The sequence below is a fragment of the Streptomyces amritsarensis genome (assembly GCF_001953875.1).
Classification (GTDB): Bacteria; Actinomycetota; Actinomycetes; order Streptomycetales; family Streptomycetaceae; genus Streptomyces; species Streptomyces amritsarensis.
Genome location: NZ_MQUR01000038.1, coordinates 1 through 57671, shown reverse-complemented (window position 1 = coordinate 57671; position 57671 = coordinate 1). Strand labels below are relative to the sequence as shown.

At 73.0% G+C, this 57671-nt stretch carries 45 protein-coding genes, 1 tRNA gene and 1 riboswitch (1 of these 47 running past the window's edge); of the genes, 31 read left to right on the top strand and 15 right to left on the bottom strand.

Translation table 11 applies throughout. The features are described from left to right. A protein-coding gene (locus AVW11_RS17815) for a coiled-coil domain-containing protein (protein ID WP_060179911.1) crosses the window boundary here: on the top strand, positions 1-398 show its end. It extends 475 nt beyond the left edge of the window; only the last 398 of its 873 coding nucleotides appear in the window; its start codon lies beyond the left edge, outside the window; its stop codon occupies positions 396-398. A 308-nt stretch (positions 399-706) separates the two neighbouring features. Here AVW11_RS17815 and AVW11_RS17810 read toward each other — a convergent pair whose 3' ends face one another. The 3 genes from AVW11_RS17810 to AVW11_RS17800 form a co-directional block, all read right to left on the bottom strand. After that, positions 707-1264: a hypothetical protein gene (locus tag AVW11_RS17810; RefSeq protein ID WP_076044658.1), complete on the bottom strand. Its 558-nt coding sequence runs from the start codon at positions 1262-1264 to the stop codon at positions 707-709. A 2-nt stretch (positions 1265-1266) separates the two neighbouring features. Further along, entirely contained in the window at positions 1267-2124 is an 858-nt protein-coding gene (locus AVW11_RS17805) for a hypothetical protein (protein WP_240528207.1), read from the bottom strand. 73 nt (positions 2125-2197) lie between these two features. Beyond that, positions 2198-3811: an MDR family MFS transporter gene (locus tag AVW11_RS17800; protein WP_240528206.1), complete on the bottom strand. Its 1614-nt coding sequence runs from the start codon at positions 3809-3811 to the stop codon at positions 2198-2200. A gap of 338 nt (positions 3812-4149) precedes the next feature. On the opposite strand from AVW11_RS17800, the gene AVW11_RS17795 reads away from it, so the two are divergent. Continuing rightward, positions 4150-4926, top strand: a complete 777-nt coding sequence (locus AVW11_RS17795; RefSeq protein ID WP_381784326.1) for an ABC transporter ATP-binding protein — start codon at positions 4150-4152, stop codon at positions 4924-4926. After that, positions 4923-7508 carry an ABC transporter permease gene (locus AVW11_RS17790; protein ID WP_030846485.1) on the top strand — a complete coding sequence of 862 codons (2586 nt, stop codon included), beginning with the start codon at positions 4923-4925 and terminating at the stop codon, positions 7506-7508. The genes AVW11_RS17795 and AVW11_RS17790 overlap by 4 nt, the downstream gene beginning before the upstream one ends. A gap of 91 nt (positions 7509-7599) precedes the next feature. Here AVW11_RS17790 and AVW11_RS17785 read toward each other — a convergent pair whose 3' ends face one another. Continuing rightward, complete coding sequence (locus AVW11_RS17785; RefSeq protein WP_420856381.1) at positions 7600-9018, bottom strand: DUF2079 domain-containing protein; 1419 nt, start codon at positions 9016-9018, stop codon at positions 7600-7602. A gap of 245 nt (positions 9019-9263) precedes the next feature. On the opposite strand from AVW11_RS17785, the gene mfd reads away from it, so the two are divergent. The 3 genes from mfd to AVW11_RS17770 all read left to right on the top strand — a co-directional run bounded on the left by mfd (position 9264) and on the right by AVW11_RS17770 (position 15197). Then, entirely contained in the window at positions 9264-12797 is a 3534-nt protein-coding gene (gene mfd, locus AVW11_RS17780) for a transcription-repair coupling factor (protein ID WP_060179909.1), read from the top strand. 190 nt (positions 12798-12987) lie between these two features. Beyond that, a complete protein-coding gene (locus AVW11_RS17775; RefSeq protein ID WP_076044654.1) occupies positions 12988-13617 on the top strand; it encodes a hypothetical protein in 630 nt (209 codons plus the stop codon). Next, complete coding sequence (locus AVW11_RS17770) at positions 13614-15197, top strand: serine/threonine-protein kinase (protein WP_076044652.1); 1584 nt, start codon at positions 13614-13616, stop codon at positions 15195-15197. Before AVW11_RS17775 ends, AVW11_RS17770 begins: the two co-directional genes overlap by 4 nt. Before the next feature lie 27 nt (positions 15198-15224). Here AVW11_RS17770 and AVW11_RS17765 read toward each other — a convergent pair whose 3' ends face one another. Continuing rightward, entirely contained in the window at positions 15225-17576 is a 2352-nt protein-coding gene (locus AVW11_RS17765) for a YfhO family protein (RefSeq protein WP_076044650.1), read from the bottom strand. A 193-nt stretch (positions 17577-17769) separates the two neighbouring features. Between AVW11_RS17765 and AVW11_RS17760 the strand changes: the two genes are divergently transcribed. Next, positions 17770-18390, top strand: coding sequence for a SurA N-terminal domain-containing protein (locus AVW11_RS17760; RefSeq protein WP_030846501.1), 621 nt, complete (start codon positions 17770-17772; stop codon positions 18388-18390). A 28-nt stretch (positions 18391-18418) separates the two neighbouring features. Then, on the top strand, positions 18419-19477 hold the full coding sequence (locus AVW11_RS17755) for a nucleoside triphosphate pyrophosphohydrolase (RefSeq protein ID WP_076044648.1): 1059 nt from the start codon (positions 18419-18421) through the stop codon (positions 19475-19477). Between the two features lie 17 nt (positions 19478-19494). Here AVW11_RS17755 and AVW11_RS17750 read toward each other — a convergent pair whose 3' ends face one another. After that, complete coding sequence (locus AVW11_RS17750; RefSeq protein WP_240528205.1) at positions 19495-20676, bottom strand: globin domain-containing protein; 1182 nt, start codon at positions 20674-20676, stop codon at positions 19495-19497. Positions 20677-20855: 179 nt separating this feature from the next. Here AVW11_RS17750 and AVW11_RS17745 point away from each other — a divergent pair, with 179 nt between their 5' ends. The 9 genes from AVW11_RS17745 to AVW11_RS17705 all read left to right on the top strand — a co-directional run bounded on the left by AVW11_RS17745 (position 20856) and on the right by AVW11_RS17705 (position 31535). Continuing rightward, a complete protein-coding gene (locus tag AVW11_RS17745) occupies positions 20856-22133 on the top strand; it encodes a cytochrome P450 family protein (protein WP_076044644.1) in 1278 nt (425 codons plus the stop codon). 88 nt (positions 22134-22221) lie between these two features. Beyond that, positions 22222-23235, top strand: a complete 1014-nt coding sequence (locus AVW11_RS17740; protein ID WP_060179902.1) for a LysM peptidoglycan-binding domain-containing protein — start codon at positions 22222-22224, stop codon at positions 23233-23235. A gap of 279 nt (positions 23236-23514) precedes the next feature. Beyond that, a riboswitch (cyclic di-AMP (ydaO/yuaA leader) is annotated at positions 23515-23685 on the top strand. Between the two features lie 3 nt (positions 23686-23688). Then, on the top strand, positions 23689-24396 hold the full coding sequence (locus AVW11_RS17735) for a transglycosylase family protein (RefSeq protein ID WP_030846515.1): 708 nt from the start codon (positions 23689-23691) through the stop codon (positions 24394-24396). 285 nt (positions 24397-24681) lie between these two features. Beyond that, entirely contained in the window at positions 24682-25968 is a 1287-nt protein-coding gene (eno, locus tag AVW11_RS17730) for a phosphopyruvate hydratase (RefSeq protein ID WP_030028493.1), read from the top strand. A gap of 90 nt (positions 25969-26058) precedes the next feature. Then, complete coding sequence (locus AVW11_RS17725; RefSeq protein ID WP_030846518.1) at positions 26059-26547, top strand: FtsB family cell division protein; 489 nt, start codon at positions 26059-26061, stop codon at positions 26545-26547. 76 nt (positions 26548-26623) lie between these two features. Further along, positions 26624-27166, top strand: coding sequence for a DUF501 domain-containing protein (locus tag AVW11_RS17720; RefSeq protein WP_030716431.1), 543 nt, complete (start codon positions 26624-26626; stop codon positions 27164-27166). Next, entirely contained in the window at positions 27163-28116 is a 954-nt protein-coding gene (locus AVW11_RS17715) for a Ppx/GppA phosphatase family protein (protein WP_030846521.1), read from the top strand. Before AVW11_RS17720 ends, AVW11_RS17715 begins: the two co-directional genes overlap by 4 nt. A gap of 504 nt (positions 28117-28620) precedes the next feature. Further along, positions 28621-30006, top strand: coding sequence for an NAD(P)/FAD-dependent oxidoreductase (locus AVW11_RS17710; protein WP_030846524.1), 1386 nt, complete (start codon positions 28621-28623; stop codon positions 30004-30006). 146 nt (positions 30007-30152) lie between these two features. After that, positions 30153-31535 (top strand): SAM-dependent methyltransferase, encoded by a 1383-nt coding sequence (locus tag AVW11_RS17705; protein WP_076044642.1) that lies wholly within the window; start codon positions 30153-30155, stop codon positions 31533-31535. Between the two features lie 72 nt (positions 31536-31607). Here AVW11_RS17705 and AVW11_RS17700 read toward each other — a convergent pair whose 3' ends face one another. Together AVW11_RS17700 and AVW11_RS17695 are read right to left on the bottom strand one after the other, a co-directional pair. Continuing rightward, the gene (locus AVW11_RS17700; RefSeq protein WP_076044640.1) at positions 31608-34160 is read right to left on the bottom strand and encodes an ABC transporter permease; all 2553 of its coding nucleotides are present in this window, start codon (positions 34158-34160) and stop codon (positions 31608-31610) included. A 58-nt stretch (positions 34161-34218) separates the two neighbouring features. Further along, complete coding sequence (locus tag AVW11_RS17695; RefSeq protein WP_106981591.1) at positions 34219-34983, bottom strand: ABC transporter ATP-binding protein; 765 nt, start codon at positions 34981-34983, stop codon at positions 34219-34221. A 431-nt stretch (positions 34984-35414) separates the two neighbouring features. Here AVW11_RS17695 and AVW11_RS17690 point away from each other — a divergent pair. Together AVW11_RS17690 and AVW11_RS17685 are read left to right on the top strand one after the other, a co-directional pair. Next, a tRNA-Leu gene (locus AVW11_RS17690) sits at positions 35415-35496 on the top strand. Positions 35497-35665: 169 nt separating this feature from the next. Beyond that, positions 35666-36514, top strand: a complete 849-nt coding sequence (locus AVW11_RS17685) for a Bax inhibitor-1/YccA family protein (protein WP_060179897.1) — start codon at positions 35666-35668, stop codon at positions 36512-36514. A gap of 120 nt (positions 36515-36634) precedes the next feature. Here AVW11_RS17685 and AVW11_RS17680 read toward each other — a convergent pair whose 3' ends face one another. Next, positions 36635-36865, bottom strand: a complete 231-nt coding sequence (locus AVW11_RS17680) for a DUF4287 domain-containing protein (RefSeq protein ID WP_030846530.1) — start codon at positions 36863-36865, stop codon at positions 36635-36637. 101 nt (positions 36866-36966) lie between these two features. Here AVW11_RS17680 and AVW11_RS17675 point away from each other — a divergent pair, with 101 nt between their 5' ends. After that, positions 36967-37311 (top strand): hypothetical protein, encoded by a 345-nt coding sequence (locus AVW11_RS17675; RefSeq protein ID WP_030846533.1) that lies wholly within the window; start codon positions 36967-36969, stop codon positions 37309-37311. Here the strand turns inward: AVW11_RS17675 and AVW11_RS38025 are convergent. The 3 genes from AVW11_RS38025 to AVW11_RS17660 all read right to left on the bottom strand — a co-directional run bounded on the left by AVW11_RS38025 (position 37295) and on the right by AVW11_RS17660 (position 40981). Continuing rightward, the gene (locus AVW11_RS38025; RefSeq protein ID WP_030846534.1) at positions 37295-38110 is read right to left on the bottom strand and encodes a hypothetical protein; all 816 of its coding nucleotides are present in this window, start codon (positions 38108-38110) and stop codon (positions 37295-37297) included. The two genes, AVW11_RS17675 and AVW11_RS38025, sit on opposite strands and share 17 nt — an antisense overlap. Positions 38111-38574: 464 nt before the next feature. Next, positions 38575-39795, bottom strand: a complete 1221-nt coding sequence (locus AVW11_RS17665; protein WP_030846535.1) for an acetyl-CoA C-acetyltransferase — start codon at positions 39793-39795, stop codon at positions 38575-38577. Between the two features lie 169 nt (positions 39796-39964). After that, positions 39965-40981: an SGNH/GDSL hydrolase family protein gene (locus AVW11_RS17660; protein WP_030846536.1), complete on the bottom strand. Its 1017-nt coding sequence runs from the start codon at positions 40979-40981 to the stop codon at positions 39965-39967. Positions 40982-41109: 128 nt separating this feature from the next. Between AVW11_RS17660 and AVW11_RS17655 the strand changes: the two genes are divergently transcribed. Further along, complete coding sequence (locus tag AVW11_RS17655; RefSeq protein WP_030846537.1) at positions 41110-42495, top strand: cystathionine beta-synthase; 1386 nt, start codon at positions 41110-41112, stop codon at positions 42493-42495. A gap of 428 nt (positions 42496-42923) precedes the next feature. Here AVW11_RS17655 and AVW11_RS17650 read toward each other — a convergent pair whose 3' ends face one another. Beyond that, on the bottom strand, positions 42924-43301 hold the full coding sequence (locus AVW11_RS17650; protein ID WP_030846539.1) for a hypothetical protein: 378 nt from the start codon (positions 43299-43301) through the stop codon (positions 42924-42926). A 181-nt stretch (positions 43302-43482) separates the two neighbouring features. Between AVW11_RS17650 and AVW11_RS17645 the strand changes: the two genes are divergently transcribed. Then, on the top strand, positions 43483-44325 hold the full coding sequence (locus tag AVW11_RS17645) for a MurR/RpiR family transcriptional regulator (protein WP_060179895.1): 843 nt from the start codon (positions 43483-43485) through the stop codon (positions 44323-44325). Positions 44326-44376: 51 nt separating this feature from the next. Here AVW11_RS17645 and AVW11_RS17640 read toward each other — a convergent pair whose 3' ends face one another. After that, complete coding sequence (locus AVW11_RS17640) at positions 44377-45549, bottom strand: FAD-dependent oxidoreductase (RefSeq protein WP_076044638.1); 1173 nt, start codon at positions 45547-45549, stop codon at positions 44377-44379. Between the two features lie 120 nt (positions 45550-45669). On the opposite strand from AVW11_RS17640, the gene AVW11_RS17635 reads away from it, so the two are divergent. Further along, positions 45670-46227 (top strand): TetR/AcrR family transcriptional regulator, encoded by a 558-nt coding sequence (locus AVW11_RS17635; RefSeq protein WP_060179893.1) that lies wholly within the window; start codon positions 45670-45672, stop codon positions 46225-46227. A gap of 62 nt (positions 46228-46289) precedes the next feature. On the opposite strand, the gene AVW11_RS17630 is transcribed toward AVW11_RS17635, so the two are convergent. Then, positions 46290-47642, bottom strand: a complete 1353-nt coding sequence (locus AVW11_RS17630; RefSeq protein ID WP_076044668.1) for a type III PLP-dependent enzyme domain-containing protein — start codon at positions 47640-47642, stop codon at positions 46290-46292. A 106-nt stretch (positions 47643-47748) separates the two neighbouring features. Between AVW11_RS17630 and hutU the strand changes: the two genes are divergently transcribed. The 8 genes from hutU (at position 47749) to AVW11_RS17590 (ending at position 57640) form a co-directional block, all read left to right on the top strand. Further along, entirely contained in the window at positions 47749-49413 is a 1665-nt protein-coding gene (hutU, locus tag AVW11_RS17625; protein ID WP_060179892.1) for a urocanate hydratase, read from the top strand. 68 nt (positions 49414-49481) lie between these two features. Then, entirely contained in the window at positions 49482-50672 is a 1191-nt protein-coding gene (locus AVW11_RS17620; protein WP_060179935.1) for an allantoate amidohydrolase, read from the top strand. Next, positions 50663-52003 carry a formimidoylglutamate deiminase gene (locus AVW11_RS17615; RefSeq protein WP_060179891.1) on the top strand — a complete coding sequence of 447 codons (1341 nt, stop codon included), beginning with the start codon at positions 50663-50665 and terminating at the stop codon, positions 52001-52003. The genes AVW11_RS17620 and AVW11_RS17615 overlap by 10 nt, the downstream gene beginning before the upstream one ends. Before the next feature lie 106 nt (positions 52004-52109). Continuing rightward, positions 52110-53288, top strand: coding sequence for an imidazolonepropionase (gene hutI, locus AVW11_RS17610; protein WP_060179890.1), 1179 nt, complete (start codon positions 52110-52112; stop codon positions 53286-53288). A gap of 113 nt (positions 53289-53401) precedes the next feature. Further along, on the top strand, positions 53402-54088 hold the full coding sequence (locus tag AVW11_RS17605; protein ID WP_060179889.1) for an LPXTG cell wall anchor domain-containing protein: 687 nt from the start codon (positions 53402-53404) through the stop codon (positions 54086-54088). A gap of 17 nt (positions 54089-54105) precedes the next feature. Continuing rightward, positions 54106-55134 carry a COG1470 family protein gene (locus tag AVW11_RS17600; RefSeq protein ID WP_076044636.1) on the top strand — a complete coding sequence of 343 codons (1029 nt, stop codon included), beginning with the start codon at positions 54106-54108 and terminating at the stop codon, positions 55132-55134. An 89-nt stretch (positions 55135-55223) separates the two neighbouring features. Further along, positions 55224-56297, top strand: a complete 1074-nt coding sequence (locus AVW11_RS17595) for a hypothetical protein (protein WP_107423290.1) — start codon at positions 55224-55226, stop codon at positions 56295-56297. Beyond that, the gene (locus AVW11_RS17590) at positions 56294-57640 is read left to right on the top strand and encodes a hypothetical protein (protein ID WP_143568861.1); all 1347 of its coding nucleotides are present in this window, start codon (positions 56294-56296) and stop codon (positions 57638-57640) included. Before AVW11_RS17595 ends, AVW11_RS17590 begins: the two co-directional genes overlap by 4 nt. Positions 57641-57671: the final 31 nt, after the last annotated feature.

Sequence of the window (57671 nt, the reverse complement as noted above, 5' to 3'; positions counted from 1 at the left end):
CGCTGGCGAAGGTGCGGCGGCGGGCGGAAGCGGCGCGGGTGGAGCGCGAGCGGGAGCAGGGGGAGCGCTGGGAGGCGGTGGGCCGGGAGCTGGCGGCGCGGGAGGCGGAGCTGGACGCGCGCCACACGGAGTCGGAGCGGTGCGCGGAGGCCGGGCTGGCGGAGGCGCGGCGGGGGTACGCGGAGGCGGAGGAGGCGGCGCGGCACGGTCAGGAGGACGCGGAGGCGCGGGCCGCGGAGCTGGTGGCGCAGGCGCGGGTGGCGCAGGAGCGGATCTCTCGTGAGACGGAGCGGGTGCTGCGGGAGCACGTGGAGGCGCAGGAGGAGATGCGGGCCCACATGGCGCACGTCCGGGCCAGCTTGTCGGCGCTGACGGGGAGGGCCCCGGCGGAGGGCTGAGGCCGCGGCCCGGCCGGGCGTTGCGTTGCCCGGGCGGGCTGTTGCCCTGCCGGGGACCTGGCGGGGCCAGGCCGGGCCGGGCCTGCCGGGGGCGGGCCGGGGCCGGGGGGGGTGCCGTCCGGGGCGTGGTGGTGGCGCCTGGGGCGGAGCCGGGCGCGCGGGCTCCCGCCGCGCCGACACATCACGTTCCACGTCCCGGACGGCACCCACCCGTCTCCGTGCCCGGTCCGGTCGCGTTGCCGTCGGGCCGCTCTCGCGGTGGGCGACGCGGACTCCGGCCACGTCGCCCGCCACAAGGACGGCTGAGCTCAGAGGAGTTCTAGGAGGGGTGGGTCGAGGAGCCGGTCGAGGCTCGCGACGGTGACGAGGCACAGGAGGGCCGTCTCGCCCCGGTCGAGGCCGCGGGTCTCCCAGCCGCCGCCGTGGGTGCGTGAGATCACCGTGTCCGTGCCGGCTGTCCGCCGGACGAGGTGCCGGTGGAGGCGGTGGACGGTGAACGACAGGGTCCGTCCGTCGTCCAGGGTGAAGTGGATGCCCCGGCGGTGCGCCGACAGGGATCTGCCCCGGGCGTGCGCCGTGAACGGCACGCCGTCGAGCCGGCCCCGGACGCCGCGGCGCATCCGGACCCGCATCCCGTACCAGGGGGCCGCTGCGTCGTCGACCTCGAGGACGGTGTCCTCCCCGAGGCGGAACTGCCAGCGTTCCCGGGCTTCGGCCCTGGCGGTGGCGGTGAGGCGCCGACCGGGCTCCCGGAAAAGCGTGTACGTGCCCAGGGGCGTGGGGATCTCGGCGTACCGGGCGCGGGTGCCCGCAGGGGCCGTCCAGGTCCGCCAGGGTGCGCGCCAGGACGGGGCCAGGGGTGGCATCGTCAGCCTGCGCTCTGCTGGGCCGGGAGGGCGGGGCCCTCGTAGCAGTACGGGTCGCTGCGCAGGCCGCGGGCCGTGACCACCACCGTCAGGGGCGGTTTCGCCGTCGGCGGCAGGGTGGTCGTCAGGGCGCCGGTCAGGGGGTCGGGCCGGGCCTCCAGCGGGGTGTCGTCGACCGTGACCAGGGGCGGGCGGCCCGCCGGGTCGGGGGTGAAGCCGCCGCCCTCGACGGTCAGGCGGTCGCCGGAGACCGAGGCTTTGGTGATGACCGGGCTGGGACGGGTGGCCATCTTGTTGACGAGGTAGGCGCCGGCCGGGGCGCCCGTCAGGGCCCAGATCTCCTCGGGGAGGCGGGGGAGGCCCTCGCCGACGTCGGCGAGGAAGAAGAGGACGACGTAGAGCATCGTGACCGCGCTGAGGGTGACGTACTGGAGGTCGACGAGGTCGGTGCGTCCGCTGTCGTTCGCGATGAGCTCCCGCAGCGGGCGGCTGCCCGATGCGGTGGGCGGGGCGGCCGGTTTGGCGAGGCTGCCGCGCTCCACGCGCAGGCCGACGACCGCCTTGGCCGCGATCAGCGCCACGTACGGGCCGCCGAGCAGCGGCAGGTACACCGTCGTCAGCGTGGACAGCGGGCCGTCGGTGCCGTGGAACCAGCTCACGCCGCCGCCCGCGGTGAGGCCGTAGCCCAGGAGGGCGAGCAGGAGCCAGACCAGGATCACCGTCCAGGCCAGGGCGATCGCGGTCGAGGTGGAGAGCCGGCCGTCGCGGCCGGTGACGAAGGCGGGGTGGCGGCGCAGCCGCAGGCAGAGCGGGCCGGCCAGCGCGGCCAGTAAGAGCAGTGCGCACAGTGCGGATGTCATGGTGTCCCCCCGGATGACGGTGCTGCGTACGAGGGTCGCCCACTGCCCTGGTCATGACAAGGCGGCTCTCCGGCTACTCGTCGCGCAGTTCCGGCAGGACGGGGAATCTGCGGGGTGCGACCAGGAGCAGGACGAGGAGCGCGGCCACGGCGGCCGCCGTCGCGCCGAGGAAGATGTGCTCGACGGCGGCGGCGACGGCCTCGCGCAGGTGGTCGGCGGCGGCCCGGGGGAGCAGGGCCGGGTGTTCCAGGGCCTCGGCGACGTCGTCGAGGTGGCGCGGCAGCCCCGGTGCGGGGGCGTCGGAGAGGCGGGCGGCGATGGTGGCGTTGGCGACGGCGGCGAGCAGGGCGGCGCCCACGCTCTGGCCGACCTGGCGGTAGAAGAGGACCGAGGCGGTGGTGGTGCCGCGTTCGGCCCAGCCGACGGTGGACTGGACGCCGACGATCAGCGGGAGCTGGAAGAGGCCGAGGGAGGCTCCGAGCAGCAGCATGATCAGGGCGGGCTGCCACGGCCGGGCGGGGTGGGGCAGGAGGGTGAAGGAGTAGAGGACGGCGGTGGCCAGGGCGATGCCGACGGCCGCGGTGTTGCGGAAGCCGATGCGCCGGTAGACGTGCTGGCTGAGGGCCGCGGTGACGGGCCAGCTGAGGGTCATGACGGACATGACGAGTCCGGCGCCGACGGGTCCGAGGCCGAGGACGGACTGGGCGTACGTCGGCATGAAGACCATCGGGGCGACCATCAGCAGGCCGAGGGCGGCCATGGCCAGGTTGACGGCGGCGATGGTGCGCCGGCGCCACACCCAGCCGGGCAGGATCGGTTCCCGCGCCCGGCGTTCCACGCGGACGACCACCGCGGCCAGTGCGGCGCTCGCGGCGAGCAGGCCCAGGGAGGGCGCGGACAGCCAGGGCCAGGCGACTCCGCCCTGGACGAGCGCGAAGAGGAGGAGCCCGCCGCAGCAGAAGACGCCGAGGGCGCCCGCCCAGTCGACGGGGCCGCGGCGGCCGGGGGAGCGGACGGGCTCGGTCACGTGGCGGGCGGTCATCCACAGGGCGAGGGCGGCCAGCGGCAGGTTGATCAGGAAGATCCAGCGCCAGTGGGCGTAGGAGGCGAGCAGTCCGCCGAGGGCGGGGCCGGCCACGGCCGAGGTGGCCCAGACGCTGGACATGCGGGCCTGGATCCGCGGGCGTTCCTTCAGCGGGTACAGGTCGGCGGCCAGGGTCTGGACGGTGCCCTGGAGGGCGCCGCCGCCCAGGCCCTGGACGATGCGGAACGCGATGAGGGCGGCCATGTTCCAGGCGGACGCGCACAGCAGCGAGCCGACGAGGAAGAGGCCGATGCCGAAGAGCAGGACGGGCTTGCGGCCGAAGGTGTCGGACAGCTTGCCGTAGACCGGCAGGGTGACGGTGACGGCGAGCAGGTAGCCGGAGAAGAGCCAGGAGAAGACGGAGAAGCCGCCGAGGTCGCCGACGATCTGGGGCACGGCGGTGGCGACGACGGTGCTGTCGAGGGCGACGAGGGCCATGCCGAGCATCAGCGAGACGACCACGGGGGTCGGGGGGCGTCCGCCCGTACCCGCGGCGGCGGCGGAGGTCGCGTCCTTGGCCGAAACGGCTGCACCGGGGGTGGCGCCCGCCCCCGCGGCGGGTGCGCCGTCCGGACCTCCGTCCGTGCTGTCCGCTGCGGGCACCGAGATTCCTTCCCCTTGCACGTAGGTGCGGGGGACACCATCTCACCGCCGCCCCGCGGGCGGTATCCCTCAGGCCGTGCAGTCCGATGGGCGGACATCCCCTAGGGGTCTGTACGCACTACGGGCCAGGGGTCTTTCCTCCCGGCGGAGGAGGTGGAGCCGTCGGCGGCCTCCTTAACTGGAGCATACGAACCGGGGGTGCGGGTGGGGATAACCCCCGGCCGGATACGGCTACGGGCACCAGCGCGCCGTAGGTCCCGCCGCCGCAGACTTCATCACGGCGACGCAACGACGCAGACGCACGCATTCGAAGAAGGAGACAGACCGTGACAACGGCAATGACCGAAACCAGGCACGGGGGTACTGGAGGGCATGCTGCCGTCGCGGCCCGGGCGCGGAAGGTCGTCAAGGCCTACGGCTCCGGGGAGACGCGTGTCGTCGCCCTCGACGAGGTGGACGTGGACATCATGCGCGGCCAGTTCACCGCGATCATGGGCCCGTCGGGTTCCGGCAAGTCCACGCTCATGCACTGCCTCGCCGGCCTGGACACGGTGACCAGCGGGCAGATCCACCTGGACGACACCGAGATCACGGGGCTGAAGGACAAGAAGCTCACGCGGCTGCGCCGCGACCGGATCGGCTTCATCTTCCAGGCCTTCAACCTGCTGCCCACGCTCAACGCCCTGGAGAACATCACGCTCCCCATGGACATCGCGGGCCGCAAGCCCGACGCGCAGTGGCTGAACCGGGTGGTGGAGACCGTGGGCCTGGCCGGCCGGCTGCGGCACCGGCCGACCGAGCTGTCCGGCGGCCAGCAGCAGCGCGTGGCGGTGGCCCGGGCCCTCGCCGCCCGACCCGAGATCATCTTCGGTGACGAGCCGACGGGGAACCTGGACTCCCGGGCGGGCGCCGAGGTCCTCGGCTTCCTGCGCCGTTCGGTGGACGAGCTCGGCCAGACCATCGTCATGGTCACCCACGATCCCGTGGCGGCCTCCTACGCCGACCGCGTCATCTTCCTGGCCGACGGCCGGATCGTCGACGAGATGCACGCGCCCTCCGCCGAGCAGGTCCTGGACCGGATGAAGGACTTCGACGCGCGCGGGCGGACCTCATGAGCAACACGGTCCTGAAGACCTCGCGGCGCAACTTCGTCGCGCACAAGGGGCGGATGGCGCTGTCGGCGGTCGCGGTCCTGCTCTCCGTCGCCTTCGTCTGCGGCACGCTGGTGTTCACCGACACGATGAACACCACCTTCGACAAGCTGTTCGCGGTCACCAACTCCGACGTGACGGTCAGCCCCAAGGCGGCCGGGAGCGGGGACGAGACCCCCGACCGCGGCAAGCCGGAGATGCTGGCGGGCTCGGTCGTCGAGCAGGCCAGGAAGGCCGAGGGCGTCAAGGACGCCGAGGGCGGCGTCGTCTCGATGGCCGTCACGGTGGTCAACTCCAAGAACGAGAACATGGGCTCGACGACCGGCGCCCCGACCATCGCGGGCAACTGGAGCGACAACGAGCTGAAGTCGATGAAGATCACCTCGGGTCGGGCGCCGCGCGGCCCCACCGAGGTGATGGTCGACGCCGACACCGCGAAGAAGCACAAGCTGGGGCTCGGTGACGAGCTGCGCACCATCGCCGTCACCGGTGACATCCGCGCGAAGATCACCGGTATCGCCACCTTCACCGTGACCAACCCGGGCGCGGCCGTCGTCTACTTCGACACCGCCACCGCGCAGCAGGCGCTGCTCGGCTCGGCCGACTCCTTCACGCACGTCAACGTCACCGCCGAGGACGGGGTGAGCGACGAGCAGCTCAAGGCGAACATCGCCTCCGCCCTCGGTGCGGACGCCTACAAGCTGCAGACCGCCAAGGAGGCCGCGGACGCCAACCGCAAGGACGTCGGCGCGTTCCTCGACGTCATGAAGTACGTGATGCTCGGCTTCGCCGGCATCGCCTTCCTCGTCGGCATCTTCCTGATCTTCAACACCTTCTCCATGCTGGTCGCCCAGCGCACCCGCGAGATCGGCCTGATGCGCGCCATCGGCGCGGACAGCGGGCAGGTACTGAAGTCCGTGGTCGTCGAGGCCTTCCTGCTCGGCGTGGTCGGCTCGGTCCTCGGTGTGGCGGCGGGCGTGGGCCTGGCGGTCGGCCTCATGGCGCTCATGGGCCAGATGGGCATGCACCTGTCCACCGACGACCTGACCGTCGCGTGGACCACCCCCGTCGTCGGCATCGTCCTCGGCGTCGTCGTGACGGTGATCTCCGCCTTCGTCCCGGCCCGCCGCGCCGGCAAGGTCTCCCCGATGGCCGCGCTGCGCGAGTCCGGCACCCCGGGCGACAAGAAGGCAGGCCGGGTCCGGGCCGCCCTCGGCCTGGTCCTCACCGCCGTCGGCGGCGGCGCCCTCTACCTCGCCGCGGCCGCCGAGAAGGCGGCGGCCGGGTCCCTGTGGCTGGGCCTGGGCGTCGTCCTGACCCTCGTCGGCTTCATCGTCATCGGCCCGCTGCTCGCCGCGGGCGTGGTGCGGGTGCTCTCCGGTGTGGTCCTGCGGCCCTTCGGGTCCGTGGGCCGGCTCGCCGAGCGCAACGCCCTGCGCAACCCGCGCCGCACCGGCGCCACCGCCGCCGCGCTGATGATCGGCCTCGCGCTGGTCGCCTGCCTGTCGGTGGTCGGCTCCTCGATGGTGGCCTCCGCGACCGAGGAGCTCGACAAGTCGGTCGGCGCGGACTACATCGTCGCCTCCGAGGCCGGCCAGCCCGTCCTGCCGCAGGCCGAGCAGGCCCTGCGCGCCACCGCCGGCCTCGACCACGTCACCGCCTACCGCCAGGTCGGGGTCGAGCTGACCGCGCCCGACGGCACCACCGAGGAGACCGAACTCGGCGCGACCGACCCGACGTACGCCGAGGACATCCGGCGCAAGATGACCGCCGGCGAGCACGCCGCGGCCTACGGCGCGGGCTCCATGTCGGTCGGCTCCCTCTACGCCGCCCAGCACGACATCAAGCTCGGTGACGAGATGACCGTCGCCTTCACCGGCGGCAGGACGGTCAAGCTGAAGGTCGCGGCGATCACCAGCGACGAGGGCAACCTCGACAAGGGCATGAAGTACATCAGCACCGAGACCGCGCGGGCGAACGTGCCGGCGGACCGGATGCCGCTGCCCTTCATGCTGCTGGCCACCGCGAAGGACGGGCAGTCCGACGCCGCGGCGTACAAGTCGGTCAAGGCGGCCCTGGGCGAGTACCCGCAGTACGTGGTGCGCAACCAGGCCGACTACAAGCAGGCGCTGAAGGACCAGGTCGGCCAGCTGCTGAACATGGTCTACGGGCTCCTCGGCCTCGCGATCATCGTCGCGGTCCTGGGCGTGGTGAACACCCTGGCCCTGTCGGTGGTCGAGCGGACCCGCGAGATCGGCCTGATGCGCGCCATCGGCCTCTCCCGCCGCCAGCTGCGCCGCATGATCCGCCTGGAGTCGGTGGTCATCGCCCTCTTCGGCGCCCTGCTCGGCCTCGGGCTGGGCATGGGCTGGGGCGCCACGGCGCAGCAGCTGCTGGAGCTGGAGGGCCTGAAGGTCCTGGAGATCCCGTGGCCGACGATCATCGGGGTGTTCGCGGCGTCGGCCTTCGTGGGCCTGTTCGCCGCACTGGTCCCGGCCTTCCGGGCGGGCCGGATGAACGTCCTGAACGCGATCGCGAGCGAGTAGCCGGCGCCGCGTTCGTACGGGGGTGGGCGCAGGCCCGGGACCAGGTGTCCCGAGCCTGCGCCCTTTCGTCCCGCGGCGGGGGCCGGCCGGGTCAGCCGGTGGTGTCGCGCTGCATCAGGACGATCCCGCCGGCCTCGCCCACCAGGGTGTAGCGCTCGCCGGGGTGGAGCTGGGAGGCGTAGCGGGTCGGGTCCTCGCCGGCCCACTTGTTGCCGTTGTCGATGGTGATCCAGTCGGGGACGACGCCCTTGCTGCCGCCGATCCACAGGACGCGGCAGCGGGAGGTCAGCCGGGTCAGCGGGGTGGTGTCGGCCTCCACGGTGGCCCCGTCGGGGATCCGGTCGAGGAGCTTTTCGATCGCGACGACGCGGTCGGGCTTGTCGTACGTGGACGCCTCCGTGAGCTTGGCCGTCGGCATGCTGGTCATGGCCAGGGCCAGGGAGGCGGCGAGCACCGCCGTGGGCAGCTGGAGGGCGTAGGCGCGCAGCCAGGGCCGCTCGCCGCGCCGGACGGTGTCGATGGCGTCGACCAGGGCGAGGGCGACGACGGGCATCAGCACGGCGCTGTAGTGCCAGTCGGTGGACCAGTAGTGGTCGTCCCCGGACAGGAACCGCCAGCCGAGGGTGGGCGCGGCGACCAGCAGCAGCAGCGGCGAGCGCAGGGCGAGCAGCCCGGAGGTGGGGATCAGCACCCATCCCAGCGTGGCCAGCTTCGTGCCGGTGCCGGCGAAGGGCCCCGCCCCGTCGATCTTGTGCCAGTAGCCGTATCCGTCGGTGGCGAACGCCGGTATGAAGACGGTGAACACCAGTACGGCGAACACGCAGGCGGCCGCGGCGAGGCCGAGCGCGGCCCAGGCGGTGCGCCGGTCGGTGGTGCGGCTGCGCCAGGCCACCACGACGGCCAGGGCAGCCAGCGTGAAGCCGAGGTCCTCCTTGACCAGGAGCAGCGGCAGCCCCCACAGCAGGGCGGCCCGCCAGCGCCGGGCCAGGACCGCCTCCAGGGCGAAGGCCAGCAGCGGCACGGCGAAGGCGATCTCGTGGAAGTCGAACTCCACCGCCCGCTGGACGCCCCAGGACAGGCCGTACGCGACGCCGACGGCGATCCCGCGGGGCCGGCCGAGGAGCCGTGAGGCCGCCCGGGTGACGGGGACGGCGGAGAGCGCGAACAGCGCCGCCTGGACCACGAGCAGCGTGACGGGCCCGGGGAAGACCCGGTAGACGGGGGCGACGAGCGCGATGATCGGGCTGAAGTGGTCCCCGAGGATGTTGGCCCCCGGCCCCTTCAGGTCCGCGACGGGCGTCTGCAGGTGGGCGTACGCGCGGATCGCCTGTTCGAAGATCCCCAGGTCCCAGGAGGCCCAGTCCATGCGCCGGAACCGGCCGACGGACAGCACGAGGTAGACGGGGAACAGCCCGGCGGCCACCAGCCAGGGTCCGGCCCACCGGGGTGCGGCCGCCCTCGCGGGGGCCTGGGCCGCCGGTGCCGGGCGGGCTATGGCATCGCTCGTCACGGGCTCGTGCTCCTCGGCCGTTCGGCGTGAACTCCCGCGGATGGGGACGCGGCGAGCTCAGGCGGTGGTTACGTGAACATCGTAAAGCGGGAGCAACGCCTCCAGGCTGACGACGGGCGCGCGCCCGCGCCGTGACCCGAATCCCTCGCGCGTCGCCGTGGGCGCCGTCGTAGGGTGGGAACCCCCGGCCCGTACGACGTGTCGGGTCCTTCGCGTTGCCCCTTCACCGGACGGAAAGCCTCCTCATGAGCCTGCACGGACTGCTCGACGCCGTCACCCGGGACGCCGCCCTCACCGAGGCGGTCACCGCGGCCGGTGACGGCAACCGCATGCACGTGGACCTCGTCGGACCGGCCGCCGCGCGCCCCTTCGCGATCGCCGCGCTGGCCCGGCAGACCGAGCGGACCGTGCTGGCGGTCACCGCCACCGGGCGCGAGGCCGAGGACCTGGCCGCCGCGCTGCGCTCCCTGCTGCCTCCCGACGAGGTGGCCGACTACCCGTCGTGGGAGACGCTGCCGCACGAGCGGCTCAGCCCGCGCAGCGACACCATGGGCCGCCGGCTGGCCGTACTGCGCCGACTGGTGCACCCCAGCAAGGACGACCCGGCCGCAGGCCCCGTCAGCGTGATCGTGGCGCCCATCCGGTCCGTGCTCCAGCCGCAGGTCAAGGGCTTGGGCGAGCTCGTTCCGGTGAGTCTGCGGCAGGGCGCGACCGCCGATCTGGGCGAGGTCACCGAGGCGCTGGCGGCGGCCGCCTACGCACGCGTGGAGCTGGTGGAGAAGCGCGGCGAGTTCGCCGTGCGCGGCGGCATCCTGGACGTCTTCCCGCCCACCGAGGAGCACCCGCTGCGCGTGGAGTTCTGGGGCGACGAGGTCGAGGAGATCCGCTACTTCAAGGTCGCCGACCAGCGGTCCCTGGAGATCGCCGAGCACGGCCTGTGGGCGCCGCCCTGCCGCGAGCTGCTGCTGACGGACGCGGTGCGGGAGCGGGCGCTGGCCCTCGCCGAGGCGCACCCGGAGCTCGGCGAACTGCTCGGCAAGATCGCCGAGGGGATCGCGGTGGAGGGCATGGAGTCCCTCGCCCCGGTCCTCGTCGACGACATGGAACTGCTGATCGACGTGCTGCCCGCCGGGGCGATGGCGGTGGTCTGCGACCCGGAGCGGGTACGGACCCGGGCCGCCGACCTCGTCGCGACCAGCCAGGAGTTCCTGATGGCGTCCTGGGCGGCCACCGCGGGCGGCGGCGACGCCCCCATCGACGTCGGCGCGGCCTCGCTGCGCGGTATCGCGGACGTCCGCGACCGGGCCCGCGAGCTGGGCATGATGTGGTGGTCGATCTCCCCGTTCGCCGCCGACGACACCGACCTGGCCGCCGACACGCTCAAGCTGGGCATGCACGCCCCGGAGGCCTACCGCGGCGACACCGCCCGCGCGCTGGCCGACACGAAGGGCTGGATCGCCGACGGCTGGCACACCGTGTACCTGACCGAGGGCCACGGCCCGGCCGCCCGTACCGTCGAGGTCCTCGCCGGCGAGGGCATCGCCGCCCGGCTGGAACCGGACCTGGGCACGCTCCAGCCGAGCCTGGTCCACGTCTCCTGCGGGTCGATCGACAACGGCTTCGTCGACCCGGTGCTGCGCCTGGCCGTGCTCACCGAGACCGACCTGACCGGGCAGCGGACCGCGACGAAGGACCTCGGCCGGATGCCGACCCGCCGCCGCAAGACGATCGACCCGCTGACCCTGGAGGCCGGCGACTACATCGTCCACGAGCAGCACGGCGTGGGCCGCTACGTCGAGATGGTCCAGCGCACTGTGCAGGGCGCCACCCGCGAGTACCTGCTGGTGGAGTACGCGCCGGCCAAGCGCGGGCAGCCCGGCGACCGCCTCTACATCCCCACCGACCAGCTGGAGCAGGTCACCAAGTACGTCGGCGGCGAGGCCCCGACCCTGCACCGGCTCGGCGGCGCCGACTGGACCAAGACCAAGGCGCGCGCGAAGAAGGCCGTCAAGGAGATCGCCGGCGACCTCATCAAGCTCTACAGCGCGCGCATGGCCGCCCCCGGCCACACCTTCGGCCCCGACACCCCCTGGCAGCGCGAGCTGGAGGACGCCTTCCCGTACGCGGAGACCCCCGACCAGCTCACCACGATCGCCGAGGTCAAGGAGGACATGGAGAAGTCGGTCCCCATGGACCGGCTGATCTGCGGCGACGTCGGCTACGGCAAGACCGAGATCGCGGTCCGTGCGGCGTTCAAGGCCGTCCAGGACGGCAAGCAGGTCGCCGTCCTCGTGCCCACCACCCTGCTCGTGCAGCAGCACTTCGGGACCTTCTCCGAGCGCTACAGCCAGTTCCCGGTCAACGTGAAGGCGCTGTCGCGCTTCCAGAGCGAGACCGAGTCGAAGGCCACACTGGAGGGTCTCAAGGAGGGCTCGGTGGACGTGGTCATCGGCACCCACCGGCTGTTCTCGCAGGAGACCCGCTTCAAGGACCTGGGCCTGGTCATCGTCGACGAGGAGCAGCGCTTCGGCGTCGAGCACAAGGAGCAGCTGAAGAAGCTCCGTGCCAACGTGGACGTGCTGACGATGTCCGCGACGCCGATCCCGCGCACCCTGGAGATGGCGGTGACCGGCATCCGGGAGATGTCGACGATCACCACCCCGCCGGAGGAGCGCCACCCGGTGCTCACCTTCGTCGGCCCGTACGAGGAGAAGCAGATCGGCGCGGCCATCCGCCGTGAACTCCTGCGCGAGGGCCAGTGCTTCTACATCCACAACCGGGTGGAGTCCATCGACCGGGCGGCGGCCAAGCTGCGCGAGATCGTGCCCGAGGCGCGGATCGCGACGGCACACGGGCAGATGTCGGAGCAGGCGCTGGAGCAGGTCGTCGTCGACTTCTGGGAGAAGAAGTTCGACGTCCTCGTCTCCACCACCATCGTCGAGTCCGGCATCGACATCTCCAACGCCAACACCCTCATCGTGGAGCGCGGCGACAACTTCGGCCTCTCGCAGCTGCACCAGCTGCGCGGCCGGGTCGGGCGCGGCCGCGAGCGCGGGTACGCGTACTTCCTGTACCCGCCGGAGAAGCCGCTGACGGAGACCGCGCACGAGCGGCTCGCGACGATCGCCCAGCACACCGAGATGGGCGCCGGCATGTACGTGGCGATGAAGGACCTGGAGATCCGCGGTGCGGGCAACCTGCTCGGCGGCGAGCAGTCCGGCCACATCGCGGGCGTCGGCTTCGACCTCTACATCCGCATGGTCGGCGAGGCCGTCGCGGACTACCGGGCGGCCGTCGAGGGAGGGGTGGAGGAGGAGCCGCCGCTGGAGGTCAAGATCGAGCTGCCGGTCGACGCGCACGTCCCGCACGACTACGCGCCGGGCGAGCGGCTGCGCCTCCAGGCCTACCGGTCCATCGCCTCGGCCGCCTCCGAGGCGGACATCAAGGCCGTGCGCGAGGAACTCACCGACCGCTACGGCAAGCTGCCGGAGCCGGTGGAGAACCTCCTGCTGGTGGCCGGGCTGCGGATGCTGGCGCGGGCCTGCGGGGTCGGCGACATCACCCTCCAGGGCAACAACATCCGCTTCGGCCCGGTCGAGTTGCGCGAGTCGCAGGAGCTGCGCCTGAAGCGCCTGTACCCGGGGTCGGTGCTCAAGCCCGCCACGTCGCAGGTGCTGATCCCCCGCCCCAAGGCGGGCAGGATCGGCGGCAAGCCGGTGGTCGGCCGGGAACTGCTGGCCTGGACGGGCGAGTTCCTCACCACCATCCTCGGCTCGTAGCGGCGCCGCACCGGCGGCGCCGCACGCGCGGGCGCCGCGGCCGCAGAGCGAGAGCTCCCGGCCGCGGCCCCGCCACGGCGGGGCCGTGCTGCGACCCTGCAACGGTTGCGTGCATCCCCTCACTGATGGCCGGGAACGCTGTATACCCTCAGACGCGAAACCTCTTCCGCACGGCCCGTCAGGAGCAGCGATGCACGGCCCCGGCCTTCCGCCGCAGCACGCCCCCCAGTCCACCTCGGGCGGCGTGGTGACACTGCGCGTGGTGTTCATGCTGCTGCCCATCCTGAGCTGCGGCTTCCTGGCATGGGGTGCGATGCTGCGGCTCGCGCTGGTCACCCGCAGGTCCCGGGACTGGGCGCTGCTGGTGCTCAGCGGTGTCCTCGCCGTCGTCTGGATGACGCTGATCCAGATCGACCCCACGCCCGACGTCAACGGCTGGCAGGGCAACCTCGGCGCCGGTGGCTCGATCCTCACGGGCTTCGCGGTCTGCGTCTACTTCCTCGTCGCCGACATCAAGCACCACGAGGCCCTGCGCTCCGCGGCGCCCGCCCCCTGGTACCCGGGGCAGCCCGCGCCCTACAACCACCCGCAGCAGACCTCGCCCTCCTACGGCTACCCGCACGCCCAGGCCCCCACCGTGATCTCGGGCCAGACGCCGGCCGTCCCGCAGGTGCCGCCGCAGCCGACCCCGCCGCCGCGCATCGGGCAGGTCCGCGCCGAACTCGACGAGCTCAGCGAGCTGCTGCGCAAGCAGACCCCGCCGCCCGGCGGCCACCACCAGGACCCGAACCAGACCGCCTTCCGGGATCCGCAGCAGTGACCGACCGCGTCATCGCAGACCGCTACCAGCTGGCGAGCATTCTGGGACAGGGCGGCATGGGCCAGGTCTGGACGGCCTACGACCGGCGCCTGGACCGGCGGGTCGCCGTCAAGCTGCTGCGCCCCGACAAGGTCGCCGGCCCCGGCACGGTCGCCGAGGAGCTGCGCCGCCGCTTCGTGCGCGAGTGCCGGGTCACGGCGCAGGTGGACCACCCGGGGCTGGTCACCGTCCACGACGCGGGCAGTGACGGCGACGAGCTGTTCCTGGTCATGGGCTACGTCGAGGGCTCCGACCTCGCCGACCACCTCGCCGCCCACGGCCCCTACCCGTGGCAGTGGGCGGTCGCGGTCGTCGCGCAGCTGTGCTCGGTCCTGTCGGCCGTGCACGCGGTGCCGATCGTCCACCGCGACCTGAAACCCCGCAATGTGATGGTCCGCCCGGACGGCACCGTCCTGGTCCTCGACCTCGGCGTGGCCTCGGTCATGGACACCGACACCACCCGCCTCACCAGCACCGGCACGCCGATCGGCAGTCCCGCGTACATGGCGCCCGAGCAGGCGATGAGCGGTGCGGTGGGCCCGTACACCGACCTGTACGCGCTCGGTGTGCTCCTCTACGAACTCCTCAGCGGCAACGTCCCCTTCGCCGGGTCCACCGCCCTGGGCGTGCTGCACCGCCACCTGTACGAGGCCCCGGTCCCGGTCCGCCCGCAGCGTCCGGAGGTCCCGCAGGAGCTGGAGGCGCTCCTGATGCGCCTGCTCGCCAAGGACCCGCAGGACCGGCCGTCCTCGGCGCAGGAGGTGTACGAGGCGCTCGCCCCGCTGCTGCCAGCCCGCGACGGCCGCGGCGCGTCCGGCCCGCTCGACCCGACCCGGCCCTTCGTACGCCCGCAGGCGCCCTGGCCGGACCGGGCCGCGGTGATCCCGCCGCGGCCGACCACACCGCCGTCGTCCACGCCGGCGGGGACCCCCGTGCCGCCCACGTCCGCGCCGACGCCGACGCGGACCCCCGCTCCGGTGCCGGCGCCGCAGAAACCCGACATCCCGGGAGCGGTGGACCAGGCCCGCACCCTCCTGGACCAGGGGCGGCTCACGCAGGCCGTGGACATCCTCGGCGGGATCCTCCCGGCGGCCGCCGCCGAGCACGGCGAGCACTCACCGGTGGTCCGCTCCCTGCGCAAGCAGTACGCGGCGACGCTGATGGACGACGGGCAGTACCGCCGCGCCCTGCCCGAACTGCGCCGCCTCGCGGAGGAGTTCCCGGCGGGCGACCCGCAGTCGCTGCGGTTCCGCTACGACGCGGCGCAGTGCCTGGAGCAGCTCGGCGAGCCGGCCGCCGCCCTGGCGGAGTACCGCTCGCTGCTCCCGTACTTCGAGAACCGCTACGCCAACCCGGACCAGGCCCTGCCGCTGGAGATCCGCCGCCGGATCGCGCACCTGCTGCTCTCCCTCGGCGACCGTCCGGCGGCCCACGACACCCTGGCCCGGCTGCTGTTCGACGCGGAGCGCCTGCACGGCCCGGCCCATCCCTTCCCGTCGGAGATACGCCGCACCCTGCAGTGGCTCAGCCAGGTCCGCTGACGTCCGGTCCGGCGCGCGGCGGCCCCGTCACGCCGGCCGGCGGCCGCCGCGGGTGCGCAGGGCGGTGACCGCGAGGAGCGCCAGGGCCGCCGCCGCGACCGCCAGCCCGGGCAGCAGCCCGGGCGGGCGGAAGGAGCAGGCGACCTGCGTGGTGCCGGGGCCGAGGGGGACCGCGACCAGCCCCAGGTGGGCCGATGCGGGGCGGTCGTTGCACGTCCAGCCGGCGATCGCGGGGACGGAGAGGACGGCCGTGCCGGTGCTGCCCGCGGGCAGGTCGGCCCGGACGGAGGAGGAGCCGACCCGGACCGAGGTCGCGGCCGTGGCGCGCAGGGCGGCCACCGCCGCGTCGAGGCGGGGCCGGTCCAGGCAGGACAGGGTCCAGCGCGGCGGCGGTGCCGCGTCGAAGACCAGCGCCGAGGAGGCGCCGCGGGAGACGCCCATCGGCTGGAGGGCCGCCCGGTTGCGGGGGGCGTTTCCGTTCAGCCGGAAGGCCGGGCCGTCGGCGAGGCGGGCCGTCGCGTTGTACTCCGGGGCCCACAGGTAGGCCTCGGTTCCCGCGCGGCAGACCCCGGGCGCGGGCGGGTCCTCGTACACGCGGGCGCCCAGCAGCAGTTCCTGGTTGGCGAAGGGGGAGTCGCCGTAGGACAGGGGTGCGCCGGGCGGGCGGGTCGTCACCAGCGGGGGCACCTCGGCGCGCAGCACCGTGCCGTCGGGCTGGAGGCGGGCGCCGACGGCGAAGACGGCGTCGGTGACCGGGTTGTCGATGCTCTGGACGTTGCGGCCGCGCGAGGTCCAGCCGGCGCCGAGCGCGACCATGGTCCGCGTGAACACCTCGGGGGTGTGGCTGCTGTAGTAGGAGCCGCCCTCTCCGCCCAGCAGCAGCGGGTCGTTGCCCGACAGGGCGGGCCGGCTGGGGTCGGTGCGGTACGCGGGCCAGCCCTCGGCGGCGGCCAGGGCCCGGGCGCGCTCGGTGTGGCCCCGCCCCCAGGACGGGTAGTCGTCGAGGCCGCCCAGTTTGCCCTGGTGGCCGAAGGCGGTGGTCGCCGCCGCCTGCGTCAGCAGGACCAGGGCCAGCAGGGCGGCCGCCGGGAGCGCCGGGCGGCGGTGGCGCAGCGCCCACCAGGCCGGTCCGGCCAGCGCCAAGCCGCCCGCGAACAGCACGTACCCCCAGGTCGTGGTCAGGGTGCTGCCGCGGGCCCACAGTGCGGCGGCCGCCAGGAGGCCCGTCCCCGCGGCCAGCGCGGGCAGCCGCGGCGGGCCGGCCTCCAGCGCGGTCCAGGCGGCGATGACGGCGATCCCGGCCAGGACGAAGGTCTGCCGGTACGGGCTGCCGTTCGGGGTGGCGAACAGGTGCCAGGCCAGATGGGTCGGCGCCCACTGCAGGGAGAGCGCGACGGCCGCCGTCAGCCCCGTCCACCACAGCCGGTCGCGCAGCGGCAGCGACCGGTGGAAGGGCAGCGCGGCGACCAGCAGCAGGGTGCCGGCGGCGACGAAGACGGCGGGGGAGGAGAAGGAGTACGTCCCGGGCAGCAGCCGTGCGAAGAGGTCCGCCCAGGACACCGGCCGGAACTCCTTGACCCATCCCGGGTAGGCCCGGCCCGAGCTGAGGAACAGCGGCAGCAGGACGGGCGCGGCCAGTGCGATGCCCGCCGCGGTGGTCCCGGCCGCCCGCACGATCACCGCGAGACGGCTCCGGGCGCCTTCCCGGGTCAGCACCACCCGGACCCCCAGCACCAGCGCGGCGCCGAGCGTCGCCATGTAGGCGGTGTAGAAGTTCGCCGTCCAGCAGAGGGCGACGACCGGCGGGGCGAGCAGCACCCGCCGCCCGCGCAGGGCCCATTCACCGGTCAGGCACAGCAGGGGGAAGGCGATCAGCCCGTCCAGCCACATCGGGTTGTAGGAGGCCTCGATCACCGACCAGCCGCACAGCGCGTACGAGGCCGCCAGCAGTCCGGCCGCCCACCACGGCCCCCGGTGCAGGGTGCGCAGCAGCCAGGCCATGGCCGCCGCCGCGGCCGCGGTCTTGAGCACGGTGACGACGTACACGGCCAGGTCGATGTCGGCGCGCGGGAAGACGGCGACGAGGACGGAGAACGGGCTGGTCAGGTAGGTGCCGAGGTCGGGCAGGAAGCTCGTGCCGTATCCGGACCGCCAGTTGAACAGCAGGCCGCCCTGCGCGCGCCCGTGCAGGAGGTCCCACAGGTGCGCGTGGAAGGGGACGAACTGGTTGCCGAGGTCGTTGACGCTGCGGTGGCGCGATCCGTACGGGAAGACGCGGGCGGCGGCGTCCCCGGCGCACACGGCCACCGCCGTGAGCAGGGCGGCGAGCGCCGAACCGGACAGACTGCGGCGGCGCGGCGAGCGGTGCGGTGTCGACATGGTGGGCCGACCCTGGCAGCACGGAGGGAAGCGGGGATGGCCGCGGGGTGGCTGCGACACGAACAGACACGTACCCCGGACACCCCGCGAATCGTTGGTCGAAGCGGTGGCCCGGGCCACCCTTACTGCATACCATCGATCACCGCACGGCCCTTGTGCATTGACGCACAATCTCCCGGCCCTGGAGGCTCCTTTGCACCGTCGCACTGCGCTCTCCGTCTCCGCCGCCCTGCTCGTGGCGGCGCCCCTGCTGTCCGCCTGCTCGGGCGAGACCCGGCCCGGCACCGCGGCCGTCGTCGGCGGTGAACGGATCACCACCTCCGCGCTCCAGGCCCAGGTGGGCGACGTCCGCGCCGCACAGAACCGGTCCGAGCAGGCCGCCACGCTCATCGCGAACACCCCTCAGCTGGAGCGGATCAAGCTCGGCAAGATGATCCAGCTGCGGGTGCTGGAGCGGGCGGCGAAGGACGCGGGCATCTCGGTCACGACCAAGGAGATCGAGGACGCCCGCAAGGCGCAGGAGGGCGACAAGGGCGCGGCGGCGCTGGAGCAGCTGGCCCTCCAGGCCCGCGTCCCGCTGGCGCCGGGGCAGATCGACGAGGACCTGCGCTTCCGGCTGCTGCTCGACAAGCTGAGCGAGCGCTTCGGCGAGGAGCGGATCATCGAGCCGCTCACCAAGGCGTCGGAGGCTCTCGATATCGAGGTGAACCCGCGGTACGGCGCCTGGGACGCCAAGCAGGTCGGCCTCGGCCCGGTGGACACCGCGTGGATCACCCAGCGGACCCGGCCCGAGCAGGAACCCGCCGGAGCCTGACGCCCCCCGGCGGAGGTAGGTTCGGAGGGTGACCGACCACTCCCAGTCCACCGCCGCCGCCGAGCCCGCCGGCCGTATCGTCCTGCTGACCACCAGCCACCGGGTCGCCCCCGGGGTGCTGTCCTGGCCGGCCTGGCAGACCCTGCACGCCGCGGACCGGGTGCTGTGCGCCGACCCCGGCCACCCGCAGCTGCCGTACCTGCGGGAGGCGGGCGTCGAGGTCGAGCACGCGGCACCGGACGCGCACGAGCTGGTGGCGGCCTGCGCGGGCGGCCGCACGGTCGTGGTGCTCCCGAGCGGTGAGGGCGACCGGCGGCTCACCGACGCTCTGGCCCGGCTGGCCGGCTCGGGCCGGGTCTCCATGCCCGACCTGGAGCTCCTGCCCGGCTCGTACGACCTGCCGGGCGCGCGCCTGCTGGACCTGGTGCAGGTGATGGACCGGGTCCGCCGCGAATGCCCGTGGACCTCCCGCCAGACCCACCGGGGCCTGGCCAAGTACGCGATCGAGGAGGCGTACGAGCTCGTCGAGGCGATCGAGGACGGGGACCGGGAGGAGCTGCGCGAGGAGCTCGGCGACGTCCTGCTCCAGGTCGTCTTCCACGCCCGGATCGCCGAGGAGGGCGTCCCGCACGGCACCGGGGGCGGCGCGGACGGCGGGGACTCCGAGGACGGCGGGGAGGAGGCCCTCGGGGCCTTCTCCATCGACGACGTGGCCGCAGCCCTCGTGCAGAAGCTGATCCACCGCCACCCGCACGTCTTCGGCGACGCGCAGGCCGAGACCCCGGAGGACGTCCACGCGCACTGGCAGCGCACCAAGGCGGTCGAGAAGCGGCGGCAGTCGGTCACCGACGGGATCCCGGTCGGCCAGCCGGGCCTGGCGCTCGCGGCCAAGCTCGCGGGCCGGGCCCGTACCGGCGGTGTGGCCGTGGAGCTGCCGCGCGGCGAGGGCATCGGCTACGAACTGCTGGAACTGGCGGCGCGCGCCGAGGCGGAGGGCGTCGACCCCGAGACGGCGCTGCGGGCGGCTGCCCGCGTCTACCGGGACGCGATCCGGGCGGCCGAGGGCGTCGGAGCACCCGCGCGGTAGTTCTCCGGTCCCCTCGGTCACGTCCCGGGGGCGCGGGCCGAGGGGTCGTGCCAGTGCGGCGCCGGGCGGTTCAGGAACCACTCGCCGAAGCCCAGCGGGCGGCCCCCCGGCCCGTTGCCGGTGCCCGCGGCGGGTACGCGGTCGTGGAAGATCCGGCCGGGCCGGGCGCCGAGCCCCTCCAGCAGCCGCACGGTCTCGTCCATGAACTGCGGCGGCCCGCTGAGGTAGACGTCCTGGTCGGGCCACAGCCCCCGGTTGCACAGCGCCGTCGCGAGCCGGTCGGTGGCCTCGTTGCGGTGCCGGCCGGGCGCGGGCGTGATGTAGGTGACATCGAGCCAGCCGCACGCGGCGCCGTACGCGTCGATGAGCGGGCGGTCGTAGAGGTGCGCGCCGTCCCGGGCCACCACGAAGAGCCGTACGTCCTGATCGGGCGGCCGGTCCGCGAGCTCCTCCAGCATGGCCCGGATCGGGGCCCAGCCGGTGCCGGCGGCGATCAGGCTGATCGGGCGGTCCGAACGGCGGAAGGTCAGCTGCCCGCCCGCGGCGCCGAGTTTCAGGACGTCGCCGGGCTGTGTCTCGCCAACCAGGACGGTGCTCAGCCGCCCGCCGTCGACCCGGCTGACGTGCAGGTCGACGGTGCCGTCGGTCCGGGGGGCGTTGCCGATGGAGTAGGTGCGCCAGGTCCGGGGGACGCGTTCGCTGCTCACGCTCGTGTACTGGCCGGGCAGATGGGGGAAGGGGGCGTGCGGCCGCAGGGTCAGCACACCGATGTCGCGCCCGTACCGGAGGTGGCGTACGACCTCCGCGTCCCACCAGGGCGGGTCCTCGCTCGCGTCGGCGCCGGCGAGCATGGCGTCGGCGATCAGCTGGTAGGCCTCGCTCCAGGCTTTCTCCACCCGCGGGGTCCAGGCGTCGCCGGAGGTCTCGGCGAGCGCGGCGAGCAGGCTGGAGCCGACGACCGCGTAGTGCTCGGGGCGCACCAGGAACTTGCGGTGGTCGCGGCCCAGGCCGTGCAGGTAGGGGCCGAGGGTCTCGTCGTCGAGACGGGAGACGAGGTGGGTGAGTGCGGCGAAGAGCCGGTCCCGCTGGCGTTCCATCTCCTCGGAGGAGGCCGGGAAGAGGTCGCGTACTCCGGGGTTGTGCCAGAAGAGGTGCGAGTAGAAGAACTTGACCGCGTGCTCGGCCCGTCTCTCCACCACCGCGAAACTGCTTTTCAAGATCCTCACATCCACCAACCGAAAGTAGGAGTGCCGGACGGGGCGAGGTCAAGTGTTGTCCGATCTGCGGACAGCCGCGACGAAGCGCTCATATGGGATGACGGATCGGCGGGTCGCGGCCCGCGCCGGTCCGCCGGTGCGCGGCGGCTACTGTCGGGGACATGCACGATCAGTCGTCCACTCCCCCCGTCGGCGCGGCGCCCGAACTCTTCACGTGGGAGTTCGCGACCGACCCCTACCCGGCCTACGCGTGGCTGCGCGAGAACGCGCCGGTGCACCGCACCAAGCTCCCCAGCGGCGTCGACGCCTGGCTGGTCACGCGGTACGCGGACGCCCGCCAGGCCCTCGCCGACCAGCGGCTCAGCAAGAATCCGGCGCACCACGCGGAGCCCGCGCACGCCAAGGGCAAGACCGGGATCCCGGGGGAGCGCAAGGCGGAGCTGATGACGCATCTGCTGAACATCGACCCGCCGGACCACACCCGGCTGCGCCGCCTGGTGTCGAAGGCGTTCACCCCGCGCAGGGTCGCGGAGTTCACCCCGCGGGTGCAGGCGCTCACCGACCACCTCATCGACCGGTTCGCGGGGAGGGGGGAGGCGGACCTCATCCACGAGTTCGCCTTCCCGCTCCCCATCTACGCCATCTGCGAGATGCTCGGCGTACCGCGCGAGGACCAGGACGACTTCCGCGACTGGGCCGGGATGATGATCCGCCACGGCGGAGGCCCGCGCGGCGGCGTCGCCCGGTCGGTGAAGCAGATGCGGACCTACCTCGGTGAACTCATCCACCGCAAAAGGGATGACCTGGGCGACGACCTGATCTCCGACCTGATCCGGGCGAGCGACCACGGCGACCACCTGACCGAGGGCGAGGCCACCGCGATGGCCTTCATCCTGCTCTTCGCCGGCTTCGAGACGACCGTGAACCTCATCGGCAACGGCGTCCACTCCCTCTTCATGAACCCCGTCCAGCGCGAGCGGCTGCAGCGCTCCCTGGCCGCCGGGGAGCGCGGCCTGCTGGCCACCGGTGTCGAGGAACTCCTGCGCTACGACGGTCCCGTGGAGCTGGCCACGTGGCGCTTCGCCACCGAGCCGCTGACCCTCGGCGGGGAGCGGATCGAGACCGGCGATCCGGTCCTGGTCGTCCTCGCCGCCGCCGACCGGGACCCGGCGCGGTTCACCGACCCGGACACCCTCGACCTCTCCAGGAGCGACAACCAGCACCTCGGCTACGGTCACGGCATCCACTACTGCCTGGGCGCGCCGCTCGCCCGGCTGGAGGGGCAGACCGCCCTCGCGACCCTGCTGACCCGGCTTCCCGATCTGGAACTCGCCGTTCCACCCCAAGACCTGCGCTGGCGTGGGGGGTTGATCATGCGGGGGCTGCGCACCCTGCCCGTTCGCTTCGCGGTTCAAAACACTTGCGCGCCTTCTGATTAAAAGTCAGATTCAGCTTGAACTTGTGACAATCGTTCGAAGGCCGCTAGGTTCTGCCGTTACCCCGCTGTTATGCGAAAGGTGATCCCTCATGCTCTCCGGGAACGGCCGTCACAGACGCCCCCGCCAGGTCCCCGCGCTGGTCGTCACAGCCGGTGTCACTGGCTCCGCGCTGGCCATGCCGCTGCTGGCCGCCACCAGCGCGACCGCTGCCGACACCGCCACCTGGGACAAGGTGGCCGAGTGCGAGAGCGGCGGCTCGTGGAGCGCCAACTTCGGCAGTGGCGCTTACGGCGGGCTCCAGTTCACCCAGGAGCAGTGGCAGAACGCCGGCGGTCTGGACTTCGCCGAGCGGGCCGACCTCGCGAGCCGCTCGCAGCAGATAGCCGTGGCCGAGCGCGTGCTGGCCTCCCAGGGTCCGCAGGCCTGGCCGCTGTGCGCGGCGTCCGCCGGACTGGACCAGCAGGGTCCGGCCGCCGTCGTCGACCCCGGTCTGCCCGGCAGCTCCACCGCGGTGGGCCCCGCGCCGTCCCGGCCCGACGACACCGTGCCCTCCACCGCGGGCGGCAAGCCCGCCACGGACTTCGGGCTCCCGACCGCGCAGACCCCCAGCCCCTCGGGCAGCCCCTTCCTGATTCCCGACGCGCCGTCCGTCGGACTGCCCGTCATGCCGGCGCCCGACGTCCCGACGGCGCCCCCGACCACCCCGACGGCCCCCGTCACGCCGACCGACCCGGCGACCGGGCCGGTCACCCCCGTCGACCCGACGGACCCGACCTCGCCCACGACCCCGCCGGTCACCCCGAGTCCGTCCCCGACCGGCCCGGCGGCCCCCGGGGTGCCGACGCCCTCGGCGAACCCGGGCGCCACTCCCGGCGAGGGCAACGGCAAGCACCGCGGAGCACCCTCCTCCGAGGAGAGCGCCCCCTCCGATGCCGCGCCGGAGCCCGTCTACACGGTGCAGGCGGGCGACAGCCTGGCGACCATCGCGGATGCCAAGGGCGTGAAGGGCGGCTGGAGCGGCCTCTATGCGGCCAATGAGCAGGTCATCGGCGGAGACGCCAACCTGATCAAGCCCGGCCAGAACCTGGATCTAACCACCTAATAAGGACAGTTGGTTCGACCGGAAAGACCTGATTGTCTGTTTTCTGCAAGTGAGACATGTGTCTCTTCCGGTCAACTGGCGTGTCCCGCCCCGGGGCTTCCGCAAACCCCGTTCTCACCTGCGCAAACACCCTGTCGGGGAGCGCAAGTAGGGGCCGTTTCTCCCCGATGCTCCTGGTTGAGCATCGGGGAGGGACATGTCTACCTTCTGATTCGCCCGCCACCGCGGGCTCCTTCGACCGCATCGCCGAATCCTGCCGGCGGACGGGGGGAACAGTCGTCGCGTCAAGCGCCGAAGGCAGGAGCGGGGGAACCAAGGTAGGTGCCGCGAGCGGCCGTTGACAGACGGTCGGCAACCGGCTTGGGGTTAAGCGGGGCGCAAGGTCGCACCGCCGGGCACTCACAGGCCCGAACCCGACAGCTCACCTCGTAGGCGTCGGTGAGGAGAAACCTCATGCTGCTTTCCGGCAAGGGCAAGCACCGTCGCGGTTCCAAGGCCGTTCGCATCGTCACGCTCGCCGGTGTCGCCGGTGTGGCCGTCGCCGCCCCCCTGATGACCGCGGGCGCCGCCAGTGCCGCCACCGCGTCCGAGTGGGACAAGGTCGCGCAGTGCGAGTCCGGTGGCAACTGGTCCATCAACACGGGCAACGGCTACTACGGCGGACTGCAGTTCTCGTCCTCCACGTGGGCCGCCTTCGGCGGCAAGTCCTACGCCGCGCAGGCCAACCAGGCCTCGAAGGCGCAGCAGATAGCCGTGGCCGAGAAGGTCCTCAAGAAGCAGGGCAAGGGCGCCTGGCCGCACTGCGGCAAGGGCCTGTCGAACTCCTCCTACACCGGTGGCGGCTCGACCGAGACCCCGGCCTCCACCAAGCCGAAGGCCGAGACGAAGAAGACCGAGACCAAGAAGGCCGAGACCAAGGCCGCGCCGAAGAAGGACACCAAGCGCACCGAGGTCCCGACCACCCGCTCCGAGCGCACCGAGGCTCCGGCCGCGCCGAAGACGGGCAACGGCTCCTACGAGGTCAAGCCGGGCGACACCCTGGGCACCATCGCCGAGGCCAACGGCGTCAAGGGCGGCTGGCAGCAGCTCTTCGAGCTGAACAAGGACATCGTCTCGGACGCCGACCTGATCTACCCCGGTCAGAAGCTGAAGCTCAGCTGAACGGCGCGGCGACAGCCGCAAAAGCGTACGCAACGCGCAGAATTCCCACCGCCCGGCGCCCCTTCCCCCCACGCGCCGGGCGGCGGTGTGTGCGGGCACATGGACCCTTCCGAGGTCGAAAAACCAGGACTGTATGTCCCGGAAGAGGGGTATTCGGCCCCTTTTTCGTCCCAGGGGTCGGGCGGTCGGCCGGTCGAACCCCGGAAGCCGGTTAGGCTCTAGGCGGCAAGGCCATCCCACGGCCTGACACGCCACCGCACACCCAGCGTCACATCCCAGAAGGAGATGCTCGTGCCGTCCATCGACGTCGTCGTAGCCCGGGAAATCCTGGACTCCCGAGGCAACCCCACGGTCGAGGTCGAGGTGGGCCTCGACGACGGCAGCACCGGCCGTGCTGCCGTTCCGTCCGGCGCCTCCACCGGTGCATTCGAGGCCATCGAGCTCCGTGACGGTGACCCCAACCGTTACATGGGCAAGGGTGTCGAGAAGGCCGTCCTCGCCGTCATCGAGCAGATCGGCCCGGAGCTCGTCGGCTACGACGCCACCGAGCAGCGCCTGATCGACCAGGCCATGTTCGACCTGGACGCCACCGACAACAAGGGCTCGCTCGGCGCCAACGCCATCCTCGGCGTCTCGCTCGCCGTCGCCCACGCCGCGTCCGAGGCCTCCGACCTCCCGCTCTTCCGCTACCTCGGCGGTCCGAACGCGCACCTGCTGCCCGTTCCGATGATGAACATCCTCAACGGTGGGTCGCACGCCGACTCCAACGTCGACATCCAGGAGTTCATGATCGCCCCGATCGGCGCGGAGTCCTTCTCCGAGGCGCTGCGCTGGGGCGCCGAGGTCTACCACACCCTCAAGAAGGTCCTCCACACCAAGGGCCTGTCCACCGGTCTCGGCGACGAGGGCGGCTTCGCCCCGAACCTGGAGTCCAACCGCGCCGCGCTCGACCTCATCATCGAGGCCATCAAGCAGGCCGGCTACACCCCGGGCAAGGACATCGCGCTCGCGCTCGACGTCGCCGCGTCGGAGTTCTACAAGGACGGCAAGTACGAGTTCGAGGGCCAGTCCCGCTCGGCCGCCGAGATGACCGACTACTACGCCGAGCTCGTCGAGGCGTACCCGCTGGTCTCCATCGAGGACCCGCTGTTCGAGGACGACTGGGCCGGCTGGAAGACCATCACCGACCGCCTGGGCGCCAAGGTCCAGATCGTCGGCGACGACCTCTTCGTCACCAACCCCGAGCGCCTGGCCCGCGGCATCGAGGAGGGCTCCGCGAACGCCCTCCTCGTGAAGGTGAACCAGATCGGTTCGCTGACCGAGACCCTCGACGCCGTCGAGATGGCCCAGCGCAACGGCTTCAAGTGCATGATGTCGCACCGCTCCGGCGAGACCGAGGACGTCACCATCGCCGACCTCGCCGTCGCCGTGAACTGCGGTCAGATCAAGACCGGCGCCCCGGCCCGCTCGGACCGCGTCGCCAAGTACAACCAGCTGCTGCGCATCGAGGAGATCCTCGACGACGCCGCGGTGTACGCGGGCCGCAGCGCCTTCCCGCGCTTCAAGGGCTAATCACGCTCTGCCTCCGTACGTCCCCGCACTCGGTCCCGTACCGTGTGCGGGGACGTATTGCGTAGTGCGTACAAAAGGGGAGGCGGACCAATGGCCGGGAACCGGGATCGGTTCTCCACCTTCTCCACCGCGACGCGGCTCAAGCAGCTCGGTGAGCGGACCGCGGCCCACGTCTACCGCTCGCAGTCGCGCCGGCAGGTGCGCCGCAGCCGCCTCACCGGCAGGGCGGCGCTCCTGGTGCTCGTGCTCTGTACGCTGGTCGTCGCCCTCGCGTATCCGATGCGCCAGTACGTCTCCCAGCGCTCGGAGATCGCGGAGCAGCAGCGGGCCGCCGCGGCGGCGCGGGACCGCCTGGAGCGGCTCCGCGACGAGAAGGCCCGCTGGCAGGACGACGCCTACGCGGAGCAGCAGGCGCGCAAGCACCTGCACTTCCTGCGTCCGGGGGAGGTCGGCTACATCATGGGCGACCCCGGATCCCGCCCGCCGGAGCCGCACCGCACCGGCCAGGCCGGCTCGGACCGCCCCTGGTACTCCAACGTCTGGGACGGCGTCGACAAGGCCGACCGCCCGGGCGACTAGCACCGCAGCACCGCAGCACCGCAGCACCGCACCACCGCAGCACCCATCCACGAGAACGAAGAGACTTCCTCCAGGCATGCAGACGCCCCCGCCCCAGACCGACCGCACCGAGCCGACCGACGCGGACATCGAGGCGTTCGAGCAGCAGCTCGGCCGCCCGCCGCGCGGGCTGCGCGCCATCGCGCACCGCTGCCCCTGCGGGCAGCCCGACGTGGTGGAGACCGCCCCGCGGCTCCCCGACGGCACCCCCTTCCCGACGCTGTACTACCTGACGTGCCCGCGCGCGGCCTCCGCCATCGGCACGCTGGAGGCCAACGGCGTGATGAAGGAGATGCAGGCGCGGCTCGCCGAGGACCCGGAGCTCGCCGCCGCCTACCAGGCCGCGCACGAGGACTACATCCGGCGCCGCGACGCCATCGAGGTGCTCCAGGGCTTCCCGAGCGCCGGCGGTATGCCGGACCGGGTCAAGTGCCTGCACGTCCTCGTCGGCCACTCCCTTGCCGCCGGCCCCGGGGTGAACCCCTTCGGCGACGAGGCCCTCGCGATGCTGCCCGAGTGGTGGGCCAAGGGCGCCTGCGTCACGCCGTGCGGCGAGAAGAAGGAAGAGGAGTCCCGGTGACCCGGGTCGCGGGCATCGACTGCGGGACGAACTCCATCCGGCTGCTCGTGGCGGACTGCGACCCGGCCACGGGCGAGCTGGTCGAGCTGGACCGGCGGATGACCATCGTCCGGCTCGGGCAGGGCGTGGACAAGACCGGGCGCCTGGCCCCGGAGGCGCTGGAGCGGACCTTCGCCGCCTGCCGCGAGTACGCGGCGGTCATCGAGGAGTTGGGCGCGCAGCGGGTGCGCTTCGTGGCGACCTCCGCCTCCCGTGACGCCGAGAACCGCGACGACTTCGTGCGCGGCGTCGTGGAGATCCTCGGCGTCGAGCCCGAGGTGATCTCCGGTGACCAGGAGGCGGAGTTCTCCTTCACCGGCGCCACCAGGGAGCTGACCGCGCACGAGCACCTTCAGCGGCCGTTCCTGGTGGTCGACATCGGCGGCGGCTCGACCGAGTTCGTGGTCGGCGACGACCACGTGCGGGCCGCCCGCTCCGTGGACGTGGGCTGCGTCCGGATGACCGAGCGCCACCTGGTGGTGGACGGCGTCGTCACCGACCCGCCGTCCGAGAAGCAGATCGCGGCCGTCCGGGCCGACATCGAGGCCGCGCTGGACCTGGCGTCCGAGACCGTCCCGCTGGCCGAGGCGCGCACGCTGGTGGGCCTGGCGGGTTCGGTGACCACCATCGCCGGCATCGCGCTGGGGCTGCCCGAGTACCGGTCGGCGGACATCCACCACTCCCGGATCTCCTACGGGCAGGTCCGCGAGATCACCGAGCGGATGCTGACGGCCACGCACGACGAGCGCGCGGCGATCCCCGTGATGCACCCGGGCCGGGTCGACGTGATCGGCGCGGGCGCGCTGGTCCTGCTGGCGATCATGGAGCGCACCGGAGCCTCCGAGGTCGTGGTCTCCGAACACGACATCCTCGACGGAATCGCCTGGAGCGTGGCGGGCGCCACCGTGTGACGGGCCGGTCCGTCGGGACGACGGGGGTTCCGCGGCCGGGCGGCCGGGGAACCCCCGTGGTCGTTCTGGGTCGTGCCCGGGATGACCGGTGCAATCACCTGGTCCATCGGCCGAACTGCCTTCGAACCAGGGTGTGAAGCCCTCCAGGACCATGATCCGGAAAAAGTTCGTGAAGTTCTTCACAAGGAAAAGGTGCCTGCCGGGCCGCGGGAAGGGCCCTTCGGGGCCTTGCGGAGGGCCTGGGGCCCGTTTTGTCGCGCGTTCGTGCGATCGGCGGAGGCGGCGGGCTTCGCGTCGGAGGTAAGGACGAAACCCGGTGGTCTACTCCGGTCGAAGCCTTGGAGGCCAGTTCAGGACGGGTGAACAACGACTCCCGCCACCCCTTGGTTCCCGCCCGCCGCCATGACGTCCGTCACGTGGGCGGCGGAGTGTAGCAGAGGCCCTCCGACTCCTTGTGAAGGGGCTCACGAGCAACACCCCAATGGGTGCTGGATACTCGTTCTCATGAGCACCACGGAGCGTCCCAGGATCCTCGTTGTAGGAGGTGGGTACGTAGGCCTGTACGCAGCCAAGCGCATCATGAAGAAGATGCGCTACGGCGAGGCGACCGTCACGGTCGTCGACCCGCGCTCGTACATGACCTACCAGCCCTTCCTCCCCGAAGTGGCCGCAGGCAGCATCTCGCCTCGGCACGTCGTCGTCCCGCTGCGACGCGTGCTGCCCAAGGCAGAGGTCCTCACCGGCCGGGTCACCAGCATCGACCAGGACCGCAAGGTCGCCGTCGTCACGCCGCTGGTCGGCGAGGCGTACGAGCTGCCCTTCGACTACCTGGTGATCGCGCTCGGCGCCGTCTCCCGCACCTTCCCGATCCCCGGTCTCGCAGAGCAGGGCATCGGCATGAAGGGCGTCGAGGAGGGCATCGGCCTGCGCAACCACGTACTCGAGCAGCTCGACAAGGCCGAGTCCACGACGGACGAGGACGTCCGCCGCAAGGCCCTCACCTTCGTCTTCGTCGGCGGCGGCTTCGCCGGCGCCGAGACGATCGGCGAGGTCGAGGACATGGCCCGCGACGCCGCGAAGTACTACTCCACGATCAAGCGCGAGGACATGCGCTTCATCCTGGTCGACGCGGCCGACAAGATCCTCCCCGAGGTCGGGCCCAAGCTCGGCACCTGGGGCAAGGAGCACCTCGAGTCCCGCGGCATCGAGATCTACCTCAACACCTCCATGGACTCCTGCGTGGACGGCCACGTGGTGCTGAAGAACGGCCTCGAGGTCGACTCCAACACCATCGTGTGGACCGCCGGCGTCAAGCCCAACCCGGTCCTGGCCCGCTACGGCCTGCCGCTGGGCCCGCGCGGCCACGTGGACGCCCAGCCGACCCTCCAGGTCACGGGCACCGACTACATCTGGACCGCCGGCGACAACGCCCAGGTCCCCGACATCGCCGCCCGCAAGGCCGGTGTCGAGAACGCCTGGTGCCCGCCGAACGCCCAGCACGCGCTGCGCCAGGCCAAGGTCCTCGGCGACAACGTCATCTCGGGCATGCGGGGCTTCCCGCAGACCGAGTACTCGCACTCCAACAAGGGTGCCGTGGCGGGCCTCGGCCTCCACAAGGGCGTCGCGATGATCGTCATGGGCAAGACGAAGATCAAGCTCAAGGGCCGGCTCGCCTGGTACATGCACCGTGGCTACCACGGCATGGCCATGCCGACCTGGAACCGCAAGATCCGCGTCTTCGCCGACTGGACCCTCGCCATGTTCCTCAAGCGCGAGGTCGTCTCCCTCGGCGCGCTGGAGACCCCGCGCGAGGAGTTCTACGAGGCCGCCAAGCCGGCGCCGGCCCCGGCCGCCGCCGCTGCCCCGGCCGAGAAGGCCAAGGCCTCCTGACCCCGCGTCGGGAGCCCGGCCGCTGAGCCGGCCGCATGTACGACCCCGAAGGGGCCGCCCGCCATCCGTGGTGCGGGCGGCCCCTTCGGCGTACCCGGGGCCGCGGATGGGTAGAGGGATGGGTCGGAACTTTGTGGAGGTGCGCCATGACCGACGCCGCTCCGCGGCTGGCCGCTCTTGCCGAGACCCTGCTCGGCGGCCCCCTGCCCGTGCGCATCCGCGCGTGGGACGGAACCGAGGCCGGGCCGCCCGAGGGCCCCGTTCTCGTCGTCCGCGGCCGCCGTGCCCTGCGCCGGATGCTGTGGAAGCCCGGAGAGCTGGGCCTGGCCCGCGCCTGGGTGGCCGGTGACCTGGCCGTGGAGGGCGACCTGTTCGAGATGCTGGACCGGGTGGCGGGCCTGCTCTGGCAGCGGGACCGGCCGCCCGCCCCGGCCCCGCCCGCGTCCCCCCTGAGCGTGCTGCGCCCGCGCCTGCCCCGGCGCGTCACGGCCGCCGCGGACACCGCCGCGGCCGCCGCCGCCCTGCTGGGCGACGCGGACGCGCGGAGCGCCGTACGGGACCTCGTCACCCTGGCCAGGCCCTGGCCGGCGCCCGCGCCGCCCGCGGAGGAGGCGGCCCGGCGCGGCGGCCCCCGGCACTCCAGGGGCCGCGACCGGCAGGCCGTCAGCCACCACTACGACGTCGGCAACGACTTCTACGAGCGGGTCCTCGGCCCCTCCATGGTGTACTCCTGCGCCTACTGGACCCCCGGCTCCACCCTGGAGCGGGCCCAGCACGACAAGCTCGACCTGGTCTGCCGCAAGCTCGCCCTGAAGCCCGGCGACCGGCTCCTCGACGTCGGCTGCGGCTGGGGCTCCATGGCCCTGCACGCGGCCCGCGCCCACGGCGCCCGCGTCACCGGGATCACCCTCTCGCGCGAACAGGCCGCGTACGCCCGCAAGAAGGTCGCGGACGAGGGCCTGGCCGATCTGGTCGAGATCCGGATCCAGGACTACCGCGACGTCAAGGACGGCCCCTACGACGCCATTTCGTCCATCGGGATGGCCGAACACGTCGGTGCCGAGCGCTACCGCGACTACGCGCGCACCCTGCACGCCCTGCTGCGCCCCGGCGGCCTGCTGCTCAACCACCAGATCGCCCGCCCCCCGGAGGCCGACGAAGGGGCCTACCGGGTGGACGAGTTCATCGACGCCTACGTCTTCCCCGACGGCGAGCTGTCCCCGGTCGGCACCACGGTCGGCGAGCTGGAACGGGCCGGCTTCGAGGTCCGCGACGTGGAGGCGCTGCGCGAGCACTACGCCCTGACCCTGCGGGCCTGGGTGGCGCGGCTGGAGGAGCACTGGGACGAGGCCGTGGCCCTCACCTCGGCCGGCCGGGCCCGGGTCTGGCAGCTCTACATGGCCGCCTCCGCGCTCGCCTTCGAACGGGGCCGCCTCGGGGTCAACCAGGTGCTCGCGGTGCGCTCCGCGGCGCGCGGGGACTCCGGGCTGCCGCTGCGGCTGCGGACCTGGGGCGCCCAGTCGGCGTAATCGTTCCTGCGCGCACGACGCGAAAGGCCCCGGGTCGCCCCGGGGCCCTTCGGTGTCCGCGGTCCGGGTCCGCTACTCGGTCTTGATGGCGGTCAGCATGTTCAGGCGGGCGGCGCTGCGGGCCGGCCACATGGCGGCCAGGACGCCGACCACGGCGGCCAGCAGGAGGAAGATCCCGATCCGGTCCCACGGCAGGATCAGCTCGTAGCCGGGCATGGCCTTCGCCAGCGTGGAGCCGACGGCCCAGGCGAGGAAGATGCCGATGACGACGCCGAGGGCGGCTCCGAAGAGCGAGATCACCACGGCTTCGAGGCGGATCATGTTCTTGACCCGGCTGCGGTCGAGGCCGATGGCCCGCAGCATGCCGATCTCCTGGGTGCGCTCGAAGACGGACATGGCCAGGGTGTTGACCACGCCGAGCACCGAGATGACCAGCGCCATGCCGAGCAGGCCGTACATGATGTTCAGCATCGTGTTGATCATGCCGCCCATCTCGTTGCGCATGTCCTGCTGGGTGGCGACGGTGATGGCCGGGTTCTTGCCGAGCGCGTCGACGACCTTCTGCTGGGCGGCCTTGGAGGCCCCGCCGTCGACGTTGACGTACACCTCGGGGATGTACATCTCCTCGCTGTGCTCACTGAGGATCTTGTTGTCGATGACGTAGGGGGAGAGCAGGCCCTCCATGTCCTTGAAGATCGCGCCGACCTTGACGGACGCTTCCTGGCCGTCGTCGTACTTCACCTTGAGCGCGGAGCCGACGGTGAAGTTCTGCTTCTTGGCGGTCTTCTCGGCGACGGCGACGTCGCCCTTGCCGAGGCTGTCGAGCGAGCCGCTGAGGACCTCGACGTTCAGGAGCTGGCCGATGGTGGCCGGGTTGACGCCGGAGGCCGCCCGGAAGTCGCCGTCGACCAGGAAGTAGCCGGCCGTCTGCGGGGAGACCGCCTTGATGCCGGGGGCCTTGGACAGGGTCTCGGCCACGGACTTGTCCAGGCTGCCCGCGTCGGCGGACATGGAGACCCGGTAGTCGGCCTTGAGCTTCTCGGTGCTCATGCGGTCGACGACCTTGCCGACGGTGATGCCGAGGACGGACAGCGTGGTGACCAGGGTCAGGCCGATCGCCAGGGAGGCGGCGGTGACGGCGGTGCGGCGCGGGTTGCGGACCGCGTTCTGGGCGGCCAGCTTGCCGGGGACGCCGAACACCTTCTGCAGCAGCGGGCGGACGGCGCCGATGACCGGCTTGGAGAGCAGCGGCAGCAGCACGATCATGCCGATCAGCATGAAGAAGGCGCCGCCGCCCATGGTCATGCGGCCCGTGTTGCCGCCGGTGGACACGCCCAGGAGCACCAGGCCGATGCCGCCGAGGCTGATGACCGAGCCGAGGATGTTGCGTACGAGCAGGGACTTCGAGGTGGCCGGCAGGTGGGCGCTGCCCATGGCGGCCACGGGTGCGATCCGGCCGGTGCGCCAGGCCGGCAGCACGGCGGCGACGGTGGTGACGACGACGCCGATGACGAGCGCGGCGACGACGGTGCCCGGGGCGATCACCATGGCGCCGCCCGGCAGCTTCGCGCCGAGGGAGCCGATGACGGAGCGGATCCCGATGGCCAGGCCGATACCGCCGAGCAGGCCGACGGCGGCCGACAGCAGGCCGACGAGCAGGGCCTCGCTGAGCACGGAGCGCATGACCTGGCCGCGGTGGGCGCCGACGGCGCGCAGCAGGGCCAGCTCCTTGGTGCGCTGGGCGACCAGCATGGTGAAGGTGTTGTAGATCAGGAAGATGCCGACGAAGAGCGAGATGCCCGCGAAGACGAGGAGCATCGTGCTGAGGTTGCTGAGGCCCTTCTCGATCTGCTTGGCCTGCTCCGCGGCGAGCGCCGCGCCGGTCTGCGCCTTGGTCGTCCTGTCGTCGAGCAGCGGCTTGATGTCGGCGAGCAGCTTCTCGGCGGAGGTGCCGTTCTTCGCGGCGACCGACAGCTCCTGGAAGTAGCCGGGCTTGAGGTAGAGCTCCTGGGCGACCTTGGTCTCGAAGAGGACCAGGCTGCCGCCGGCCTGGACGGCGCCGTCCTCGGTGGTGAAGACGCCGGCGAGGGAGTACTCCTTGACCGGGCCGTTGGTGGCGACGCGGACCTTGTCGCCGACCTTGTAGTTGCCCTTGTCGGCGGTGGCCTGGTCGAGGGCGACCTCGTCGGCCTTGGCCGGGCCGGCGCCCTGGGCGAAGGCGTAGCGCGGGTCCTTGCCGTCCTTGACGGGGGTGAAGTTCGCGCCCTGGTTGGACCAGCCGGAGCCGATCAGCTTGCCGTTCTCGTCGCCGACGCCGGCGAAGCCCGAGACGCGGCCGGAGACGGTGTCGACGCCGGGGAGCGCCTTGATCCTGTCGAGGGTCTGCTGGCCGAGGCCGGGCTCGCCCTCCTTCTCGCCCTGCTCGTTGCGGCCCTGGCCGTACGAGGTGACCGAGACGGCGACGCCCTCGTAGCTCTTGGCGGACTGGCCGGAGAGGGACTTCTTGAGGGTGTCGGTGAAGACGAGGGTGCCGGATACGAAGGCGACGCCGAGGGTGACGGCGAGCACCGTCATCAGCAGCCGGGCCTTGTGCGCGAGGACGTTGCGCAGGGCGGTACGGAACATGGGAGATCTCAGTCCTGGGGCTGGAAGTCTTGGAGGAAGGGCCGGGGCGGGAGCCGGATCAGCTGGTGCGGCCCTTGGCGTCGAAGGCCTTCATGCGGTCCAGCACGCCGTCGGCGGTGGGGCTGAGCATCTCGTCGACGATCCGGCCGTCGGCGAGGAAGATGACGCGGTCGGCGTAGGAGGCGGCGACGGGGTCGTGGGTGACCATCACGACGGTCTGGCCGAGCTCGCGGACGGAGTTGCGCAGGAAGCCGAGGACCTCGGCGCCGGAGCGGGAGTCCAGGTTTCCGGTCGGCTCGTCACCGAAGATGATCTCGGGGCGGGAGGCCAGGGCGCGGGCCACCGCCACGCGCTGCTGCTGGCCGCCGGAGAGCTGGGTGGGCCGGTGGCCCAGGCGCCCGGAGAGGCCGACCATGTCCACCACGGTGTCCAGCCACTGCTGGTCGGGCTTGCGGCCGGCGATGTCCATGGGGAGCGTGATGTTCTCCAGGGCGGTCAGCGTCGGCAGCAGGTTGAACGCCTGGAAGATGAAGCCGATCTTGTCCCGGCGCAGCTGGGTGAGCTGCTTGTCCTTGAGGGAGCCCAGCTCGGTCTCGCCGATGCGGACGGAGCCCGCGGAGAAGGTGTCCAGGCCGGCGACGCAGTGCATCAGGGTGGACTTGCCGGAGCCCGACGGGCCCATGATCGCGGTGAACTGCCCCTGGCCGAAGTCCACGGAGACGTTGTCCAGGGCGACCACCTGGGTCTCGCCCTGGCCGTACACCTTGGAGAGGCCGGTGGCTCGCGCGGCCACGGCCTGGGCGGTGTGCGGGGCGTAGTTCATGGTGGTCACGGGACGGCTCCTCGGTCTGTTGTGCGGGACTCCTCCATCTTCACCGCGCCCTTACCTGTCGCGGATCAGCCGCCGTACCTGTTCCCGGGCCCACTCCAGACTGACGGCGGGCGGGCGCGCCTCCTCCTCTGGTATGACAACGACTCCGGCAGGAGATGGCGGGAGCCCTGGTCGACGGGCGGTGGCCCGGGGTGGCGTGCAGGGTGGCGCACGGGGTGGCGCGAGCCATCGAAATCCCGTCATTCCCGTACAGGCGGTGATCGACGTCCAGAACGGGCCGACCGTGCATTCTGGGGCCTGACGGACCCTCAAGCGCCAATAAAATCAGACAACATCGGATAGACGGCCGACCGGCGGCGAGTGTGTTCCGGATAGGCTCGGCACAGCGTTCAAGGCTTTTTCCACGGGGGCCGCCACGCCCTGCCCGGATGGTGGAATGCAGACACGGCGAGCTTAAACCTCGCTGGCCTTCGGGTCGTGCCGGTTCAAGTCCGGCTCCGGGCACTCCGCAGCTCTGGCCGGGTCCTCCTCGCGGCTCCGGCGAGGCTCCCTCGTTTATCCCCTGCGCTTCGCCGTGCCTTCTCCTAAGATCCTCCTCCAGCAGTAGGGTGCTTTCTTTGCGAGCGCATTACTCTTGTTGCAAGGCCGCGCTCGGTGGCCACGGAGGAGTGAGATGAGGAGCAGTAACCCGGTCTTCTCGCGACGGGGGTTCAGCCGCGACAACGGTGGCTACGCGGGCTTTGACGCGCAGCACCAGCAGGCCGGGACCAACCCGTACGCGACCAACCCCTACGCGACCGACCCGGCCACGGGTATGCCGCAGGCGCCGGCGCGCACCAACGCGATGACCATGGACGACGTCGTGAGCCGTACGGCCATGACGCTCGGCACGCTCATCGTGACGGCGACCCTCTCCTGGGTGCTGCTGCCGGTCGACCCGGCCAACCTCGGCATGTCGTACGCCATCGGCATCGGCGCCGCGCTGGTCGCGTTCGTCTTCGCGATGATCCAGTCCTTCAAGAGCAAGCCCGTCCCGGGCCTGATCCTGGCCTACTCGGCGTTCGAGGGTGTCTTCCTCGGCGTCATCAGCGCGGCCGTCAGCACCTACCTCGGCCCCGGCGTGGTCATGCAGGCCGTGATGGGCACGATGTGCGTCTTCGCCGCCGTGCTCTTCGCGTACAAGATGCGCTGGATCCGCGTCACCCGCCGCTTCTACGGCTTCGTGATGGCCGCGACCCTCGGCTTCATCCTGCTGATGCTCGTGAACTCGCTGTTCGCGGTCTTCGGCGGCGGTGACGGCCTCGGCTTCCGCAGCGGCGGCCTCGGCCTGCTGTTCGGCGCCATCGGTGTCATCCTCGGCGCCTGCTTCCTCGCCCTCGACTTCAAGCAGGTCGAGGACGGCATCACCTACGGTGCCCCGCGCGAGGAGGCCTGGCTGGCGGCCTTCGCCCTCACCATGACCCTGGTGTGGATCTACGTCGAGATGCTGCGCATCTTCTCGATCCTCTCGGGCGACGACTAGCAGCACCTGCGGGCCGCCCGGCCCGCGCGGTGCGGCACACGGCACGGGGAAGGCCCCGCGAGCGACAGCTCGCGGGGCCTTCCCGCGCGTGGAGGGACTTACGGGGGTCGGGGGAGGGGGTCAGCCGAACCGGCGGGCGGCTCTGCGCAGGTCGTACTCGTGGATGATCGCCTTGGCCTGGCCGTACGACAGCTCGTGCGCGCCGCGGAGCCAGCTGACCTTCTCCTCGAACCGGACGAGGGAGGGGCCTTCGTCGACGGTGCGGAGCCAGTCGGAAACCTCACGACCGGTGGTCCGGGGGATTCTGTCGATCATGTTGCGGTGGGTCTGCTCGGAGAACTCTACGGACATGGGCGCCTCCGGAAGGTTTGCCGTGCTGTTCTCTTCACGCCACCGTGCCGGAGAGTTCGCCCATTGGCAATGGTGCCCGGACGGCGCGTAGGGTCGGCCGGGTGCTTGATACCTCGCCCCTGAGCGCCGCCGTGGAACGTTTCGCCGACCGGCTGCGGGCCGCCCCGCAGAGCCGCCTCCAGCAAGGGGCGGCCGCCGTGGCGCTGGAGCTGGCCCGCGACCTCTCCGCACGGGCGCAGCGGCTGGAGGCGCCCGGCGAGGCGCCGCGGACGATGCCGGACGCGGGCATCTTCGTCGTCGGGGACCAGGTGGCGGTGGCCGGACTGGACCTCGCCGAGGCGCTGCGCGACCGGCAGGGCGCCCCGGACGGCGCGAAGGCCCCGTCCGAGATGCTGGACGAGGCCGTATCGCTGGTGGAGCAGGCGGAGGTCAGAGCGACGCGATGACGCGGTCCGCGAGGATGTAGACGTTGCTGTCGGGGTCCTCGGAGTCGCCGCAGGAGAACGTCAGGGCGTAGGCGCCGGAGATCCCCGAGCCGCCGAGCAGGACCGGGGCGGTGCCCGAGCGCAGTGCCTCGGCCAGGCGCTCCGCGGTCTCCCGGTGCCCGGGCGTCATGCACAGCGTCGTGCCGTCGGTGAAGACGTACACGTCGAGCGTGCCCAGCGGGCCGGGACGGACGTCCGCGAGGGCCGTACGGGCCTCGGCGAGCTCCTCCAGCCGGTTCACGGTGCGCTCGTGGTCGGCGCCGGGGTGCGAGGCCTGGACCGGTACGAAGTCCGGGTGCGAGGGGTGGCGCCGGCGGGCGGCGGCCAGCTCGGCCGAGTCCTCCGGGTACCCGGGAAGCTCGTCCAGCACCTCCTCGCCCATGACCGGCTCCAGGCCCACCAGATCGGCCTGCCGGGGCAGGAAGACCGGGTTGTCCTCGCCGAGCCCGGGCAGGCCGCCCAGCAGCGAAGGGGCGTCGGCGGCGTCGCGGGCCTCCTGCGCGGCCCAGAAGGCGCGCGCCTCGGCCAGCTCCCGCTCGCGCTCCTCGGCCAGGGCCTCGGCCACGGCGGCTCGTATCTCCGCGGCGGGGGACTCGGCGGCGTGGCGGGCGTGCGGGACGGTCGTGGCGCGGGCGTGGACCGGCACCGCCAGCTCACTGCGCAGGGCGGAGACCTGCTTGCGCAGACCGTGGACGGCGTGCAGAGCAGCAGCGCCCACGGCGGTGGCAGCGGCCGTGGTCAGCAGCAGGGCAAGAGACATGGCGCTCACTGACTAACTCCTGAGGTGATTCGATCCCCCGACTTCCTACATCAGAGTGTCCCGGCCTGGGAATGGCGTGCAGTGCATTACGTCACGAAATGGACAGGGCTTTCGTCACACCCTGCACCCCTGTGCACGTTCTGACCTGCATAAACACCGATCCCCCAGGACATAGGTCACATCCTGGGGGAGATTCGGTCACAGGTAGGCCGCGACGGGATTAGAACCGGCGTCAGTACGGCCCGTGCCGCCAAGGGGCGCCTGGCCCCGTTCTTGATCCAGTAGTCGCGAGCCTACTTTCGGCAACGAACACCCGAGGCCCCGGCGGCCCCGCCACGGCTCAGCTCAGCCGCTCTGCCTTGTGGTCGCGCTGAACCTCGCCACCGCTGCGGGCAGGTGCCGCGCTCGCCACGCGGCGGAGCCGACATCGGCACGGCCGCGCGACCCCTACCCTCCGCCACGGCTCAGCTCAGCCGCTCGATCACCATCGCCATGCCCTGGCCGCCGCCCACGCACATCGTCTCGAGGCCGAACTGCTTGTCGTGGAACTGCAGGCTGTTGATCAGCGTGCCGGTCAGGCGGGCGCCGGTCATCCCGAAGGGGTGACCCACGGCGATGGCCCCGCCGTTGACGTTCAGCTTCTCAAGGGGGATCTCCAGGTCCCGGTACGACGGGATGACCTGGGCCGCGAAGGCCTCGTTGATCTCGAACAGGTCGATGTCGCCGACCGTCAGGCCGGCCCGCTTCAGGGCCTGCTTCGACGCCTCGACCGGGCCCAGGCCCATGATCTCGGGGGAGAGGCCGGTCACGCCGGTGGAGACGATCCGGGCCAGCGGCGTCAGGCCCAGCTCCCGGGCCTTGGTGTCGCTCATGATGACCAGCGCGGCGGCGCCGTCGTTCAGCGGACAGCAGTTGCCGGCCGTCACCAGGCCGTCGGGGCGGAAGACGGGCTTGAGACCCTGCACGCCCTCCAGGGTCACGCCGGCGCGCGGGCCGTCGTCCGTGGAGACGACCGTGCCGTCCGGGGTGGTGATCGGGGTGATCTCGCGGGCCCAGAAGCCGTTCTTGATGGCCTCCTCCGCCAGGTTCTGGGAGCGGACGCCGAACTCGTCCATGTCCTGGCGGGTCACGCCCTTCAGACGGGCCAGGTTCTCCGCGGTCTGGCCCATCGAGATGTACGCGTCGGGCACGAGGCCGTCCTCGCGCGGGTCGTGCCAGGACGAGCCCTCGCTCTCGGCGACGGCGGCCGTACGGGCCTCCGCGTCGGCGAAGAGCGGGTTGTGGGTGTCGGGCCAGGAGTCCGAGTTGCCCTTCGCGAACCGCGACACCATCTCCACGCCCGCGGAGATGAACACGTCGCCCTCGCCCGCCTTGATGGCGTGCAGGGCCATCCGGGAGGTCTGCAGCGAGGAGGAGCAGTAGCGGGTGATCGTGGTGCCCGGGAGGAAGTCCATGCCCATCTGCACGGCCACGATGCGGGCCAGGTTGTTGCCCTGCTCGCCGCCCGGCAGGCCGCAGCCCAGCATCAGGTCGTCGATCTCGCGGGGGTCCAGCTCGGGGACCTTCGCCAGGGCGGTCTGGATGATCGTCGCGGTCAGGTCGTCCGGGCGGACGTCCTTGAGGGATCCCTTGAAGGCGCGCCCGATGGGAGAGCGGGCGGTGGAAACGATGACGGCTTCGGGCATCGGGACTCCAAGGGGTGCGTCGTTGCGGGACCGGATGCGAAGTTACCGCCCCGTACGGTCGAGGTCACCGGCCTGGGGGTGTGATGCCGGTCGCTCCCGCCGGCCCGGCCGGCCGGGGCCCGCACCCCCAAGGGTGCGCCTCCCCGGCCGTGAGCGGCAGGACCCGCGGTCACGGGGCGAGCCCGGCCGCGTCCGGGGCCGCGGGGGCAGGGTCCTCGCCCGGCACCCGCCGCCGCCGGCGGTGCTTGAGCAGGACCCAGGGGCCGCGGACCGCCGTGACCTCCGTACCCGCCTGGCCCGCCGCCGCCGACGCGGCCTTCGCCACCGGCAGCATGTCCTCGTCGCGCGACACGTCCAGCCGGTCCGACTCCGGCCACAGGCCGAGCGTGGCGCACAGCGTCGGCAGCACGGCCATCGCGGCCGTCGCGTACCCCTCCGCCGACGGGTGGTAGGAGTCCGGGCCGAACATCTCGCGCGGGTTCGCGGCGAACTCGGGGCCCAGCAGGTCCCCCATGGACACCGTACGGGCGCCCAGCGCGACCACTCCTATGGTCTGCGCGGCGGCCAGCTGCCGTGACACGCGGCGCGCGAGCCAGCGCAGCGGCTGGTACACCGGTTCGATCGTGCCGAGGTCCGGGCAGGTGCCCACGACGACCTCGGAGCCCGCCAGGCGCAGCCGGCGCACGGCCGAGGTCAGCAGCCGCACCGACTGGGTCGGCGGCATCCTGCGTGTCACGTCGTTCGCGCCGATCATGATCACGCAGACGTCGGGCGCGGGCGCGTCCCGGTCCAGCAGCAGCCCCACCTGGCGGTCCAGGTCGTCCGACATGGCACCCGACAGGGCCACGTTGCGCAGCTCCACCGGCCGCTCCGCGACCGCCGCCAGCCCCGAGGCCAGCAGCGCCGCCGGAGTCTGCCGGGCCCGGCGCACCCCGAGGCCCGCGGCCGTGGAATCACCCAGCATGCCCAGCCGCAGCGGGCCCGGGCTCTGCTCCGGGCCGCCGAACTCGCTCCCGTACAGCCCGTCCGCGCGCGGCGGCTCGCCCAGCCCGGTGCCCACCGTGCGCTTGGCGAACTGCACCTCCGCCAGAACCAGCCCGACCGCGGCGGCCCCGACCAGTCCGAGGCCGCCTCCGCCGTACGCTGCCCCCGCCGCGATCCGGCGGGCTGTTCTCGCCCTGGACATCCTTCAGGCCACCTCCTCGCGTCTCATTGACCCCTACCTGCCCCGTACGAGCGGTCGGTCAATCCCTTTCCGCATACCCTGGCCGGACCTCCCGGAGAACCCGTGGAGTCCCCTCCTTGGAGAACATGGTGCAATTCCACGACTCGATGATCAGCCTCGTCGGCAACACCCCGCTGGTGAAGCTCAACCGTGTGACCGAAGGCCTGCAGGCCACCGTCCTTGCGAAGGTCGAGTACTTCAATCCCGGTGGATCCGTGAAGGACCGGATCGCCGTACGGATGATCGAGGCCGCCGAGCAGAGCGGAGCCCTCAAGCCCGGTGGCACCATCGTGGAGCCGACCAGCGGCAACACGGGTGTAGGACTCGCCATCGTGGCCCAGCAGAAGGGCTACAAGTGCATCTTCGTCTGCCCTGACAAGGTGTCCATGGACAAGATCAACGTGCTGCGCGCGTACGGCGCCGACGTGGTCGTCTGCCCGACCGCCGTCGACCCCGAGCACCCGGACTCGTACTACAACGTGTCCGACCGCCTCGTGCGCGAGACGCCCGGTGCCTGGAAGCCCGACCAGTACAGCAACCCGAACAACCCCCGTTCGCACTACGAGACCACCGGTCCGGAGCTGTGGGAGCAGACGGACGGGAAGATCACCCACTTCGTCGCCGGCGTCGGCACGGGCGGCACGATCTCCGGCACCGGCAAGTACCTCAAGGAGGTCAGCGGCGGGAAGGTCAAGGTCATCGGCGCCGACCCCGAGGGCTCGGTCTACTCCGGCGGCTCCGGCCGCCCCTACCTCGTCGAGGGTGTCGGCGAGGACTTCTGGCCGACCGCCTACGACCCCGACGTCACCGACGAGATCATCGCGGTGTCCGACAAGGACTCCTTCCAGATGACGCGCCGGCTGGCGAAGGAGGAGGGCCTCCTCGTCGGCGGTTCCTGCGGCATGGCCGTCGTGGCCGCGCTGAAGGCCGCCGAGGGCCTCGGCCCGGACGACGTGGTCGTCGTCCTGCTGCCGGACAGCGGCCGCGGCTACATGAGCAAGATCTTCAGCGACGAGTGGATGGCGGGCCACGGCTTCCTGGAGGAGGCCGGACCGTCCGCCCGCATCGGCGACGTGCTGGACGACAAGGAGGGCGGCATCCCCTCCCTCGTCCACATGCACCCCGAGGAGACCGTCGGCGAGGCCATCGAGGTGCTGCGCGAATACGGCGTCTCCCAGATGCCGATCGTCAAGCCCGGCGCCGGCCACCCCGACGTGATGGCCGCCGAGGTCATCGGCTCCGTGGTCGAGAAGGAACTGCTCGCGGCGCTGTTCGCGCAGCGCGCCGCGCTCTCCGACCCGCTGGAGAAGCACATGAGCTCGCCGCTGCCGCAGGTCGGCTCCGGCGAGCCGGTGTCCGAGCTGATGGCGGTGCTCGGCGAGGCCGACGCGGCGATCGTGCTGGTCGAGGGCAAGCCCACCGGTGTGGTGAGCCGCCAGGACCTCCTCGCCTTCCTGGCGAAGACCGCGAAGTAGCCCGCTGCCCGCCCGGGGACGGGGCGCGGGCCCACGGCCCGCCGCCCGCCCCGGGCACCCGCGTTTTCCGGCCGTCGCGCAAACGGTACGGGCCGGACACGTGACAGCAGCACGGCCTTAACACGGCTCCGGCACAGTGGTGGTTGTCGGCAGGAGCCCGGGAGACCGGACCAGGCCGGCATCACCGACGGTGTTCGCGCACTCCGGAGCGGCTCCCGGACACGCGAACGCCATGGACGCGGACGGCCCTGACCCGGCCGTGTCCTTCGCGGGGACCGCCGTCGTCCCGCCCCTCGCCCGCGAGGGTGCGGCGGTCCCCGCGCCAACCCCCCTTCTTTTCGGGCTCGGCTCGCCTCCGGGGCGCCTTGTGCCGGCTCGGCTCACTCGCGGGCGGAGCCCGCAGCGGTGCCGCACCGCCGGGGAAGGTCTCAGCCCGTGTCGCCCGGCCGGGCGCGCCGCAGGCGGGCCGCGTGGATGAAGTTCACCCCCACGATCCCGGCCCAGGCCACCAGCAGCCCCGCGAAGCCCGCCTGCGTGGCGGCGATGGCCGACAGCGGGACCGCCAGGACCAGGGTGATGACGGCGAAGCCGAAGCGTTCGCCGAAGTTCCCGCCGGCCGGGTCGGCGTACGGGCTCTCGCCGCGGGCCGCGGCCAGGCGTTCCTCGGCGAGCCGGCGCCGGACCTGGGTGTCGACCTTCTCGACGAACGATTCCACCAGCGCGGCCTCGTACTCCGGGCCCAGGTCCCGCCGGGCCTTCATCGTCGCGTCGAATTCCTTCTTCAGCTCTTGGGTGTGGGCGTCCATGCCCCCACCGTAGGAAGCGCCGCAGCCCCCGGCACTGGGGCCAGCCCCCGTATCCGCCGTCTCCCCGCAGCCCGGAGTCCCGGTCCGCGTATCCGCATCGCGGGCACCGGCTTGCCCCACTGCATAACCGCATGCAGAGTGCTCCGTGACTGAATAAATCACCGGGACGGAGGGGGACGGCATGAGCGACAGCCCGGCGGCGCGGCTCCAGGCGCTGTTCGAGGGGCACCGGCTGACACCGACCCAGCGGCGGATCGCGCACTGCATGGTGCGCGGGGCGGCGGAGGTGCCGTTCCTGTCGAGCGTCGAGCTGGCCGACCTGGCCGGGGTGAGCCAGCCGTCGGTGACCCGGTTCGCCGTGGCCCTCGGCTTCGACGGCTATCCCGCGCTGCGCAGGCACCTGCGCGAGGTGGCTCCGGCCGAGCGGTCCGCCGCGGCCCGGGAGGACTCGTACAACGAGTACCAGCAGGCCGTCCTGGGCGAGATCGAGAACCTGCGGCAACTCGCCGAGATGCTCGCCGACCCCGCCCCGGTCGAGGAGGCGGGGCGGCTGCTCGCCGCCTCGACCCCGCTGCCGGTGCTCGGGCTGCGGGCGGCGTCCTCGCAGGCGCGCGGCTTCGCGTACTTCGCCGCCAAGGTCCATCCCGACGTACGGCTCCTCGACGAGGGCGGCTCGATGATGGAGGACCGTATCGACGCGGCCCGCTACGAGGGGGCCACGGCCCTGCTGTGCTTCGCGCTGCCCCGGCACCCCCGCGAGGTCGTGGACACGCTGGAACGCGCCCGCAAGGCCGGCCTGACCGTGGTGACGGTCGCGGACTCGGCCTTCGCCCCGGTGGCCCGCCACTCGGACCTCCTGATCCCCGCCCCGGTCGGCACCGGCCTCGCCTTCGACACCGCCTGCGCGCCGATGCTGCTGGGCCGGGTGCTGCTGGAGGCGATGGCGGACGCCCTGCCGGACGCGCAGGCCCGCCTGGAGGCCTTCGACACCCGGGCGGCGGCCCGCGGGCTCTTCGTGGAGTGACGCCCCGATCCGCGTCGTCCCGCGCGGACCCGGGCGTCACTGCGCGAGCCCTTAGCGGTAGTCCAGCTCCGCCAGCTCGGTGGCCAGGCGCATGCGCAGCGCCGGGATGCGGGAGAGGACGGGCAGCAGCGTGTTGCGCACGGCGCGGAGCAGCGGGTTCCGGGCGGTCGCGACGCGGGTCATCCGGTCGGTGAGGGCCACCACGCGCAGGGCGACGGGGCGGCGTGCGGCCTCGTAGCCGTCGAGGTCGCCGGAGGCCAGGGCGCGGCCGAGGGCGTAGCCGTCCTGGATGCCGGTGTTCATGCCCTGCCCGCCGGCCGGGCTGTGCACGTGGGCGGCGTCCCCGGCGAGCAGGAGGCGGCCGGAGCGGTAGCGGGCGGCGACGCGGTGGTGGATCCGGAACCGGGAGGACCAGATGAGTTCGCGGACGGCCGCCTGGCCGGGGACGCGTTCGGCCAGCAGGCCCCGGACGAAGGCGAGGTCCGGCTCGGCGGGTGCCTCGGCGACGGTGGCGACGATCCGGTAGCGCCCGGAGCTGCCCGCGCTGCCCCCGGGCAGCGGGGCGATCACCATCAGCCCGGCGGCGCCGAAGACGAGGGAGACCTCGCGCGGACCGGGGGCCCAGTCCATGACCACGTCGGCGAGGACGAAGGACTCCCCGTACGCGCCGCCCTCGAAGGCGATGCCGGCGGCCGTGCGGACCGCGCTGCGCATCCCGTCGGCGCCCACGACGTGCGCGGCGCGCAGCGTCTCGCCGGTGGCGGTGGTGAGGGTGGCCCCCTCCGCGTCCTGCACGACACCGGTCACCTCGTACGGGCGGTGGACGTCGCCGCCGAGCGCCCGCAGGCGGCCCAGGAGGACGGCCTCGGTCTCGTACTGGGGGACCATCAGCGCGTACGGGTGGGCCGTGGGCAGGCGGTCGAAGTCCACGGCTGCGAGGGGGCGGGCGCCGTCGCGGATCCGGAAGCGGGAGACGGGGACGCCGCGGCCGACGAGGTCCGCGGTCAGCGCGCCGCTCGGGTCGAGCTCGTCGAGGACCTCCAGGGTGCGGGCGTGGACGACGGCGGCGCGGGAGGTGTTGGCGCCCTCGGCCTGCCGGTCGAGGAGCACGAAGTCGATGCCGGCCTCCGCCAGGGTCACGGCGAGGGCGAGGCCGGTGGGGCCGGCGCCCACGACGGCGACCTCGGTGCGGGCGGGGAGCGGGAGTGCGGCGGTGCTGGTCATGGCGACCTCCTCCGGCTTGCCAACGATTGTTGGCCAACGGCTGTTGACATCAGGATGCGCCTGGGCGGCCGCGCGTGTCAACAGTTGTTGGCACACGTTTGTTGGCCTACGGTTGTTGGCATGACGGAACGACGCTCATCCGACCAGACCAGGGCCGCGATCCTGCGCGCCGCACGCCAGCGGTTCGCCGCCCAGGGCTACGAGCGCACGACGATCCGGGCGGTCGCCGCGGACGCGGCGATCGACCCGTCGATGGTCATGCGGTACTTCGGCAGCAAGGAGCAGCTCTTCGACGCCGCCCTGGCGGTCGACCTGCGCCTGCCCGACCTGGGCGCCGTCCCGGCCGCGGAGGTCCCCGCCGCCCTCGTGCGCCACTTCGTGGAGCGGTGGGAGGGCGATCCGGCCGACGACGCCCTGCTGGTGCTGCTGCGCTCGGCGGTCACCCACGAGCAGGCCGCGGACCGGATGCGGGAGGTGTTCGCGGCGCAGGTCGCGCCGGCGCTGGCGGCGGCCCTCGGCCCCGAGCGGGCGGCCCGCACGGCCGGCCTGGTCTCCGCCCAGCTCCTGGGCCTGGCCCTGACCCGCTACCTGCTGCGGCTGCCCGCGGTCACCGCGCTGAGTCCGGACGACCTGGTCGCGGGCCTGGCCCCGGCACTGGCGGCCACCCTGGCCGGCTGAGCCCGACCCCACCGCGGCGGCCCGCAGCGCCGGCCGCCGGAGCGGACCGCAGCAGCGGCCCGTCAGAGCAGCGCGTCCCCGAAGGCGCCGCCCGCCTCCGCCACGATCTCCGCGGCGGACTGCGCGGGCCTGGCCAGGCTGAACCGGACCCGGCCCCGCGTGGTCACCGTGAAGCCGTGCACCGCCGGGCGCGGCAGGCTGTTGTAGCCGTAGTGGGCCGTGAAGAAGTACGCGCCGGTGTCCGGTACGCCGATCAGGTCGCCGGGGGCCAGCGGCGGCAGCTCCCGGGCCGTCGCGAGCAGGTCCCCCGCGAAGCAGGCCGGGCCGGCGACGTCCTGGGCCACCGGGCGGCCCGCCTTCGGGGCGCCCTTCGCGTCGTACGGCAGGATCCGCACCGGCCAGGCCGCCGGCGCGTACGCGGTGCGGGTCGCCAGCTGGACGCCGGCGTGCGTGAGCGCGATCGGCCGGGAGCCGCTGTCCTTGGTGTACTCGACCCGGGCCAGCACCAGGCCGTGCTTGGCCAGCAGCGACCTGCCGAACTCGGTGACCAGGCCGTACGAGCCGTCGAAGAGCGCCGGGACCGCCTCGCGCAGGACGGCCACGTACCGGGCGTACGTCGGGGCCGCCTCGTCGGAGGTGAAGTCGACCGGCAGCCCGCCGCCGATGTCGAGGGTGTCGATCCGGCGCCGCCCGGCCGCCGCGTTGACCTCCTCGGCCAGGGCGTGCAGCTCCCGTACGCCCTGCGCGATCAGCTCCAGGGGGACGCCCTGCGAACCCGAGTGGACGTGCAGGCGGGTCAGCCACGGCCGGTCCAGGAAGGCCCGTACGAGCCACTCGCGCGCCCCGGGATCGCGCAGGGCTACGCCGAACTTCGAGGTGGACGTGGCCGTGGACAGCGCGGCGATGGCGCCCGCGCCGGTCTGAGGGTTGATCCGGACCCCGATCGGGGACGCGGTGGGCGCCGCGGCGACGAGGGCGTCGAGGCGCTCCAGCTCCTGGCGGTTGTCCGCGTTGACGGCGATGCCCAGCGCGAGCGCCTCGCGCAGTTCGGCGGCCGTCTTGGCGGGGGAGTCCAGGACGGTCCGGTCCGCGGGCACCCCGGCGGCGCGGGCCAGCGCCAGCTCGCCGGGGCTGGCGACCTCGCAGCCCAGCCCGGCGGCCGCGAGCAGCCGCAGCACCGGCACGAGCGGGGCGGCCTTCACCGCGAAGGCGTGCAGGACGGGCGTGCCGGGCGCCAGGGCGTCCGCGAAGGCCGAGGTCAGGGCCGCGGCGGAGGCCCGGATCCCGTCGGTGTCCAGCAGGCAGACCAGGGGCGCCGAGGAGTCCGACCCGCCCACCAGCCCCTGCTCGACGGCGGCCCGTACGACCCGATCCCGGCGCTCGGCGGCGCCCTCGCCCTCCGTGTCTGCGGCCATGTCCGCCATCCCACCATCCGACGGGGCCGCCCGCAGCTGTTGACTGAACCTATTCAGAGGGCGAGTATGTGAATGGAATTACCAACATCGCCAGGAGGCACCCGCCATGTCAGGACCCCGCCCCGTACGCGCCGCGCGCGGCACCGAGCTCAGCGCCCTGGGATGGCAGCAGGAGGCCGCGCTGCGGATGCTCCAGAACAACCTCGACCCCGAGGTCGCCGAGCACCCCGACAAGCTCGTGGTCTACGGCGGCACCGGCAAGGCCGCCCGCGACTGGCGCTCGTACGACGCGATGGTCCGCACCCTGCGGACCCTCAAGCAGGACGAGACGATGCTCGTCCAGTCCGGCCGCCCCGTCGGCGTCATGCAGACGCACGAGTGGGCGCCGCGGGTGCTGCTCGCCAACTCCAACCTGGTCGGCGACTGGGCCAACTGGGAGGAGTTCCGCCGCCTGGAGCACCTCGGCCTGACCATGTACGGCCAGATGACCGCCGGTTCGTGGATCTACATCGGCACGCAGGGCATCCTCCAGGGCACCTACGAGACCTTCGCCGCCGTCGCCGCGAAGAAGTTCAACGGCACCCTCGCGGGCACCATCACCCTCACCGCCGGCCTCGGCGGCATGGGCGGCGCCCAGCCGCTCGCCGTCACCATGAACGACGGCGTCGCCATCTGCATCGACGTCGACCCGCGCGCCATCGACCGCCGCATCGAGCACCGCTACCTGGACGTCAAGGCCGACAACCTGCGCCACGCCCTCCAGCTGGCGGTCGAGGCCCGCGACGCCCGCAGGCCGCTCTCCATCGGCCTGCTCGGCAACGCCGCCGAACTGCTCCCGCAGATGCTCGCCGAGGGCGCCCCGATCGACATCGTGACGGACCAGACCTCCGCCCACGACCCGCTGTCCTACCTGCCCGTCGGCGTCGACTTCGACGACATGGCCTCCTACGCGGCCAAGGACCCGGCCGGCTTCACCACCCGCGCCCGCGAGTCCATGGCCCGGCACGTCGAGGCCATGGTCGGCTTCATGGACGCCGGAGCCGAGGTCTTCGACTACGGCAACTCCATCCGCGGCGAGGCCCAGCTGGCCGGCTACGACCGCGCCTTCGCCTTCCCCGGCTTCGTCCCGGCCTACATCCGCCCCCTGTTCTGCGAGGGCAAGGGCCCCTTCCGCTGGGCCGCCCTGTCCGGCGAGGCCTCCGACATCCACAAGACCGACAAGGCGATGCTCGAACTCTTCCCGGAGAACGAGTCCCTGCACCGCTGGATCAAGATGGCCGGCGAGCGCGTCCACTTCCAGGGCCTGCCCGCGCGCATCTGCTGGCTCGGCTACGGCGAGCGCGACAAGGCCGGCGAGCGCTTCAACGAGATGGTCGCCGACGGCACCCTCGCCGCGCCCCTGGCGATCGGCCGCGACCACCTCGACTGCGGCTCGGTGGCCTCCCCGTACCGCGAGACCGAGGCCATGCTCGACGGATCCGACGCCATTGCCGACTGGCCGCTGCTCAACGCCATGGTCAACGTCGCCTCCGGCGCCTCCTGGGTCTCCATCCACCACGGCGGCGGCGTCGGCATGGGCCGCTCCATCCACGCGGGCCAGGTCACCGTCGCCGACGGCACCCCGCTGGCCGGCGAGAAGATCCGCCGCGTCCTCACCAACGACCCGGGCATGGGCGTCATCCGCCACGTCGACGCCGGCTACGACATCGCCGAGACGGTCGCCGACGAGCGCGGCGTCCGCGTCCCGATGCGCGAGGGCGACGACGCGTGAGCGAGGCCGAGTTCCCGCCCGCGGCCGGACCGGCCGCGGGCCCCGGCGGGGCCCCGTCGTTCCACGCGATGTGGGCCGACCTCGCGCCCGTCGGCCGCAACGCCGACACCGGCGGCTACCGCCGCTACGCCTGGAGCGGGGCCGACGCCGACTGCCGGACCTGGTTCCAGGAGCAGGCCGAGGCGCGCGGGCTCACCTACGAGACCGACCGCAACGGCAACCAGTGGGCCTGGCTCGGCGACCCCCTCGCCGGGGACGCCGTGGTCACCGGCTCGCACCTGGACTCCGTCCCCGACGGCGGGGCCTTCGACGGCCCCCTCGGCGTGGTGTCCTCCTTCGCGGCCCTGGACGAACTGCGCAGGAGGGGCGCGGCGTTCGCCAGGCCGCTGGCCATCACCAACTTCGGTGACGAGGAGGGCGCCCGCTTCGGGCTCGCCTGCGTCGGCTCCCGGCTCACCGCCGGCCAGCTGACCAAGGAGAAGGCCCACGAGCTGCGCGACGCCGACGGCGTCAGCCTGCCGCAGGCCATGGAGGCCGCCGGATACGACCCCGACGCCATCGGGGCCGACCCCGAACGGCTCGCCCGGATCGGCGCGTTCGTCGAGCTCCACGTCGAACAGGGCCGTGCCCTGGACCTGTCCGGGGACCGGGTCGGCATCGCCTCCGCGATCTGGCCGCACGGCCGTTGGCGGTTCGACTTCCGCGGCGAGGCCAACCACGCCGGCACCACCCGCCTGGTGGACCGGCGCGACCCGATGCTGACGTACGCGGCGACCGTGCTGGCCGCCCGCAGCGAAGCCGCCCTCGCCGGGGCCGTCGCCACCTTCGGGAAGATCTCCGTCGAGCCCAACGGCGTCAACGCCATCCCGTCGCTCGTGCGCGGCTGGCTCGACTCCCGCGCCGCCGACCAGGCCACCCTCGACACCGTCGTCACCGCCATCGAGAAGGCCGCCCGCGAACGCGCCGAGCAGGACGGCATCGACCTCGGGATCGTCCGGGAGTCCTTCACCCCGGTCGTCGAGTTCGAGCACGCCCTGCGCGACGAGATGAACCGGATCCTGGGCGGGTCCGTCCCCGTCCTGGGCACCGGGGCGGGACACGACGCCGGAATCCTCTCCGCCGCCGTCCCGACCGCGATGCTGTTCGTGCGCAACCCCACCGGGGTCTCCCACTCCCCGCGGGAGTTCGCCGCCGAGGACGACTGCGTGGCAGGCGTCCTCGCCCTCGCCGACGTACTGGAAGGCCTGGCATGCCGCTGACGACGTACTGGCTGGAGCACGCCTGGCTCGGCACCCGCGTCGAGCCGGGCGTGGCCCTGGAGGTCACCGAGGACGGGCGGATCGGCGCCCTGCGCACCGGTGTCCCGACCCCGCCGCCCGGCGCCGAGGTGCTGCGCGGACTCACCGTCCCCGGGCTGGCCAACGCGCACAGCCACGCCTTCCACCGGGCCCTGCGCGGCGTCGTCCAGATCGGCTCCGGCACCTTCTGGACCTGGCGCGAGCTCATGTACGAGGTCGCCCAGAACCTCACCCCCGACCGCTACTTCGCCCTCGCCCGCGCCGTGTACGCCGAGATGGCGCTGGCCGGCATCACCAACGTCGGCGAGTTCCACTACGTCCACCACGCGCCCGGCGGCACCCCGTACGCCGACCCCAACGCCATGGGCGAGGCCCTGATCGAGGCGGCATCCGCGGCCGGCATCCGCATCACCCTCCTCGACACCGCCTACCTCTCGTCCGGGTTCGGCGAGGCGCCCAACGCCCACCAGCAGCGCTTCTCCGACGGCACCGCCGACGCCTGGGCCGAACGCGTCAGCGCCCTCAAGCCCCGCGGGCACGCCCTGATCGGCGCGGCCGTCCACTCGGTGCGGGCCGTGCCCGCGGACCAGCTGGCCACCGTCGCGGGCTGGGCAGAGGGGCGCCGGGCGCCGCTGCACGTCCACCTGTCCGAGCAGACCGCCGAGAACGACGCCTGCCAGGCCGCCCACGGCCGCACCCCGAGCCAGCTGCTGGCCGACCACGGAGTGCTCGGCCCGCGCACCACCGGCGTCCACAACACGCACCTCACCGACGCGGACATCGCCCTGCTCGGCGCAACGGGCACCGGCACCTGTATGTGCCCCACCACCGAACGCGACCTCGCCGACGGCATCGGCCCGGCCACCCGGCTCCAGCGGGCGGGCAGCCCGCTCTCCCTGGGCAGCGACAGCCACGCCGTCATCGACCTGCTCGAAGAGGCCCGCGCGATGGAGCTGAACGAGCGCCTGCGCAGCCGTACGCGGGGCCACTGGACGGCCGACGCGCTGCTCACCGCCGCCACCGGCGACGGGCACGCGGCGCTCGGGCTGCCCGACGCGGGCCGCCTGGAGGCCGGCGCCCTCGCGGACTTCACCACGGTCGCCCTGGACACCGTCCGCACGGCCGGCCCGCCGCCGCGGCTCGGCGCCGAGACGGCCGTCTTCGCCGCCACCGCCGCGGACGTCCGCCACACGGTCGTCGGCGGCCGCCACATCGTCCGCGACGGCCACCACACCCTGGTCGCCGACGTCCCGTCCGCCCTCGCCGCATCGATCGCAGCCCTGCGCTCCTGACCGTGCCGCCGGCGGGCTTTCTTCCTACCCCGCGGCGTCCGGGGCGGAGCCCCCGGGAAACGGAGAAGGGGCGGGGCGGGGACAAGCAAGCTCTGAGAGGAACCCAGTGACCACCACGGCCATCACCAACATCGGCAGCCTCGTCACCAACGACCCCGCCCTCGGCGACGGCAGCCCCCTCGGCCTCATCGAGAACGCCGCCGTCGTCATCGAGGACGGCAAGATCGCCTGGGTCGGCCCGACGGCACAGGCCCCGGCCGCCGACACCGCGCACGACGCACAGGGCCGCGCCGTCATCCCCGGCTTCGTCGACAGCCACTCCCACCTCGTCTTCGCCGGCGACCGCACCCAGGAGTTCAACGCCCGGATGTCCGGCCGCGCCTACTCCGCCGGCGGCATCCGCACCACCGTCGCCGCCACCCGCGCCGCCTCCGACGCCGAGCTGGAGGCGAACCTCGTCCGCCACCTCGACGAGGCCCGCCGCCAGGGCACCACCACCTTCGAGACCAAGTCCGGCTACGGCCTCACCGTCGCCGACGAGGCCCGAGCCCTGCGCATCGCCGCCGCGCACACCGACGAGGTCACCTACCTCGGCGCGCACATCGTCTCCCCGGACTACGCCGAGGACCCCGCCGGCTACGTCGACCTCGTCACCGGCGAGATGCTCGCGGCCTGCGCCCCGTACGCCCGCTGGGTCGACGTCTTCTGCGAGAAGGGCGCCTTCGACGGCGACCAGGCCCGCGCGATCCTCACCGCCGGCGCCGCCGCCGGGCTGATCCCGCGCGTCCACGCCAACCAGCTCTCCCACGGCCCCGGCGTGCAGCTCGCCGTGGAGCTGGAGGCCGCCTCCGCCGACCACTGCACCCACCTCACCGACGCCGACGTCGACGCCCTCGCCCAGGCGGCGGACACCACGGTCGCCACCCTGCTGCCCGGCGCCGAGTTCTCCACCCGCGCCCAGTGGCCGGACGCCCGCCGCCTGATCGACGCGGGCGCGACCGTCGCGCTGTCCACGGACTGCAACCCCGGCTCCTCGTACACGAGCTCCATGCCGTTCTGCATCGCGCTGGCCGTCCGCGACATGCGGATGACCCCCGACGAGGCCCTCTGGTCGGCCACCGCCGGCGGCGCCCGCGCCCTGCGCCGCGGCGACATCGGCGTCCTGGCCCCGGGAGCCCGCGCCGACCTGGCCCTGCTGGACGCCCCCAGCCATGTCCACCTGGCCTACCGGCCGGGCGTACCGCTCGTTTCCGCGGTGTGGCGCAAGGGCGTCCGCGCCTGCTGACGAACGGTCGATCCGGGCCTGTCCTTTGTCTTCCCTCCGCAAGGCCCCGGGCGTACCTTGAGCCACCGATCTGATGTGTCGTCAGGTATTTGTGGCCCGAGGGGAAGACGAAGGTGTCCGACCGCAAACGCTCCACCGCGCTCGCGCTGGCCTCCGCGCTGGCCGGATCGGCGGTGCTGCTCACCGCCCCCGCCGCCCACGCCGCGGTCGTCGACGTGGCCTACGACTGCAAGACCCCGATCGGGGACAAGTCGGCGGTGTCGCCCATCGACATCAAGGCCGTCAAGGAGGGCGACGGCTACAAGCTGACGATGTCCTTCCAGAAGGGCGTCTCGTCCAGCCCCATCGAGCTCGGCAAGGGCGCCATGAGCCCCAGCGCCGTCATCGTCGTCGGCGGAGCGGAGAAGGCGACCGTACCGGTCTCCGGCCCGTCCAACCCCGAGGCCGTGCCGCCCGACACCCCCATCAAGATCACCGACCTCTCGGGCACCTACACCCCCAGGAAGAGCGGCAAGGCCACCTTCACCGCGGGCGTGCTCACCATCAAGGCGATGGGCACCACGACCACCTGCACCCCCGGCAACAACCCCGGGCCCTCCCTGGAACTGGACGTCACCGCCCCGGGCGGCGCAGGCGGGCCCGGCGGCGGTGACGGCGGCGACTCGCCGCCCGACACCCTCCCGCAGACCGGACCCACCGACTCCGCCCTCGCCCTCGGCACCCTCGGCGGCACCGTGATGCTCACCGGCGCGGCCGGCGTGCTCTGGCTGACCCGGCGCGGCCGGCGGGCCCGGTCCTGAACGGAGCAACCCCGGCCATGCCCGTGCTCCACACCCCCAGGCGGACCGCCCGCCTCCTGCTGGTCCTGCTCGCGGCGGCCGCGCTGCACACGGTGCCCACCGCCCCCGCGGCCGCCGACGAACCGGGCTGGACCGCGGAGCCCGCCGCCGGCACGGCCGCGGCCCGGCCCGGCGGCGCCCGCCCGTACTTCTACCTGGAGGGCGCCCCCGCCGCCGTGCTGGAGGACCGCCTCGCCCTGACCAACACCACCGACCGGGAACGCACCGTCACCCTGCGCGGAGCCGAAGCCCACAACACCGCCGACGGCGCCTTCGCCGTGCGACCGGCGGCTCCCGCCCCCGGCGCGGGCGGCGCCGGCTCCTGGTTCGGCTTCGGCGCCGCGGCCACCGTGAAGATCCCGCCCCGCACCCGGGCGCTCGTCCCCTTCACCGTCACCGTGCCGCCCGCGGCACCGCCCGGCGACCATCCCGCGGCCGTGATCGCCACCGAAGCCGGCCGGGAGGTCGGCGTACGCGTCCACCTGCGGGTCAGCGGCCCCACGCTGGCCGCCCTCACCGTCGAGGACGTCGCCGTACGGGGCCGGGGCGCGGCCGCCGCCGTCGCCTACACCCTGGTCAACCGCGGCAACGTCGCCCTCGCCCCCGAGCTGGACATCCGCGCCGAGGGCGCCTTCGGGGAGGTCCCGGGCCGCGGCCCGCGGGCCGTGCCGGTCGAACTGCTCCCCGGCCAGCGGGTCGAGCTGGCCGAGCCCTGGCCCGGAGCCCCGGTCCTGGACCGGGTCCGCGTCACCGTCACCGTGACCGCCCCCGGCGGCGCCGAGGCCGCGGCCTCCGCCTCCGCCTGGTTCGTGCCGTGGCGGGCCGCAGGCGCCACGGGCCTCGGCCTGCTCGGTCTCGGCGGGACCGCGCTCGCCGCGCTGTTCCTCCTACGCGGCCGGCGCCCGCGGTGCGGGCCGGCGCAGGGCGGGGCCGGCGGCGGGCCCTCCGGGAAGCCCGGAGCGAGGACCCCCGCACCGGAACACGAACTGACGGGAGCCTCCAGGTGAGTGCCAAGGTCGGCGGCAAGGTCCGCGGCAGGTTCGGCGGCAGGTCGGGCGCCCGGTTGGGCGGTATCGCCCGGTCCCTCCTGGCGGGGCTGGCGGCGTGCGCCCTCGCACTCCTGCCCGCCGCCCCCTCGGCCGCGGACGAGGGCGAACCCACCGCGGCGCTCTCCCTCCAGGAGGCCGCCAAGGGCACCGAGATCACCGTCACGGGCACCGGCTGGCGGGCCAAGACCCTGGTGATGCTCCTCGTCTGCGGGCAGAACATGATCGGCGGCACCAACAGCTGCGCCAACGCCGACGGGGCGGCCGTCTCCGTCGCCGAGGACGGGCGCTTCGCGGCCCGCCTGCCGGTGGCGGCGCCGCCGAAGCCCTGCCCCTGCGTCGTCCACGTCACCTCCGTCAACGGGGACCGGTCCACCGTCGCCGTCCCCCTGAAGATCACCGACCATCCGGTGGCCGAGCTGCCCGCCGAATCCGGCACCGGCCGCCTCGCGATGCTCACCGGGGTCCGGCTGGAGGGCGACGACGGGGTCCTGACCTGGTTCGGTGCCCCGCCCTCCCGGAAGTTCAAGGTCACCGTCGGCAACCTCGGCACGGCCCCCGTCAAGGACCCCGTCTTCCAGCTCGGCACCGCCCACGGCGTGTTCGCCCCGCTGTGGGAGGAGGCCCGCTGGAAGGGGACCGTCCCGCCCGGCGGCAAGGCGGAGATCGCCCTCGACGTCACCCTCCCCGCGGGGGCCCACGGCGACTACACGATCTCCCTCAAGTACGGCGAGAGCGTCGTGGCCACCCAGCCCTGGGGGGTGTCCCGCCCGTACGGGGTCCTGCTCTTCTGGGGCCTGCTCCTCGTGGTGGTCCCCGCCGCCGTCTTCCGCACCGGCATGGCCGTCGTCGACAGGGTCCGGCCGCGCACCGGGCACGGCGCCGGACGCCACCGTGGCGTACGGCCCGCCGAGGCCGCGGCGGCCGTCACCGCCCGGCTGCCCGGGCTGCCCCGGCGCCCGGCCTCGCGCCCGGCCGCGCCGGCCCGTACCGGGCGGCCGGCCGAACCCCCCGCGACCACCACGGCGGTCCTGCCGTGGTTCACCCCGGACAGCGCGCCGGAGACAGCACCGCAGACGTCCGCACCGTCTGAGAACCGTTCGACGACGAAGGGACCATCGTGAAGAACCGACGGAGGGTGAGCGCGGCCCTGGTCGCGCTGCTGCTCGGCGGCGCGGGCCTCGCCATCACGGCTCCAACCGCCCAGGCCGCCGAGGCCACGTTCAAGGTCAGGTGCGTGCCGCCGGCCGGCGGCGGCTCCCCGGTGGAGGGCGAGACCACCGCCAAGATCACCGCGCCGGCCGCGGCCAAGGTCGGCGACGAGGTCGACGTGTCCTGGGAGACGGTCAAGCCGGCCTCCAACAACACGGACCTGATGGACATCCCGCAGGACTCCGTCCAGCCGACCGGCTGGATCACCGTCGGCGGCGGTGGCGGGGAGCTGAAGGTCGTCGGGGAGAAGAAGAACCCGCCGATCCCCAAGAAGGCCCCCATGCAGATGTCCACGATGAAGGGCAAGCTGAAGCTCACCAAGGCGGGCAGGATCAGCCTGACGCCCGGCAAGTACGACGTCGCCGTCACCTTCTCCTTCGGCACCTTCGTCACCAAGTGCGCACCGGTCGGCGAGGTCAAGGGCGGGGCCGTCATCGACGTGTCGGGCGGCTCCAGCGGCGGCACCACCTCAGGCGGCACCACCTCGGGCGGCACCACCTCGGGCGGCACCACCTCGGGCGGCACGGCGGCCGGCGGTACCACCTCGGGCGGCACCACCTCCGGCGGCTCCACCGCGTCCGGCGGCACCACCACCTCGGGCGGCAGCGGCGGCGGAGGCGGCCAGAGCGACTTCCCGGGCAAGGCCGTCGAGGTGGCCTTCGACTGCGGAGCGGTCGTCCCGGGCGGCATCAAGACCCCGGTCACGATCAACGCCAAGAAGAACGGCGGCAGCTACGACCTCACCGTCAAGACCGCCAAGGGCGCGATGGCGGCGCCCATGGCCCTGCCCGCCGGGGCCCTCAAGCCCTCGATGGACGTGAAGCTCGGCGGGGCGGACAGCGGCACGGTCAAGGTCTCCGGACCGGCCAACGCCGAGCCGATCCCGGACAAGGCACCGGTCAGCCTCAGCGACATGACCGGCACCTACAAGCCCGGCAGGTCCGGCAAGGTGACGCTCAGCCCGGACCAGCTGACGATCGACGTCACGATGGCCCCCGGCGCCACGCCGATCACCGTCCCCTGCAAGGCGACGAGCAGCGGCGTCTCGCTGGAACTGGACACCACCGCCCAGCCCGGCGGCTCCGGCTCCTCCACCAGCGCCACCGGCAGCACCACCTCGGGCGGCCTCGCCGAGACCGGCGCGGAGGACGAGGGCGGCATCCAGGCCCTCGCCCTCGTCGCCGGCACGGTGATCCTGCTCGGCGGCGCGGTGTTCACCTTCACCCCGTGGCGCCGCCTGCGCGGCACCCGCTGACACGGGAACGGCCCGGCACACCGTGCGGTGT

What these genes read in the sequence shown, in the direction of transcription:
- AVW11_RS17615 (WP_060179891.1), top strand. Translation starts at nt 50,663, where the DNA reads ATGCCGCTGACGACGTACTGGCTGGAGCACGCCTGGCTCGGCACCCGC.
- AVW11_RS17790 (WP_030846485.1), top strand. Translation starts at nt 4,923, where the DNA reads ATGAGCAACACGGTCCTGAAGACCTCGCGGCGCAACTTCGTCGCGCAC.
- hutU (WP_060179892.1), top strand. Translation starts at nt 47,749, where the DNA reads ATGTCAGGACCCCGCCCCGTACGCGCCGCGCGCGGCACCGAGCTCAGC.
- AVW11_RS17705 (WP_076044642.1), top strand. Translation starts at nt 30,153, where the DNA reads ATGACCGACGCCGCTCCGCGGCTGGCCGCTCTTGCCGAGACCCTGCTC.
- AVW11_RS17630 (WP_076044668.1), bottom strand. Translation starts at nt 47,642, where the DNA reads ATGGCCGCAGACACGGAGGGCGAGGGCGCCGCCGAGCGCCGGGATCGG.
- AVW11_RS17740 (WP_060179902.1), top strand. Translation starts at nt 22,222, where the DNA reads ATGCTCTCCGGGAACGGCCGTCACAGACGCCCCCGCCAGGTCCCCGCG.
- AVW11_RS17805 (WP_240528207.1), bottom strand. Translation starts at nt 2,124, where the DNA reads ATGACATCCGCACTGTGCGCACTGCTCTTACTGGCCGCGCTGGCCGGC.
- AVW11_RS17735 (WP_030846515.1), top strand. Translation starts at nt 23,689, where the DNA reads ATGCTGCTTTCCGGCAAGGGCAAGCACCGTCGCGGTTCCAAGGCCGTT.
- AVW11_RS17640 (WP_076044638.1), bottom strand. Translation starts at nt 45,549, where the DNA reads ATGACCAGCACCGCCGCACTCCCGCTCCCCGCCCGCACCGAGGTCGCC.
- AVW11_RS17620 (WP_060179935.1), top strand. Translation starts at nt 49,482, where the DNA reads ATGTGGGCCGACCTCGCGCCCGTCGGCCGCAACGCCGACACCGGCGGC.
- AVW11_RS17660 (WP_030846536.1), bottom strand. Translation starts at nt 40,981, where the DNA reads ATGTCCAGGGCGAGAACAGCCCGCCGGATCGCGGCGGGGGCAGCGTAC.
- AVW11_RS17635 (WP_060179893.1), top strand. Translation starts at nt 45,670, where the DNA reads ATGACGGAACGACGCTCATCCGACCAGACCAGGGCCGCGATCCTGCGC.
- AVW11_RS17765 (WP_076044650.1), bottom strand. Translation starts at nt 17,576, where the DNA reads ATGTCGACACCGCACCGCTCGCCGCGCCGCCGCAGTCTGTCCGGTTCG.
- AVW11_RS17650 (WP_030846539.1), bottom strand. Translation starts at nt 43,301, where the DNA reads ATGGACGCCCACACCCAAGAGCTGAAGAAGGAATTCGACGCGACGATG.
- AVW11_RS38025 (WP_030846534.1), bottom strand. Translation starts at nt 38,110, where the DNA reads ATGTCTCTTGCCCTGCTGCTGACCACGGCCGCTGCCACCGCCGTGGGC.
- AVW11_RS17745 (WP_076044644.1), top strand. Translation starts at nt 20,856, where the DNA reads ATGCACGATCAGTCGTCCACTCCCCCCGTCGGCGCGGCGCCCGAACTC.
- AVW11_RS17600 (WP_076044636.1), top strand. Translation starts at nt 54,106, where the DNA reads ATGCCCGTGCTCCACACCCCCAGGCGGACCGCCCGCCTCCTGCTGGTC.
- AVW11_RS17695 (WP_106981591.1), bottom strand. Translation starts at nt 34,983, where the DNA reads ATGAACTACGCCCCGCACACCGCCCAGGCCGTGGCCGCGCGAGCCACC.
- AVW11_RS17810 (WP_076044658.1), bottom strand. Translation starts at nt 1,264, where the DNA reads ATGCCACCCCTGGCCCCGTCCTGGCGCGCACCCTGGCGGACCTGGACG.
- AVW11_RS17725 (WP_030846518.1), top strand. Translation starts at nt 26,059, where the DNA reads ATGGCCGGGAACCGGGATCGGTTCTCCACCTTCTCCACCGCGACGCGG.
- AVW11_RS17775 (WP_076044654.1), top strand. Translation starts at nt 12,988, where the DNA reads ATGCACGGCCCCGGCCTTCCGCCGCAGCACGCCCCCCAGTCCACCTCG.
- AVW11_RS17710 (WP_030846524.1), top strand. Translation starts at nt 28,621, where the DNA reads ATGAGCACCACGGAGCGTCCCAGGATCCTCGTTGTAGGAGGTGGGTAC.
- AVW11_RS17795 (WP_381784326.1), top strand. Translation starts at nt 4,150, where the DNA reads ATGACCGAAACCAGGCACGGGGGTACTGGAGGGCATGCTGCCGTCGCG.
- AVW11_RS17680 (WP_030846530.1), bottom strand. Translation starts at nt 36,865, where the DNA reads ATGTCCGTAGAGTTCTCCGAGCAGACCCACCGCAACATGATCGACAGA.
- AVW11_RS17700 (WP_076044640.1), bottom strand. Translation starts at nt 34,160, where the DNA reads ATGTTCCGTACCGCCCTGCGCAACGTCCTCGCGCACAAGGCCCGGCTG.
- mfd (WP_060179909.1), top strand. Translation starts at nt 9,264, where the DNA reads ATGAGCCTGCACGGACTGCTCGACGCCGTCACCCGGGACGCCGCCCTC.
- AVW11_RS17665 (WP_030846535.1), bottom strand. Translation starts at nt 39,795, where the DNA reads ATGCCCGAAGCCGTCATCGTTTCCACCGCCCGCTCTCCCATCGGGCGC.
- AVW11_RS17685 (WP_060179897.1), top strand. Translation starts at nt 35,666, where the DNA reads ATGAGGAGCAGTAACCCGGTCTTCTCGCGACGGGGGTTCAGCCGCGAC.
- AVW11_RS17645 (WP_060179895.1), top strand. Translation starts at nt 43,483, where the DNA reads ATGAGCGACAGCCCGGCGGCGCGGCTCCAGGCGCTGTTCGAGGGGCAC.
- eno (WP_030028493.1), top strand. Translation starts at nt 24,682, where the DNA reads ATGCTCGTGCCGTCCATCGACGTCGTCGTAGCCCGGGAAATCCTGGAC.
- AVW11_RS17720 (WP_030716431.1), top strand. Translation starts at nt 26,624, where the DNA reads ATGCAGACGCCCCCGCCCCAGACCGACCGCACCGAGCCGACCGACGCG.